We start from the raw sequence: 56,419 nt of genomic DNA, 5'->3' as shown, positions 1-56,419 counted from the left end.
ATCCAGGAAGCAGCTCTGGCCCTGTTCGTTGAACAGGGTTACGACAACACCACGGTCGAGCAGATTTCCGCGGCCGCGGGCGTCTCGCATATGACCTTCTTCCGCCACTTCGGCACGAAGGACGCCGTACTCCTTGACGATCCGTACGATCCCGTCATCGGAGCCTTCGTGGAGGCCCAGGCCGGCACCGATGCGTTGGAGCGGGCATGTTCCGGGCTGCTGGCGGCCTGGGCCGCGATCCCCGAGGACGGGTCCGGACAAATGCGCACGCAGTTGAGCATCGTGACCGGCCACCCCCACCTGCGTGCCCGGATGTGGGAGAACAACTACCGGACGCAGCGGGTGGTCGCCGAGGCGCTTCAGCGCTCGGGGGCGGGGCGGCTTGAGGCCGAGGTAGCAGCCGGCGCCTGCCTGGGGGCGCTCATCGCCGCCCTCATGGACTGGGCGGCCGCTCCTGAGGGCAGGCTCGGGGACTGGATCACAGCGGCGATGCTCCAGCTGATCCGCAGCGATGGTGGGCCCCGGGAGGACGGCGACGGTGAGCCGGGCTGAAGCCGCACTCGAAAGCATCAACGCCGGCAAGCTCTACGACGGGGCCGCCGTCCTCAATGCGGTGAGCATCGACGTCGTCCCCGGCGAGGTGCACGCGCTCGTCGGGCTCAACGGCGCGGGAAAGACAACCCTGCTGCGGCTGCTGCTCGGCATGCTGCGCCCCGACAGCGGCGACGTGCGCGTCTTCGGCCACGCGCCGTCCTCGTTGCCGGCAGCGGACCGCGCCCGTGTCGGCTACCTCGTTGACGACCCGCTCGCCTACCCCGAACTGAGCGTCCTCCATAACCTGCGGGTGGCCGGGAGGCTGGCCGGCTTGGGCGCCGACGGCGCTTCCGCTGCCGCCGAGCGCCTGATCGATGAGTTTGCGCTCGGAATATGGCGAGGCACTCCGGCCCGAAAGCTCTCCATGGGGAACCGGCAGCGGCTGGGCCTTGCCGCAGCGCTCATCGCGGACCCGGGGGTGCTGGTCCTCGACGAACCCACAAACGCACTCGACCCGGCCGGCATCATGCTGGTCCGGCGTGCCCTCCAGCAGCGCGCGCACGGCCCCCGCGGCACCGCCGCCCTTGTGTCCAGCCACCATCTCGACGAGGTGGCCCGCATCGCCGACCGCATCACCGTCCTTAACGGCGGCCGCACCATCGGCACGCTCGACCCAACGGAGATCGACCTTGAACGGAGGTTCTTCGACATGGTGTATGCCGACAGCGGGGTGCAGCGGTGACTGCCAGGGACCAGTTCAGCGCCGCCCTGTGGATGGAATGGCTGAAGTTCCGACGCGCACGGCCGGTGTTATTCACCAGCGTCTTCCTCGTAGTGGGGGTTCCCGCCATGACCCTGCTGACCCTGTTCTCCGTTCAGGGCGCGAACCCGCTGCTGGCCGCTAAGGGGCAGGCGATCATCGGCGACGGCGGCTGGGACGGGATCTTTGCCGGCGCGAACACCATCATCGCGGTAGGCGGCCTCCTCGGCTTCGGCCTGGTCGCCGGGTGGGTATTCGGCCGCGAGTTCACCGATGGCACCGCCGGAGCCCTGTTCCTCACGGCCGTTTCCCGGACGGCCGTCGCCGCTGCCAAGCTTGTCCTGCTGCTGGCGTGGGCCGCCGTTGTGGCACTGGCCCTGACCGGGCTACTCCTCGGGGCCGGGCTACTCAGCGGGGCCGGGAGCGTCGATGCCGCGGTGCTGGGCGGCGCGGGCAAGTTCCTTGTCATCGTGCTGTCGACGGCGCTGCTTGCCGCACCCGCCGCCTGGGCAGCCGTCCTGGGCCGCGGATACCTTGCGGCGATCGGCCTGGTCATCGGCATTGTGGTGCTCGCGCAGATGGCCGTCATGGCGGGGGCGGGCGGCTGGTTTCCGTTCTCCGCGCCCGGCCTGTGGGCCGCCGGCACGGGATCCGGACTCGACCCGGTCACCGCCGTCCAGCTGCTGCTCATCGTTCCCGTCGCGGCACTGTTCGCCGCGCTGACGCTGCGGGCCTGGAACCGCCTGAGCTTCGACCGGTAGCCGGCCTGAGGACCCGGCCCTTACACAGCAGAAGGCGCGTACCGGAGAACCGGTACGCGCCCCCTGCTGAACGCGTTGCCTACTTCCGGCGCGTCTTGGGATCGAGCGCTTCACGGAGCGATTCGCCAAGGAGCGTGAACCCCAAAGCGGTGATCGCGATGCAGGCACCGGGCAGGAACGCCAGCTGCGGTGCGACCGACAACTCGGCCTGCGCGTAGGTGAGCATCCTTCCCCATTCGGCGGTCTGGGGCAGCCCGCCGCCCAGCCCCAGGAAGGACAACGCGGCCGCGTCGATCACGGCCGTGGCGAGCGTGAGGGTGGCCTGGACGATGACCGGGCCCATGCTGTTGGGCAGCAGGTGGCTCATGGTGATCGTCGACCTGCTCAACCCGAGGGTCTGGGCCGCGAGGATGTAGTCGGAGCCGCGCTGGGAGAGCATCGAGGAGCGCAGCAGGCGGGCGAAGATCGGAATCTGCGAAACACCGATGGCGATCATGATCGCGTACGGGCTCTGCCCGAGGATCGCCGCGATGCTCACTGCCAGCAGCAGGTTCGGAACGGACAGCAGGATGTCGACGAACCGCATGATGAGGTTGTCCACCCAGCCGCCGAACCCTCCGGCGAGCAGGCCCAGCAACATGCCGCCGGCCAGGCCGAGGGTGGTGGAGATGACCCCGATCAGCAGGGACGCCTGCGCGCCCCAGATGAGCTTGCTGAGCAGGTCACCGCCGAACCGGTCAAGGCCCAGCGGGTAGCCGGCGATCTCGCCGGGGCCGGGGATCGACGTGGGCGTGATTTCGGTCCGCCCGGGAAGGTCGTTGCCGCCGTGGGGCGCGAGCAGCGGGGCAAGGATCGCCACGAGGACAAAAAGCCCGATGATGACTGCTCCCACGATTGCCTGTGGGTTGCGGCGCAGCCGCAGGAAGGCGTCCTTCCACAGGCCGGTGCCGCCGCCGGTGTCGAGCACCGGGTCTGTTGGAGCTGCGGATCCGCTGGCTGCGGGGGGCAAGGTTGTACTCACTGAACACGCACCCTCGGGTCGATGAGGCTGTAGGAAATGTCAACGACAAGGTTGATGATCGCGTAGAGGATGGCAATGAAGATGATGAACCCCTGAAGCACCGGATAGTCGAGTCCGAAGATGGCGTCACGGAGGAAGCGCCCGATGCCGTTGAACGCGAACACTGTCTCGGTGAGGACCGCACCCGAGATAAGCAGGCCGAGCTGCAGGCCGATGGTTGTGACCACCGGGAGCATCGCATTGCGCAGGATGAACCGTCCGCGGATGGTCCGCTCGAGGAGGCCCTTGGCGCGGGCTGTGCGGACGTAGTCGGCGTTCTGCACCTCGAGGACCGACGCCCTCGTGATCCGCACGATGATCGCCAGCGGGATGGTGCCCAGGGCGAGCCCGGGAAGGATCAGGTGCTGCAGCGCGTCCCACGCCGCGTCCCACTCACCGGTCAGGATCCCGTCGAGGACGTAGAAATCGGTGAAGTGGGTGGCGTTGATCCGGGGGTTTTGCCGGCCGTCCGGCGGCAGGAGCGGCCACTGGATGGCGAAGAGGTACTTGAGGATGAAGGCCAGGAAGAACACCGGCACCGTGATCCCGATCAGGCTCAGCACCACGGAGCCGTGGTCGACCGCCCGGCCGTAGTGCCGGGCCGCCAGGTAGCCGAGCGGAATGCCGACGCCGATGGCGAAGATGAGGGCAACGATCGTCAGTTCGATTGTTGCGGGGAACCTGGTGGCGAATTCCTCAAGGACGGGGCGCCCGGTGTTGATCGAGACACCGAAGTCGCCCTGGAGCAGCTTGCCCATGTAGGTGAAGTACTGGCTGATGAGGGGCTCGTCGAACCCGTACAGCTCATTGACCCGGGCCACGGCCTCGGGGGTCGCCTTCTCCCCCAGGAGGGCGGTTGCGGGGCCGCCGGGCAGACTGCGCACCCACAGGAACAGCAGGATCGACAGCCCGAACAGGGTGGGGATGAGCAGGGCAATTCGCTTGCCTATGACGCGTAACACTGTGTCCTCTCGGAAATGAGCTCGGTGGTGCAACCACAGTGGAGCCGGGCCACAGTGCGGCCCGGCTCCACTGTAATCCGATTACTCGCTGAGCTCGATGTCTGTGAAGACCTCGTCGTTGACCGGGCTGGCCGGGTAGGACTTCACACGCTCGGCGAACGCCAGGGACGGCGCCGGGTGCGCCAGCGGGATGGCCGGGACGAACTCGGCAATCTGCTGGTTGATCTCCTCATACTTCTTCGTCTGCTCCTCGCGGTCCGTCATTCCCCGGGCCTCGTTGAGTGCGTCGAACAGTTCGGGATTGCTGAAGCCGAACTCGGGCTTCTCCTGGCCGAAGAACACGCCGATGAAGTTGTCGGTGTCGTTGTAGTCGCCGGTCCAGCCGAGCAGGTGCAGACCGTGGTCCTCGGTGCCCTGGACCTGGTCCAGGTAGTCGGGCGACCAGGCGGCGGGCTTGGGGGTGACCTTGATTCCGACGTCGGCAAGCTGGGCCTGCAGGTTGGTGAAGACCTGCTCGGGGGTCGGCATGTACGGCCGCGAAACGTTGGTCGGGTAGTTGAACTCGACCTCGAAGCCGTCAGGGTAGCCGGCCTCCGCGAGGAGTTCCTTGGCCCGCTCGGGATCGAAGTCGTACGTTGTGACGTCCTTGTTGTAGCCCTCGACGACGTCCGGGATGAACTGCGTTGCGACCTCTGTTCCCTCGGGCAGCGTCTGGCTGATCAGGGCTTCCTTGTCGATGGCGTGGGCGATTGCCTCGCGGACCAGCGGATCGGAGAGCTCTTTGACCTTGTGGTTCATGCCGAGGTAGAGGATGGTGAACGGGTCGCGGGCAATGATGTTGTAGCCGGCTTCCTTGAGCGCCTCGGTGTCGGCGGGCGCGACCAGGTCGTAGCCGTCGATGGTTCCGGCCTCAAGTGCCTGGCGGCGGGCCTGAGGGTCTTCGATGATGCGGAAGATCGTGTCGGTGATCTGCCCCTTCTCGCCCCAGTAGTCCTCGAAGATCGACAGTTCAAGCTGCTGTCCGACGTCCCAGGACTCGAACTTGAACGGCCCGGTTCCAACGGGGTTCCCGAGCGCGTATTCGCTGAGCTTCGGAGATTCCTCGGAGCCGCCGATCTCGTCGGCCTTGAACTTCTCGAGCGCGGTGGGGCTCTGCATGGCGAAGGCCGGCAGTGACAGGGCGGGAACGAAGCCGGCGAAGGGCTTTGCCAGGTTGATCGTCACTTCGGCGTCGCCGTTGGCCTCGCAGGACTTGTAGACGGCGTCTTCGGGCTCGTCTTTGAAGCCGTGGAAGAGCGAGTTGTAGTAGTAGGACACTGTCTCTGCCTGCTGCAGGCCCGTCCAGTTGAACCAGCGCTCAAAGTTGAAGCACACGGCTTCCGCGTTGAAGTCGGTGCCGTCGTGGAACTTCACGCCTTCCTTCAGGGCGAAGGTGGTCGACAGGCCGTCCTCGGCGGTCTCCCAGGACTCGGCGAGCAGCGGCGCCGGATCGGCGGTGCCCTTCTCGACTCCAACGAGGCCCTCGAAGATCTGGCGGCTGACCCGGAAGGACTCGCCGTCGCTGGCGAAGGCCGGGTCGAGGGACTTCGGATCGGACGAGGCGGCAAACACGAAGGTCGAGTTGACCGCTCCCCCGCTCTCGGTCCCGGCGCCCTCTTCGCGCTGACTCTGGACGCATCCGGTCATGAGAAGCGCGCCAATTGAAATTCCTGCAGTGACCGCCACGCGTTTCCGCACGGGACGGTGGCTGCGCACAGAAGTGCCACGTGTGAACATTTTAAGCTCCTGTTGAACTAATTATTCTGACCGGATACCCCTGCATCCGCCCGGATCTGCACGCTAGGCGCCCTGTCCGTGTGACGAGCCTAACTTCTAAGCGGCCCGGATTCCGTATTTGGCCAGTACATCCGGTTACGATTTGGTTTCGTGGTGAAGGAGGGTTCGATGAACCCGGCTCATGAAACGGCGGCCAGCTACCGGCACTTTGCCGACCTGGAGGCCCGCGGCGGATCGCCTCTGTACGTGCTGTGGTGCACGGGAATCAGCGAGGACAACGCGCTTCTGGAGCTCCTCGAAACACTCCCTCCGGCGCGGCGGCAGCCGGAACTGCTGCTTGGCGCCGCGCGGTACCTTGGAACCGGCAAACTACCGTATTCCGGGTTCCGGTCCTTCGTGTTGGGCAACTGGGACTCCGTGCGGGAGATCATGAAGCGCCGCGGAGGCCAGAGTGACGACCCCGGTTGGTGTGCCGCCCTGCTGCCCCTGCTCGCGGCGCTCGCCCGCCGGGAAGGTGCGGCGCTCTCGCTCATCGAAACCGGAGCCTCGGCCGGCCTGTGCGTCTACCCGGACCGCTACAGCTACAGCTACGGCGCGGCCGGAGGAGCCACCGTGCAGCTTCACCCCGGCAACGGACCCTCCCTCGTTCCACCGTTCGAGTGCGGGGTGCGCGGCGCAGTCCCGGTGCCGGAATCGCTGCCCGAGGTGGCATGGCGGGCGGTGGTCGGCCACCACCTGCTTGAGGTGGACCACAACGACGACGTCGCCTGGCTTGAGGCACTGGTCCGGCCCGAGCAGGCACACCGCAGGGAACAGGTAAGGGCCGCGGCGGGGGTGGTGCGGGAGGATCCTCCCCTGCTGGTCCGCGGCGGACTCACCGAGCAGCTTCCGGCCCTTCTCGACCATGCACCGGTGAACTCCGCCGTCGTCCTTCTGGACACCGGCGGCAGGCTCGGTGCCCAGGCCCGGCGCGAGGCCGCGGCCCGCCTGCCGGTCCTTGCCGCAGGCAGCGGCCGCACCGTTCACTGGATCTCGTTCCAACAGGAGGGAACACCCACAGGGCCGGAAGGCACCGCGGCGTGCAGAGCCGGCGACCGGAGGGGACGGCTCCTGCTTCACGACGGCGCGGCCGTCGCGCGTACAGGACCTCGGGGACAGTGGATTGAATGGCTTACGCCGCAGGGCCGGTGACCGGGGCTACCTGCGCGTGCACTGCCCTGCGGCCTCAGGCTCGACGTAACTGGTGGCTCGCTCGGCCACCGACCGGAACTCGGCGAGGGAAAGCGCGTAGCCTACCGGGGCGTCGGCGGTCGACTTGGCGAAAACCATCCCGACAACCCTGCCCTGGAGATCAAGCAGGGGCCCGCCCGAGTTTCCCTGCTGCACGTTCGCCGCGAGGCTGTACACCTGGAGTGGCTTCGGGTCGGTTCCGTAGATGTTCTGGACGAGCACCTTTGAGAGGCCCTGGATGCTCGCGGGCTGGACGCGGTAGGGGCCGCCGCCCGGGTACCCGGCGAACGCGGCCGTCGTTCCGCTTTCGAGTTCCGGGCCCAGGGGCAGCGGCGCACGGTCAAGCCCGTCGACGGCTAGCAGCGCGATGTCGCGCTGCTTATCGAAGTGCACAACCCGGCCCTGCAGGGCCCCGCCCCCGGGAACCTCGACAACCGGCTGGTCCACGCCGGCGACCACGTGCGCATTCGTTAGGACACGGCCCGGGGCGATCACGAAACCGGATCCGGTCTGGTTCTGCCCGCATTGGAACGCCGTTCCGGCGATCCTCACCACCGAGGCGGCCGCTGCCGCAAGCTCGGGGGTATCGACGGAGTCGTCGGGCACCGCGGCGGAGGGTGTGGGCCCGACGCCTTCGAGGATGGTCGGTATTCCGTCATCGAATGCGAGGGTGCGCAGCTGGGCGAGCCAGGCGCGCAGCGGCGCGGGGGTCGAGGCGTCGATGCTGCGGATCACCGAGGACCCGGCGATGTGCGAGGACAGGAAGGGAACACCGAGGGCGCCGACGCTGAAGGCGAGCATCGAGAGCACAAGGGCTGCAACAACGGTGTTCACGGCCCCGCCAAGGAGCCTGTCGACGAACCGAAGGGGCGGGAAGTCCAGCCAGCGCCGGATGGCGGCCCCGAAGCTCGAACCGAGGGCCTGCCCGCCGATCACCAGCACGATGGCCGTGGCGATGATTGCCGGCAGCCGCCAGCCGTTGTCGGGCACACAGGAACTGACGAGGGGAATGGCGAGGAACGCGGCTACCGCTCCGGCAAGGAAACCAACGATGCCGCCAAGGGTGACGAGGAAACCGTTCCGCAGTCCCGTCACAAGATAGCCGAGCAGCACGATGACAAGAAGGACATCAAGGATGCTGAGGTCCGGCACGTCGTCTCTCCATTGCTCTTCGGGAAGCCGGGCACCCCCGTCACTGGTTTCCGATTCTATAGCCCTTACCGGCCGCCCGCTGGAGGCCGGCAATGCGGGCAAATCGCGGATTGAACGGCGGAACACCCCTGTAGCTGCTGTTGCCGCGCGCCCGCGTGCGGCAAGATGGGGAGGTAGCAGACTCCGCGGGACCGCCGCAATCACGTCATCAGGAGAATTCATGGATATCGAGGTACTGCGCAGGGCGCCACTCTTCGCTTCACTGGGAGACGACGTCTTCGCCGCCCTCACCGACGAGCTGACGGAGGTGGACCTCTCGCGCGGATCGTCGGTGTTCCGTGAAGGCGATCAGGGCGACCAGCTGTACTTCATCGTTTCGGGCAAGATCAAGCTCGGCCGCACCGCACAGGACGGCAGGGAGAACCTGCTCGCGATCCTCGGCCCGGGCGAGCTGTTCGGCGAAATGGCGCTTTTTGACCCGAGCCCGCGCACGGCGACGGCCACGGCGGTTTCGGAGACGCGGCTCGCCGGGCTGAAGAACGAAAACCTGCGCGTGCTGCTTGAAACCCGCCCGGAGGTATCGGCTCAGCTGCTCCAGGCGCTGGCGCGGCGGCTGCGCCGCACCAACGAGTCCCTCGCCGACCTCGTGTTCTCCGACGTGCCCGGCCGCGTCGCGAAGGCACTCCTTGATCTCGCCGACCGCTTCGGCAGGCCGGCAACCGACGGCATCCTCGTTGCCCACGAGCTCACGCAGGAAGAACTGGCCCAGCTGGTCGGCGCCTCCCGTGAAACCGTGAACAAGGCACTTGCCGAATTCGTGCAGCGCGGCTGGCTGCGCCTTGAGGCGCGCGCCGTCGTCATCCTGGACATCCAGCGGCTCCGCCAGCGCAGCCGCTGACCGGTTCAGGCAAAGACAACGGCGGGCACCCCGAGGGGTGCCCGCCGTTTTTGTTGTCCCGACATGGACATCGTCGATCTTGATGGCGTAGCCGACGAGGTTAGATCCAACTTCACTCGCCATGTCGAGATGGATGAGATAGTCGCGCGGCTCGAGGCAAACGGCACCAACTCTGTTATTCATTTGCCATGAGGTCTTACGCAAAGATGACGAAGCAGGAGGCTGCCGCGGCGCTGGCCGAGTTCCTCGACGAGCGGCCGCAGGCACTGGAGCACCTGATCCAGTGCCTGGTCGAGCGCTCAGAGGATTCCGTCCACCTCGACGGGACAGTCGAAGCCTTATTCCCCTCTGGCGCTGGGGGAAATCGGTGTTGGCGGAGCGGACGGCGGAAACCGGGCAGTCTAATACCGCGGCCGTTCCCTCGTGGCTGCGCTATGAGCTTGGTACCGAGCCGACCCTGTCGCCGGAGTCGATTGCGATCATCGATGGGGTTACCTCCTACCTGTGCCAGGTCGTGGAACAAGGAGCCCCCGGTGCGCAGTGGAGGGTTGGATTTCACCGGATCAAGTCCTACAGATGGCAGAACTACCCGGTGCTTGCCCGCGAGAGCGAGGAGGCTCCCCTGGCTCACCTCCTTCCAGGCCTTGCTCGAGGGCTCGCCAGCGGCAGTTCTCCTCGGATGACGACGAGCTGGCTCGCATGGCTACGGTGGCCATCGAGCGGCTGAACGGTACCAGCGAGGATCCCGCGGGCGGGGATGAACCGCTCGTTGAGGTGGAGGACCTGGGTGAGGACGCGCTGCGCGGGCGTGAGCTTGAGGTGTCGTTGCGGGAGGACATCGCCCACGAGCACTCCCGGGTGGTGGACCGGCTGGTCAAGACCCTCTCCAAGGAAAGCGGGATCACCGGCGTTGTCCGCGAGGACCGCGAAGTCCTCCTCGTCGTCACCCCGGGTTGGAGTACCGAGCAGCTTCAGGAATGGGTCACCGGCTACCTCCAAGAGAACATCCACGGCTACGGCGGAAGTGTCACAACCCGCGCTGGATCGAGCCGCCTTCGGTGAGCTTCGGGCATTCCACCTCAAGCATGAGCCCGCCGTCCTGGCGGGTGAGGCGCGGGTAGTAGAGCTTCACCGGGCGCTTGTGCGACAGGTAGGCGACACAGCCCCGGGCGGAGCCGATCTTTTCAAGGATCACCTCGACCGCTGGGACGGCCAGCTCACTGAGGGTGCGACCCACGGTGTTCGGCTGGCCGATCTCATCACCGAGCACCGTGGTGTTCCGGCGCTCGATTTCGTCCGCGGCACACCGCCACCCGCCCCACACGCCCTTGCTCTCGAGGATCGACGGTTCCTGGTTCACGGGCTGGGCCGCAGCGAAGTAATGGGTGTCGAACCGCCGGTGGGCGAAGTCCGGGCTGAGCCAGTGTGAGAGCGGCTTGATGAGGTCGCTGCGGATCCCGAGCCCGCGCCGGTTCAGGATTTCGGCGAAGGAGCGTTCCTGCTCATTGATGGCTTCGCGTGCCTTCATCCATTCCCTGCCGCGGGTGCCCTCCACGAGGCTGACCGGGCTTGGACCGGCCAGGAGCACCCCGGTTTCCTCGAAAAGTTCCCGGACCGCGGCGACAACATGGCGGCGGGCCGTGGCGTGGTCGTCGATGCCCAGTGCCTTCGCCCACGCCGCCGGGGTGGGCCCGCACCAATCGACATACTCGTCATCCGCTTCGTCGATGCTGCCGCCCGGAAACCCGACGATGCCCAGGGGCGACTCGCCCCTCCGGTAGGAGAGGTACGTCTCGGTGCCCACGGCGCTGTCACGGAGGAGCACGACCGACGACGCAAGCCGCGGCTTGAGCGGTGTACGCCCGCCATGCTCCACCCAGCTCTCCGCTGCGCTGCGCTGCGCCTCGGGAATGGGAAACAGGCGGTTACTTAAGCGGTCCACTTGGTTAGACAAACTCCACAATAATCTCGACTTCGACCGGCGCATCGAGGGGTAGCACTGCGACGCCGACCGCGGATCGGGCATGGGTTCCGGCTTCGCCAAGAACCCTGCCCAGCAGCTCCGAGGCTCCGTTGATGACCGACGGCTGTCCGGTGAAGGCCGGATCCGAGGCGACGAAGCCCACCACCTTCACCACGCGGGTGATGCGGTCAAGATCTCCGATCTGTTCCTTGACGGCTGCCAGCGCATTGACGACGCACGTCTCCGCGAAGCCCTTTGCCGCTTCCGGTTCCACACCGGCGCCCACCTTCCCGGTCGCCGCGAGCTTGCCCTCCACGAACGGCAGCTGGCCCGAGGTGTAGACGTAGTTCCCTGAAACGACGGCGGGCACATAGGCCGCCACCGGCGCGGCGACCGCGGGAAGGGTGATTCCCAGCTCATTCAGCCGTGCCTCCACTGCCGACTGGGCTGCCTCAGTGGTGCTCACGACTGGCCCTTTTCACGCTTGAGGTAGGCCACCAGCCCGTTGCCGTCGGGCCCCGGAACCACCTGGACCAGCTCCCATCCGTCGTCGCCCCACTGGTCGAGGATCTGCTTTGTGGCGTGGATGATAAGCGGAATTGTGGCGTACTCCCATTTGGTCATGATTCAAAGCCTAGCGCGTGCTTGTAAACTGCAGTACATGGCTGCTCGTACCTCTCCTCTCTTTGACACGGCAACCACCCTAGGGAAAATCATTGCGTTCCTCGGAATCAGTGCCCTCAGTGGTGTGCTCGCCGCCGGTTTGCTTGTGCCCGTCGCGGCGGCCGCAGGCACCGGTGCTTCGGCGTCCCTGCAGTTCTTCGAGGAGCTTCCGGCCGAGCTCAAGCGCGGCGCGCTGGCCCAGCCGTCGAAGATCCTCGCCTCCGATGGATCCCTCATCGCGACGCTGTACGAGGAGAACCGGCAGCCGGTGACTTTGGACCAGGTCTCGCCGACCATGAAGGACGCCCTCCTGTCCATCGAGGACAACCGCTTCTACGAGCACGGCGGTGTCGACCTCCAGGGCATCGTGAGCGCCCTGGCAAACAACCTCACGAGCGAGACGACCCGCGGCGCCTCGACCCTGACCCAGCAGTACGTGACGAACGTCCTGATCGACGACGCCCTCCAGAACGGCGGGGAAGCGATCTTCAGCGGCAACAAGACCATCGGCGACAAGCTGCGCGAAGCGAAGCTTGCAATCGCGGTCGAGAAGGAGCTGTCAAAGGACGAGATCCTTGAGGGGTACCTGAACATCGTCCCGTTCAGCGGCACCACCTACGGGGTCCAGGCCGCCTCGAAGTACTTCTTCAACGTCAAGGCCAAGGACCTGAACATCCAGCAGGCCGCACTGCTGGCCGGCATCGTCAACGGAACCACCTACTACAGCCCCGAGCTGAACCCGGAGCGGTCGCTGGAACGGCGCAACATCGTGATCGGAGCGATGCTTGCCAACGGCAAGATCACCCAGGAAGAACACGACGCCGCAGTTGCAACGGACCTCGGGCTGAAGATCACCCCGACGCTCAGCGGCTGCGTCGGCGCCGCCCAGGCACCCTACTTCTGTGACTACGTCACCCACCTGATCCTCAACGATCCCGCGTACGGTGAAACCATCGACGACCGCAAGAAGGTCCTCTACCGGTCGGGTCTGACGATCAAGACCACCCTCGATTCCAGGGTCCAGAAGGCGGCCCAGACCGCCGTCAACGAGACTGCCGACCCCGACACGACCGACGGCGCCGTCGGCCACTCGATGGTCAGCCTGCAGCCGGGCACCGGAAACATCCTCTCGATGGCCCAGAACACCCGTTACACTCCGGGAACCTCCGCGGGCGACTCGGTGATCAACTTCAACGTCGACAAGTTCGACGGCGGCGACCCCAACAAGAGCCTCGGCGGCTCTGACGGATTCCAGCCCGGCTCAACCTACAAGCCCTTCACCGTTGCCGCCTGGGTCCAGGACGGCAGGTCCCTGAACGCCTACATTGACGGCAGGAAGCGCACCTACCCGCAGGGAGAGCGTTGGAAGGCAAGCTGCCTCCAGTACGGGCACTACGAAGAGCTCGAGGAGAAGGGCTGGACGCCGCAGAACTACGGCGACATCAACTACCGTCCCGAGACCGTGCTCAACGGGCTTGCGCAGTCGCTGAACACGATCACCTTCGGGTCGGCCAAGCAGCTCGACCTGTGCGAGATCCAGGACATCGCCTACCGCATGGGCGTCCACAAGGCCGGAAGCGCCGACGGCAAGGAAGAGCCGATGGAAATCGTCCCCTCGATGCTGATCGGCGGCGCCGGCGAGGTTGCGCCGATCTCCATGGCAACCGCCTTCGGAGGCTTCGCCGCCGAGGGCAACGTGTGCGAGCCCCGCGCCCTCACCGAAGTGACGGCTGTGGACGGAACCAGCTACCCCGTCCCCGCCGCTTCCTGCGAGCAGGTCATCTCAAAGGAGGTGGCCCGCGGCGTGAACTACGCCACCCAGGAGGTCATGAAGGTCGGTTCGGGCTCACAGCTTGAGTACGGCGACATTCCCATGGCCGGCAAGACCGGAACCAATGACTACCGCTCACAGACCTGGTTCATGGGCTACAACTCCGGGATGGTGACCGCAAGCTGGGTCGGCAACTGGAAGAGCGGCAACGAGCAGGGCGGCCTGAGCGGCCTGCGCATCGGGGGGAAGATCTACCCCGAGATCGACGGTTCGCTCATCGCCGGCCCCTCCTGGGCCAAGTTCATGCAGCGCATCCCCGGCCTCTACGACGGAAAGCCTTTCGCCGCTCCTCCGAGTGAAATGCTCTCCGGCTCGCGCCAGAACAACCGGCCCGGTCTCAACTCCGGCAACCCCGTGCTTCCCGGAGGCGCGGGTGGCATACTCGGTGGAGCAGGCGGCCCCGCGGCAGGCAACGGGAATTCCGGTAACGGCAACTCGGGCAACGGCGGCGGCAACGGCAATGACGGCGGCAGGGAAGGGGACGGCTGAACGTGAAATCGACGACGACGCAGGACGTGGGAAGGGCAGTTGCCTGGGGCGCAGGCCTGACGGCGCTGGCCGGAGCCGGAACCTTCGGGTATGCCTCGGCTATTGAACGGACCCTTTTCCAGCTCCGCGAGGAAACCGTCGCGATCCTGCCCCCGCAGACCCGTCCCCTGCGGGTGCTTCACCTCTCCGACATCCACATGACGCCGCGGGACAAGGCAAAGGCCGCCTGGCTTCGGGGGCTGGCGCGGCTTGAACCCGACGTCGTCGTCAACACCGGCGACAACCTCAGCCACCGCAAGGCGGTGGGCCCCCTGCTTGAGGCCCTTGACCCGCTGATGCGCTTCCCCGGCGTCTTCGTTCCCGGCTCCAACGACTACTACGAACCCGTCCTGAAGAACCCCCTGAGCTACTTTGCCGACCCTTCAGCCGACTCCCCCGCCAAACCGCAGCGGGACCTCCCCTGGACCGATCTCTTCACCGCCTTCGGCGGCGCGGGATGGATCGACCTGTCCAACCGCACGCAGTCGCTGGGCTTCCGTGGACTCCGCATTGATTTCACCGGCGTCGACGATGCCCACCTGAACCGCGACCGGTACGCGGGCTACCCCGCCGGCAGCAGCACCTCCGCGGAGGCGCCGCACATCCGGGTGGCCGTGACCCACGCGCCCTACCAGCGGGTTCTCGATTCGTTCACCGACGACGGCGCCGACATCATATTCGCCGGCCACACCCACGGCGGGCAGGTATGCGTGCCGGGGTACGGCGCGCTGGTGACCAACTGCGACCTTCCGACCTGGCGCGCCCGCGGGCTCACAATGTGGGAGTCCAATGGACGCCGGGTCCCCTTGAACGTTTCTGCGGGGATCGGAACCTCACGGTTCGCCCCGGTGCGGTTCGCATGCCGGCCCGAAGCCGTGCTGCTGACGCTGGTTCCGCGCACCGCGTCCTGACCGGGGCGTCCCGGGGCCGTCTTTCGCCGAGGCGACCCATCCGTCCTCGCTCCCGATATAGTTGCTGCGGGCACCGAACATCTAGCACGAAGAGCTGGCATGAATAAACAGAGCACGCTGCGCGAATCAATCGGCCGACTGTATCCCCACGTCCAGCCCATCCTGCCGCGGCTGCTGCTGGGGCTGCTGTGCGCCCTCGGTGCGAGCCTCATGGCGCTGGCCATCCCCCAGGTGTTCCGGGTTCTCGTCAATGACGTCCAGGCACAGGGCGGAACCGCCGCGACCGTCTGGGCCGCGGCCGGGCTGGTGCTGCTCCTTGGCGTCCTCGAGGCGGCCTTCGTGGCCCTGCGCCGCCAGTTCGTCATCAACCCGGCGACAACCGTCGAGACGAACATGCGCACCTCCTTCTACCGCCACCTCCAGGAACTACCCGTCGAATTCCACGACCGCTGGGGAAGCGGCCAGCTGCTCTCCCGGTCGATGACCGACCTCAACCTGATGCGCCGCTGGATGGCCTTCGGGCTCATCATGCTCGTCGTGACCTCGCTGACCGTGGCCGTCGGCGTGGTCGTCATGTTCCTGACCAGCTGGGTGCTTGCACTGATCTTCCTTGCCGCGGCGGTCCCGCTGATGATCTACGGGTTCCGCTTCCGCACCTCCTACAGCCGGGTCTCCCGCAAGAGCCAGGACCAGGCCGGCGACCTCGCCACGGCCGTCGAGGAATCGGTGCACGGCATCCGCGTCCTGAAGGCCTTCGGCCGCAGCCGTGAAGCCCTCGACGCCTTCAACCAGCAGGCCGAGGAGCTGCGCCGCACCGAAATCTCCAAGGCCAAGTCGCTGGCGAACTTCTCGATGATCGTGACCCTGCTCCCGGAAGTCGCGCTCGGAGCCTCGCTGGTCGTCGGCGTCCTGCTCGCCTCGACCGGGGAGCTCGACATCGGAGCGCTCGTTGCCTTCTTCGCCACGGCCGCCGTCGTGGCCGGCCCAGTCGAGTTCATTGGCCCCCTGTTGGCCATGACCTTCACGGCCAAGACGGCGATCGACCGCCACTACGAGGTGATGGACGCCGAAAACACGATCACCGACCCCGAGTCGCCAGCCAGTCCGGCCAACGGCCGCGGGGCCCTGGTCTTCGAGAACGTGCATTTCCGCTACCCCGACGCCGAGGACGGCAAGCCGGACATCCTCAACGGCGTTGACCTCCGCCTCGAGGGCGGCGAGACAGTGGCGCTCGTCGGCATCACCGGCAGCGGCAAGACGACCCTGGTCCAGCTCGTGCCCCGGCTGTACGACGCCACGGGCGGCAGGATCCTCATCGACGGCACGGATGTGCGCCACCTCGCCCTCGATGACCTGCGCAGCCGGGTGGCAGTCGCCTTCGAGGACACGACGCTGTTCTCGAGCTCGGTGCGCGAGAACGTGCTGATGGGGGCCGACGCCCTCAACGACGCCGAGGCGGAGACCCTCCTCGGGCAGGCCCTCGACGTGGCGCAGGCGTCCTTCGCCTACTCCCTGCCCTCCGGGCTCGACACCCTGATCGGTGAGGAAGGCCTCAGCCTGTCCGGCGGCCAGCGCCAGCGGCTGGCCCTGGCCCGCGCCATTGCCGCCAAGCCGCGGATCCTGGTGCTCGACGATCCGCTCTCGGCGCTCGATGTGCGCACCGAGGAACTCGTCGAGGAACGGCTGCGCTCGGTACTGCGCGGCACCACCACCCTCGTCGTGGCCCACCGGCCCTCGACGGTGGCCTTGGCGGACCGGGTCGCGCTGCTCCAGGACGGTCGGATCACCGACATCGGACCCCACCTCGAACTGCTCGCCCGCAACGACCACTACCGCTACGTGATCGCCAGCCTCACCGAGGAACCGGTTGATCTGGACAGCGCGGCGGAGGAGGAACCCCTCTCCGCTGCACTCCCGGCGGCGGCACTCGATCCGGCTCCGGCGGGCCGCAATGACGAGGAGGCCCTCGCATGAAAAACCGGTCGACGGCGCGCCCCGGCGGCGCAACCTCAGCGGGTGTCCTCAACGAGGACGACGTCCTGCTGAGCAGGGCACAGAACAAGTCGGTCCGGTCCCGGTCCTTCCGCCTCCTTGGATCGCTCATCCGGCCCAACCGGCGGCAGTTCGTGCTCACCCTGGTCCTCGTTGTGATTTCCCAGGCCGCGCGGGTGGCGGGACCGGCAATCATCGCCTTCGGGATCGACAGCGCCCTCCCTGCCCTCATCGCGGGCAATCCGCTCCAGTTGGTTGCCGCCGGTGGAGCTTACCTCGTTGCCGCGGTCCTGGCTGCCGTCCTCACCGCGGGCTATGTGCGGGCGACGGCGCGGCTGAGCCAGGCGATGCTGCTGGACCTGCGCCTGTGGGTCTTCCGGCACACGCAGCGGCTGAGCCTTGAGTTCCACGAAAAATACACGTCCGGGCGGATCATTTCGCGGCAGACCTCCGACCTCGAGGCCCTGCGCGAGCTGCTCGATTCGGGAATCAGCTCCCTCGCCTCGGGCGCGATCTTCATGCTGTTCACCGCGGTGACGATCTTCGGGCTCGACTGGCGCACCGGGCTGCTGATCCTCGCCGCCGCCGTGCCAATGTTCTTCCTCGCCCGCTGGTACCAGAAGCACTCGCAGACCGCCTTCCGTGCCTCCCGCGTCGTGTCGGCGAAACTGATCGTCCACTTCATCGAGACAATGACGGGAATCCGCGCCGTCAAGGCCTTCCGCCGCGAGAAGGAGAACGCCTCCCGGTACGACGAACTGGCCGAGGACTACCGCAGGGCCACCGTCCGGTCGATCAACCTGAACGGCGTCTTCCAGCCTGGACTGGCCCTGATCGGGAACGTCACGGTCGCCGTCGTCCTTGCCGCCGGGGGCTTCCGGGTGCTTGAGGGCTCCCTCGAGGTGGGCGCCCTGCTCGCCCTGCTCCTGTACAGCAAGCGCTTCTTCCAGCCGGTGGAGCAAATGGCGCTGTTCTACAACTCGTTCCAGTCGGCCTCGGCCGCCCTCGAGAAGGTTTCGGGGCTGCTGGAGGAGGTTCCCACGGTTCGACCGCCGAAGAACCCTGTCGCGCTGAGGGACGCCCGGGGGGCCGTGGAGTTCAGCGGCGTCGAATTCCGCTACGGCGACGGGCCGCTGGTCATCCCCCGCCTCGACCTGTCCATCCCCGCGGGGCAGACGGTGGCGCTCGTGGGCCAGACCGGCGCTGGGAAGTCCACGATCGCCAAGCTCATCGCCCGCTTCTACGACGTGACCGACGGAAGCATCACCCTCGACGGCGTCGACCTGCGCGGGCTCAGCACGGAGGACCTGCGGCGCTCTGTGGTGATGGTCACCCAGGAAGCGTTCCTGTTCAGCGGCTCTGTCGCCGACAACATCGCCCTCGGCCGGCCGACGGCAAGCCGCGCGGAGATCGAGGCGGCGGCCCGGGCCGTGGGAGCCGACGGCTTCATCCGCGAACTGCCCGAAGGCTACGACACCGACGTGAACAAGCGCGGAGGCAGGGTGTCCGCGGGCCAGCGCCAGCTCATCAGCTTCGCCCGCGCGTTCCTGGCCGACCCTGCGGTCCTCATCCTCGACGAGGCGACCTCCTCCCTCGACATCCCCAGTGAACGGCTTGTTCAGCAGGGCCTGCAGCAGCTGCTCGGCTCGCGGACCGCACTGATTATCGCCCACCGCCTTTCCACCGTGGCGATCGCGGACCGCGTGCTTGTGGTCCACGACGGCGAGGTGGTGGAGGACGGAAAACCCTCCGACCTCATCGGCGGCACCGGACGTTACGCGGCCCTGCACGCCGCCTGGCGGGACTCGCTCGTCTGAGGAAGGTGAAGGCGGGCCCGGGGTTTCGCCTCGCGGGCCTTCAGGGGGTATTCTTGGAAAGTTGCTTTTGCCGCAGGTTGTGCGGACGGCAGCGATCGGGGTGTGGCGCAGCTTGGTAGCGCGCGTCGTTCGGGACGACGAGGCCGCAGGTTCAAATCCTGTCACCCCGACAGTAGGGACTGCTGATCGTGAAAGAGCCTCCGCACCGCGGGGGCTCTTCCCTTTTGTCCCAAGCCGATGCCTTCAGGACCACGCAGGCCGTCCGCAGAGGCCGCCTGTCCGGTGTGTTGCCGCAGGCCCCGCGGAGGTTGTGCGGTTGTATTGAGTGGCAGAGAAACCGCTGACGCGGAGAGGTGGACGAGGATGCACAACGCCGCGCAGGTCGTGGAGAGGTTCGGCCCCACGCTCGACCGCGTCGCGGGCCTCATCAACGCGGCGGCGGAAAAGGCCGTTGCCCACTACCTCAGCGAATACGAACCGGTTGAATTCGTACGCCGGGAGATCTACCGGCATGCCACCCGGGACCGGGTGTGGAACATGCTGCTGGGAAATCCGGTCCTCAACAACACCGGAATCGTCGCGGTGCCGAACAGCAAGGGCGGGTATCTCTCGGCCGAGGGCGTGGGGAGGATCCACATCCTGACCCGCCCGCCGGGCATCACCCTGCTGCCCGACACCGACCCCGACCAGTATTCGCTGTTCAACCTTCCCGAACCCGACGAGACGTTCCTGCCCGCACCCGAGCCGTGGAGCATCAACGCCCTGCAGACGGCGATCTACTGGGATCCCGCCCCCGACGGGTCGCTGCGCCGGGCCACGGTGAACGTCGGGTACGACCTCGCGAAGATCGGCGCGGTTGTCCTCTCGGAGGCACTGCTGACGCCGCGCGGGTCAGGCTCCCCCGCACCGCGCACCCTTCAGGCCTTTGAAGCCCACATTGAAGGCCTCGACGCCCTCCTCGACATCGCGCATCACCAGGGGAACTGAACACCAGTGCTTCAACGGGCAGCCGTCCTTCAGGCGTGCTCCTCCACCATCCGCTGGCGCAGCGCGAGCTCCCGGTACAGCGCGTTGCCGGCGATCAGCTCGGCGTGGCTGCCTACCGCGGCGACACGGCCGCCGTCCAGGACAATGATCTGGTCGAAGTCGGCGATGGTCGACAGCCGGTGCGCCACCACCAGGACGGTCTTGTCCTTGGCCGACTCGGCGAGGGTGCGCTGCAGCAGCTGTTCGGTCAGGGAGTCCACCGCCGACGTCGGCTCGTCCATGAGCAGGACCGGCCGGTCGGCCAGCAGTGCCCGTGCCCAGGCGAGCCGCTGGCGCTGGCCGCCGGAGAGCCGGACGCCGTCCTCGCCGAGGTTCAGGTCGAGGCCCTCCGCCGACCGCTGAGCCAGTTCCGGCAATCCCACCTCCGTGAGTGCCCGGCGCATCTGGCCGTCCGTGGCCTCCGGTGCGCCGAGCCGGAGGTTGTCGGCAAGGGTTCCGCTGAGCACGGGAGCCTCCTGCTCCACGAGCCCGATCCGGGAGCGGAGGGCGTGCCGCGGGAGTCCGCCGATTTCCGCGCCGCTGTAGCGGATCGTTCCGGCCGCCGGCTCGTAGAACCGCTCGAGCAGGGCGAGCACCGTCGACTTTCCTGCACCCGTCGGGCCGACGATCGCCGTCCGGCTGCCCTCGGGAATGGTGAAGGTGACGTCGTCGAGGATCCAGGCCCCGTCATCATCCGCGGCGTCGTAGCGGAAGCTGACCCCGGCAAATTCGATCGACCCGCCGGCGGGAGCGGCGCCGGAACGGGCTTCCACCTCGTCGGCGCGTTCCGGGCGGAGCCGAGCGATCTCCTGGATGCGGTCGAGGGCGGCAAGACCGGCCTGGATCTGCACGAACGCGCCCATCGCCGACGCGATCGGCAGCACGAGAAGGAACAGGTAGAGGATGAACGCCATCAGGTCACCGAGCAGCAGGTCGCCGCTTGCCACGCGCACGCCGCCCACCACCAACACCACGATGAACGCACCCTGGATGCAGATGGACATCAGCGGCTGGACAATCGCCTGCAGTTTGGCCAGCGAGATTCCGGCGTCGAAGGCGCGCACGGCTTCCCGATCAATCACCGCGGCCTCGCGGTCCTCGGCGACCGACGCCTTGATCGTGCGGATTCCGGCAAGGCCCCGCTCAACGGCCGCCGACATCGACCCGACGGCTTCCTGGACCTCCCTGCTGGTCTTGCGGATCAGGGACCCAAGGAGCAGCACGCCCCCGGCACCGGCGAGAACGGCGCCGAGGGTGATGGTGAACAGTACCGGGTCCAGCAGGACCATGAGCACCACCGCCGCACAGAACATCAGCACCGATGAAACGATCTCGAACAGGCCCGACGTGATCACCGAGCGCATGAGCGTCGTGTCGGCGCCGACCCGGGACATCAGGTCTCCCACCCGCCGCTTGTCGAATTCGCGGACCGGCAGGCTCAGCAGCTGCCCGACAAGGGACCGCCGCAGCCCGAGCACTACGGCCTCTGCCGTGCGCTGCAGCAGATACGACTGGGCGGCGCTGAATGCCGCCTGGCCGAGGGTGATCCCGATGAGCAGCCAGACGAAGAGGACGGCGGGATTCCCGGCAGCGACCGCGTTGATCAGCTGCTGGACCATGAGGGGCTGAAGGACCGCCAGCACTGTGGCGATCAGGGAGACAACCCCTGCCGCGGTCAGCCAACCTACATGACCGCGCAGGTACGGCAGGAACTCCCGAAGGGTGGCGCGCCGCTGCGGCGTCTCCGGAGGCACGTCAACGCCTCAGCAATCCGCCGCCGTACTTCTTGTGGACCGCCTGGCGGCTGACGCCGAGCGAACCGGCTATCTGCTCCCAGGTCATGCCGCGGGCCCGGGCGCGCCGCACCTGAACCGCCTCCACCCGCTCCAGCTCCCGCCGCAGCCGCGCGGCCGCTGCGAGGCCGGCCTTTGGGTCGTCGTCCGCCGTTGCCGACCTCACAAGATCCACCATCCCTTCAAGCTCCATGGCGTCAACCTATATTGACAAACCGAGGCCTGTCAACAGACATTGACAGGCCTCGGGTTGAACGAGAGGGCGGGGTGCTCTGCCGGACGCGGGTGCTGGAGCCGGCGGGGCGATTTCGTGCTCGGTGCGTTGGTCCTGCTACGTGCCCTCCACCTCGGAGAACAACCCGGTGAAGGTCACGCCAAGGCCGGTGAGCTGCTGGAAGAAGGCCCCGGCCTCCGGGGTGCCCACAGCGCTCGAGGCGGCGTCGTAGTCCTCGTAGTAGAAGTCGAGGGTGCGGTGGGCCGGGGCGGGCGTGCCGTCCTCCTTGGGCCACACCTTCGCCGATTCGAGCCGGAGCTGATTGGGAAGCGCCCGGGCCTTTTCCAGGAGCGACGGGAACTCACTTTCGAAGGCCTCGGGGTTGTCCGGGTTGTTGATGATGAGGGTGATTTTCGTCTGCATCGGATTTTTCTCCTCGCTGCTGGGGCGTTGCGGGCATCCAAGCCTCCTGCCGACGTCCTGCGCGGCCGGAGCGGCACCACCGGGTTCAAGCGGATTTGTGAGGCGAGTCTATCCCCGGGCGCGCTTCCGCCTCCGCCTGCGGTGAAACTTCCGGTTTCATGACGAACAATTTCGCGCCGACCCTACGGTGCGGCTCGGGTGCGGAATCGGCCCCTCAGCCGGCCATGAGTCTCCGTCCGCCGGGAGCCGTCAGGCGAAGCGCCGCCCGGTGAGCCGTTCGTAGGCCTCGATGTAGCGTCCACGCGTGCGCTCGACGACGTCGTCCGGCAGGGCCGGCGGCACGGATTCCCTGTCCCAGCCGGAGGCATCGGAGGTGAGCCAGTCGCGCACGAACTGCTTGTCGAAGGACGGCTGGGCCCGGCCCGGCTCGTACTGGGAAGCGTCCCAGAACCGCGAGGAATCGGGGGTCAGCACTTCGTCGCCGAGGGTGATGCGGCCGCTCAGCGGGTCAAGCCCGAATTCCACCTTCGTATCGGCGAGGATGATCCCGCGCTCCCGGGCGATCGCTTCGGCCCGGGCGTAGATGTCGAGGGTGAGCGCGCGCAGCTGGGCCGCGGCGTCGTCACCGACGGCCATGACGACGGCGTCGTAGGTGATGTTCTCATCGTGCTCACCCACCTCGGCCTTGGCCGAGGGCGTAAAGAGGGGAGGCTGAAGCCGCGACCCGTCGACGAGGCCCTCGGGCAGCGGCAGGGAGCAGACCGTCCGCGACTTCTTGTACTCGGCAAGCCCGCTGCCGGTGAGGTAGCCGCGGGCGATGCACTCAATCGGGTACATCTCGAGCCGGCGGCAGATCATCGCCCGCCCGGCCACGGCAGTGGGAACCCCGCCTGCAGCATCGGCGGCGACGACGTGGTTGGGCACCCCGGTGAGACGCTCGAACCACCACAGGCTCAGCTGGGTGAGCACCCGGCCCTTGTCCGGAATCTCGGTGGCGAGCACATGGTCGAAGGCGCTGATCCGGTCACTGGCCACGACGAGCACCGTGTCGGGGTCCCCCGTGCCCGGTTCGGGCTCGTACAGGTCGCGGACCTTTCCCGAATACACATGGGTCCATCCCGGCAGTTCGGGGTGGGCCGGGGCGAATCCTGTCACGAACCCGCCGCCGGGACCGGCGAGGCAGCGAGGCCGAGCTCCCCGCGCGCGGCCTTCAAAGCGATGTCGGTGCGGTACTGGCCGCCGTCGAGCTCAAGCTGGGCCATGCCGTCGTACGCTTTCTCGCGCGCGTCAACCAGATTGTCGCCGAGCCCGACGACGGCGAGCACGCGCCCTCCGGAGGCGACCGTCTTGCCCTCGGCCCCGGTTGTGCCGGCGTGGAGCACCTGCACGCCCTCGATGCGCGCGGCCTTCTTGAGCCCGCGGATCCGGCCTCCGGTACGCGGCTGGTTCGGGTAGTTCTCGGCGGCGAGCACCACTGCGACGGCGCTGCGCGGCGACCAGTTGAGGGAGTCGATGCGGTCAAGGCCTCCCTTGGCAGCGGCGAGCAGTACACCGCCCAGCGGCGTCTTCAGGCGGGCGAGGACGGCCTGGGTTTCCGGGTCGCCGAAGCGGGCGTTGAATTCGATGACGCGCATTCCGCGCGAGGTCAGGGCCAGTCCGCAGTAGAGCACGCCGACGAACGGCGTTCCCCGGTGGGCCATCTCGTCGATGACCGGCTGCGCGACGCGTTCCACCACTTCCTCGACCAGGCCCGGCGGTGCCCAGGCCAGCGGCGAATAGGCGCCCATGCCCCCGGTGTTGGGGCCCTCGTCGCCGTCGTGGATCCGCTTGAAGTCCTGGGCCGGGGCGAGCGGCAGCACGGAGCGACCGTCGGAGAGCACGAAAAGTGAGACCTCGGGACCGTCGAGGTACTCCTCGATGACCACTGTGCCGCCGGCGTCGAAGCAGCTTTGCGCGTGGGCGAGCGCCTCGGCACGGTCCCGGGTGACAACAACGCCCTTGCCTGCGGCGAGACCGTCATCCTTCACGACATACGGTGCGCCGAAAGTATCGAGGGCCTCTTCAGCTTCGGCAGCCGTTGAGGCGACCCGCGCCATGGCGGTCGGCACGCCGGCCGCTGCCATGATCTGCTTTGCGAATGCTTTGGACGCCTCGAGCTGCGCGGCCTCGCGGCTGGGCCCGAAGACCGGGATGCCGGCGTCGGCGAGCGCGTTCGCCACTCCCGCGGCGAGGGGCGCTTCGGGGCCGATGATCACGAGGTCCGAGTTCAGCTGCTGCGCCAGCGCGGTCACCGCTGCGGGGTCGTTTGCGTCAATGGCGTGCGTTGGAACGACGGCGGCGATCCCGGCGTTCCCCGGGGCCGCATGGACCTCCCGGACGAACGGATCGGCAAGCAATGTTCGGACAATGGCGTGTTCGCGGCCACCGGGGCCAATCACAAGAACCTTCACAGTAGATCAGCGTACTGGGTGCGCAGGGCCCGGCGAAGTCCCACCCCCTTGTTACGAGAGTGATTCATGACGCAACGCGGCCGATTGGTTGTTCGGCGGGAACCCGGGAATTAGATGACTGGTCTAGTTGGTTGCAATTGCAATGCCACAAACACAAACGACTGCCACCGCCGGAACAGCTGCCCGCGGTGCGTCACTCACTCTCGCCCCGGGAATCGCCTTTCTTGGCAGCACAGTCGCTTTCATCGGCCTCTACCTTGCCGCAGGCGCACCAACACCGCTGCTTCCGCTCTACCGACAGCAATGGGACTTTCCGCCGCAGCTCATCACCCTGGGTTTCGCGGTCTACTCGGCAGGCCTGCTCATAGCCCTCCTGACCGTCGGATCGCTCTCGGACTACATCGGACGCAAGCCCGTCCTCCTCGGCGCCCTGGCCGTCCAGTTCGCGTCAACCCTCCTTTTTCTCAATGCGCCCGACATCGGCTGGGTCATCGCTGCACGTGTCGTTCAGGGTGTTGCGACCGGTGCTGCCACCAGCGCCTTCGCGGCCGCGCTTGTCGAACTCGCCCCGGCCCACCGGAAGAAACTGGGAACGATCATCGGCACCGTGGGCCTGTCCGCCGGCCTGGCATTTGGCGCGCTCCTCGCCGGGCTCGCCATCGAATACGCGCCGAACCCGAACGAGCTCATCTTCACCATCCTTGCGGCCATCAGCATCATCGGCATTGTGATCACCGCCTTCGGTCCCGAAACGGCAAAGCGGTCCCCCGGGGCCCTGCGCTCCCTCCTTCCGCGGGCAGCCGTCCCCAACGCCGCACGGAAGGAGTTCGCGGCCGCCGCTCCCGCAGTAGCCGCTGCATGGATGCTCGCCGCCCTCTCACTCGGCCTGGCCCCGTCGATCGTGCGCAATGTCTTCCAACTCGACAGCGCCCTCCTCAACGGGCTGACGGGTTTCGTGGGACCGGCGACATCAGCTGTCGCAGCGCTTGCCTTCATCCGGTTCAACCCGCGCACGGGCATGATCGTTGGAATCCTAATATCCGCCATAGGCACCGGAGGCATCCTCACCGGTGTCCTTGTCGGCAGTCTCGGCATCATGATAGCGGGCCAGTTGATTGGCGGCGTCGGGTTCGGCGCCGCGTTCACCGCCGCGCTTCGCCTGATCATGCCCCTGGCGGCGCCACAGCAGAAGGGCGCCACAGTGGCCACGGTCTACGTCGTCGGCTACATCGCCTTCAGCGTCCCGGTGATCCTCGTCGGCCAGCTGGCCGCCCCGTTGGGCTTCGTGGCGGCAATCGTCGGCTACCTGGCACTGACCGGCATCCTCTTCCTCGTCGGCCTCATCACCCAGCTCAGGATGCGCAGCCGGGACCGGCGCGCAGCCGCTCAAAGCTCCGAATGACACACGTGTAGAGCCAGACAATCTCTCGCAAGGGGCGCGGATCGATGATCCGGGTATGCCCGGATCGATCCCATGGAACGTTCGATGATCCTTGTTGGTACATCCACCGGGAGGAAGTCGAGCCGGCCGTGGTTGACCGTGTGTTCTATGCGTGGCTGTCGATCAGTTGGGCGGCGCGGGGCAGACCGTTCGCTCCCGACCGGGCGTAGCGGTCCACAACGGTCACGTTCTGGCCGAGGCTTGTCATGGCCGCGGTAAAGATGTCCATGTCGATGATCTGCAGGACCTTGAGGTGTTCGGCGTTGTGGGTGGTGACGGCCCCGGTGAGCGCCTCGAGGGCGAAGCTGCGGCCTGTTCCGGAGAGCAGCAGGTCGGTCAGGGCAGCGAGATCGAGGTTCAGGTTGTCGGCCAGGGCCAGGATGTCCTGGACATTCCTCTGGTTCATCATGAGCAGGGCGTTGTTGATGAGTTTGCCTGTCTGCCCGGCTCCCACGGCGCCCATATGGGCGACCTTCAGCGAGAAGGTGTTCAGGACGGGGCGGACCTTCTCCAACGCCTGTTCGGGGCCGCCGACGATGGTCGTCAGCCGTCGTGCTTCGGCTCCGGGGCGGCCGCCGCTGACCGGCGCGTCAAGGACGGCGACGCCCGTCTCGGCGGCCCGTTCTGCCATGGCCGAGGCGTAGCCGGGAAGTCCGGTGCCGTGGTTGATGAGAACGGTGCCCGGGCGCAGGCTTCCAAGCAGCCCGCCCGTTGTGAGGACCTCCTCGATGTCCGAGTCTTCGCGCAGGCACAAGCCGACGACGTCGCTGGCCGCGCCGAGCCCGGTCAGCCTCTCGTGCCGGGTGTAGGGCAGGCCCTCGAGGGCGGCAAGGGATGCCTCGTGGCGGACCCAGATGTGCAAATCGAAGCCCGCCTCGGCAATCGCCCGGGCCATTGGGGCGCCCTGGTCGCCCAGGCCGACCCAGCCGACCTTCAGGTGCTGGGCGGCGTCCCGGGCCGCAGCCTGGCCGCCCGGTAATTCCTCTGGCTCATTGGTGTTGGTGGTGCTGGTCATGTTCTTGTCCTTCTGCGGTGCGGAGTCGGTGGAGTTTTATGCGGCGTTCTGGGCCAGGAGTTCGGTGGCGAGGTTCCAGAGGCGTTCGGCGTTGGCCTCATCCAGGGCGTAGGGGGCTACACCGGTGTAGTCGGGACCGCGCCGGTCCACGGTAGGGGCTTCGTTGACGTCTTCGAAGTAGCGGCCGCCGATGCCTTCGAGGTCCGGCGAGGTGGCTACGTAGAGCGTGGTGGCAGCGCCCTGGGCGGGGGTTTTCTGGCGTTCGACCGGGGTGCGCAGGCCTCCGGTGTGGCGCTGGAGGTTGGTGGCGATGGCCCCGGGCATGACGGCGTTGGAGGTGATGCCGTCCTTGGCCCAGCGGTCGGTGGCGCCTACGGCAAACAGGGCCGAGGCGGTCTTGGATTGTCCGTAGGCTAGGAACGCGTCGTAGGTCACGAAGTTGAAGTGGGGGTCATCGAAGATGACCGGGGAGAACAGGTGTCCGCTGGAGCTCAGGGATACGATGCGGGCGTTGCCTGCCTCGGCCAGGGCCGGATGGAGTGCCTGGGCCAGGGCGAAGTGGCCCAGATAGTTGGTGGCGAACTGCATTTCCCAGCCCTCGGCGGTGCGTTCGAGTTCGGGCAGGGCCATGATGCCGGCGTTGTTGACCAGCACATGCAGAGGTCCACTCCATGCGGCGGCGAAGGCGGTGATTGTGGAGCGGTCGGCCAGGTCGAGCCGGCCCAGGAAGATGTTCGGGTTGCCGGTGGAGGCACGCAGTTCCGCAGCGACGGGTTCGGCGGCTTCCAGGTTGCGCACGGCCAGGGTGACCTCGGCGCCGATGGCCGCGAACGCGCGGGCCGTTTCGATGCCGATGCCCGACGCGCCTCCGGTGATGACAACGCGCTTGCCAGTAAAGTCGAGGCCGGCGGTGACATCGGTGGTGGTGGAGCTGAATCCGAAACCGGTGGTGATTCTTGACATGGTGATGAGCTTCTTTCGCTAACGCTTTGCTGTGAATACTTGGTGCGAGCGCGCGGCATTCCACAATTCCAAGGTGGGAGAGAGCGGTGCGCAGCGGCCCTGAACCAGTGTGCGCTTACCCAAAAGGGGTAGCCAGAGCCCCGGACTTCATATGAACGCCAGGGCTACCCTTGGCTCCTTCGGGCAGGATTCCGTTCAGGCGCGCGGGGCGCCCGGAGCGGTCCGCGCCAGCCGGGACAGGGCGGCCTCTGACGCACTTCCGGGTTCCGCATGATGGATCACCAGCAGGTGGCCGTCAGTGCCGGTGACGGCGAGTTTCTCGTGGAAGAGCTCCAGGTCTCCGACGAGCGGGTGGTGCAGCAGCCGTTTGCCGGCGACCTTGGGCCGGACCTCGTGGAGGCTCCATAGTTTGAGGAAGTGCGCGCTGCGCTGAGAGAGGTCAGCGACGAGGGCGGTGAGGCGTGGGTCGGCCACCCGCTCCCCCACAGCGGCCCGCAACCCGGCGGCCGCCTCCTGAACGACCTGCTCCCAGTCGTCGTACAACTCGCGTTCCGCCGGATCCAGGAATGCCTCGCGCAGCACGTTGGTGCCGGGGGCATTGCGGGGCGACAATGCAACCGCCAGGGGATTGGCCGCGAGAACGGTCATGAACCGGTCCTGCACGAACGCCGGCATGCCCAGTGTCACCAGCAGGTGCGCCAACCCCGGAGCCACGGTGTCATTCCCAACGGTGGGGGCCGGAACGGCTACGGGCTGAGCCAACCGGTGGAGGTGGATGGTTGAGGGCGGATCCAGACGCAGGGCCCGGGCGAGGGCATCGAGGACCTGCGGCGAAGGATGATGGTCCTTTCCCTGTTCAAGCCGCACGTAGTAGTCGACGCTGATTCCGGCCAGGCTTGCCACCTCCTCGCGCCTCAACCCCGCAACCCTGCGGCGCCCAAAGGTGCGCAGGTCGACGTCCTCGGGCCTGACCAGTCTGCGCCGGGCCTTGAGGTACTCACCGAACGCCGGGCTTCTTTCCACCGCTCGTTACCTACACGCAGGCGGCCGCATGAGGCGGCGCACCAAAAGGTTCGACAAACTCCTTCGCCGCTGCATGCAGGATCCGTTCCCTGGTGGCTGTCGAATCGGGCGGCATGCTCCCAGCGTAATGAATCAACTAGTCTTTACAATCCGCGCCGAGATGCTGATGAACCGAACACGTTGGCGGGGCGCCTTGAGGAAACCCAACTGGATTTCCTCAAGGTATAGGGTGGGATCGATCCTGCCGCAGCGTCATGCGCGGCCCTCCAGCACAGCGGCGTGCAGTCTCCATCCTTTCCGCCCTCCCTGGGCGATGACAGACCTCGTACGACTGCCCCAAGGAACCATCGAATCATGCCCTCATCCCCACCCGCCCCTGCTCCCCCTCACCCGAGACCTCTGGAACGTCAATCCGTCAGGCGGACCCTCCGCAGTCCCCGCCTCCTGAAAACCGAGCTCCTCGCCGGCCTCGTCGTGGCCCTCGCCCTGATCCCCGAAGCGATCGCCTTCTCGATCATCGCCGGTGTCGATCCCCGCCTCGGCCTTTTCGCCTCGTTCACCATGGCAGTCTCAATCGCGTTCCTGGGCGGCCGGCCCGCCATGATCTCCGCGGCCACCGGCGCGGTTGCCCTCGTGATCGCACCCCTCGTCGGCAGCCACGGCGTCGACTATCTCATCGCCGCCGTGATCCTGGCCGGCGCCATCCAGGTCGTCCTCGGCTTGGTCGGCGTCGCCAAGCTCATGCGGTTCATCCCCCGCTCGGTCATGGTGGGGTTCGTCAACGCCCTGGCCATCCTGATCTTCCTTTCGCAGGTTCCGGAACTCATCGGCGTGCCGTTCCTCGTCTACCCCCTCGTCGCCGTCGGGCTGCTGATCGTGTTCGGGCTCCCCCGCCTCACCACCGCCGTCCCCGCCCCTCTGGTCGCCATCGTCGTCCTGACCGTGTTCGCCGTCCTCACGAACGCGCTCGTCCCCACGGTCGGGGACAAGGGGAAACTGCCAGAGAGCCTGCCGTCCCTGTTCTTCCCGAACGTTCCCCTGAACCTTGAAACCCTCCAGGTCATCCTGCCGTTCTCGCTGGCCATGGCGGCCGTGGGTCTGCTCGAGTCCCTCATGACAGCGAAGCTCGTCGACGACATCACTGACACCCACTCGGACAAGACCCGCGAATCCTGGGGGCAGGGAGCCGCGAACATCATCACCGGGTTCTTCGGCGGCATGGGCGGCTGTGCCATGATCGGCCAGACGATGATCAATGTGAAGGCCTCCGGGGCGCGCACCCGGATCTCCACCTTCACGGCCGGGATTTTCCTGCTCATCCTCGTCGTCGCCCTCGGCGGGATCGTCGCGCTCATCCCCATGGCCGCGCTCGTGGCAGTGATGATCTTCGTGTCGATCGCCACCTTCGACTGGCACAGCATCCGGCCCTCCACCCTGAAGCGGATGCCCAAGAGCGAGACCACCGTTATGCTCGCCACCGTCATCGCCACCGTCTCGACGCACAACCTCGCGATCGGCGTCGGCGTTGGGGTCCTGGTCGCGATGGTCGCCTTCGCCCGCCGCGTCGCCCACTTCGTCACGGTGGAGCGCGCCGAACAGGGCGCCGGTTGCAGCCGGTCGGCTACCTACTCCGTCAACGGCGAGCTGTTCTTTGCTTCATCCAACGACCTCTATACCCGGTTTGAGTACGCAACGGACCCGCAGGACGTCACAATCGATTTCCACGGATCCCACCTATGGGACGCCTCAACCATCGCATCGCTCGATGCCATCGAGGAAAAATACCGCCGCCACGGCACCAAGGTGAAAATTCTGGGGTTGAACGAAGCTTCAACCCGGATGCGTGAACGCCTCGGCGGCAGGCTCGGCGCCGGCCACTAGTACGCGCAACCGCCCCGCGCGGGCTCCGTTGGATCCTGCGCTCGCAGGTGCTGCAACCGCGCCGACAGCCTCGACAGGTAGCCCGAGACGGGCCCAAGGTTGCAGAACCCACTGCCGGCCCCCGCATATTCGGTGGCCGCTTGGCGCAGTTCGGTGAAGGCCCGGCACATGACCTCGACGTCGCCGAGCGCCATGGCGGACTCTGCCATCAGGCACCAGAGCGTCTCGCGGTGATGAGTCGACGCCGGTTCAGGGGCCCCGCGAAGAGCCGCGCGCGCTTCCGGGATTTTCCCCCCGGCCAGCAGGACGAGCGGCTCCGACCAGGGCCGGTACGGCCCCCACCCGATTCCCTCTTCGGTCTGCGCCGGCCGTCCATGTCGGAGCCGCAGACACAACAGGGACAGGGCCAGGGCGCCCTGCTCCAGCCCCGGCATGCCGGCGCCGCGCAGTTGGCCTGCTGCCGCGCGAAAGGCTGCTGCCACTTCAGTGGGAGGCGCGCCGGTGAGGTCCATCCGCAGGGCGCTGTACCAGGTAGTGAAGACGCCCACCAGCGGTGATTCGTGCTTCTCCGCAAGCTCATCCGCTGCCGCCGCGTGGACATCGGCAGACTGCAAATCTCCCAGCCCCGCGCACGCCTGCATCCGGATGAGGTGCCCCAGGAGTTCATAGGCAGGGAGGTCGTACCGTTCGGACAGCTCCAAGATCTCCTGCCCGATGCGGGCGCGCTCCGGGGCCAGACCGGCCCGGTGGAACGACTGCATGAACGTTCCGTTGAGAGCAAATGCCAGCAGCGCCGGATCATTCAGGCGACGGGCAAGGCCCTCGGCTTCCTCCGCGGCATGCCGCCCCCGGCTCCCCGGATGTCCCCGGGATTCGACGGCAATCGTCGTCAGCAGCCGGGCGCGCAGCGCGTCGTGTGTTCCCTCCGGCAGCGCGGCGAGGGTCTTCTCAGTGAGGGCGAGGATGTGTGCGGTCTGGACGGGATCGTCCGACCGGGTCCAGAGAGCCGGAACATCGTAGGCCCCGATGACCCGCGCCGTGAGGTCGACGTCGCTGAGCTCCTCAGCTGCGACGACCGCCGCCAGGCGCTGCCTGCGCGCGGCCTCCAGCCCTCCGCCGCCGGTGAGTGCAAGATGCCGCAACAGTTCGACAGTCGAACGGAGCCGCCCCCTGGCACTTACCCCGGAGCTCTGGCTGTAGCTGGACAGCGTCTGGTTCCAGACAAGGTTCATCGCATCGGCCGGCCCCCTGTCCGGGTCGAGACTGGGAGACTGGTGGAGAATGTCGTGCTCGAGGGCGCGGAGCACCGAATTCGGGGACAGCCCGAGCTGGTCATTCAGCAGGGAACGGGCCCGTCGCAGCACCTCCAGGGCTTCGTGCTGGCGGCCCGATTGGTAGTGGGCCAGCGCAAGGAGGCGCCAACCCTCCTCCCGCCAGGGATGTTCCCCCACGAGAGCCTCAAGGTCGGGAACGGTGTGCACGGCCGGCCCTGCTCTGAGCTGCTCGGCCGCGCGCGCCTCCACCGCCCACAGACGGAGTCCGGTCAGCCGCCTGCGTTCGGCGTGGGACCACGGCTCGTCGGCGTAATCGGCGTAGGCGGGGCCCCGCCATAGGGAAAGGGCTTCCTCGACTGCTGCAAGTGATGGTGACGGGGCCGGACCGACAGCTGCTTTGACGGCGTCCTCGAACAGTAGGGAGTCAACGCTGCAGTGATCCAACTGCAGGGCATAGCCCGCACCGGTTGAAACGACCACCCGGGCAGGACCCCGGGCAGGGCGTTCCGGTTCAAGGGCCCGGCGCAGCGAGCCGATGTAGGTATGGATCACCCCGGTGACGTTCACCGGAGGGTCCTCCCATAAATCGTCGATCAGTGTCCCCAGCGCGACGGCACGCCCCCGCGCCGCGGCAAGCCGGGCCAGCAACGCGCGTTGTCGGGGGCCGCCAAGTGCGATGGGGCGTCGGGCGGCGTCCCAGGCAGCCGTCGTACCCAGCACGCCGATCGTCACGCCCATGTTAGGACCACCTTTCATGCCACCTGTATCAAGTGTGCCGGACGTAATGGCGGGCGCAGGACGCCGTTGAGAAGCCGTTGAGTCGGCGGTGCGAGCCTTGGGCTGCACGTTGCTCCCCAACCAAGGAACCCCCGATGACCTCGATGATTGAAAATTTCACCTACCAAAAAGTGACAGTGGCCGCTGATGTGCAACTGAACGTTGCCGCGGCCGGCTCCGGCAGCCCCGTGGTGCTGCTTCACGGATTTCCCCAGACCCACCTGATGTGGCGGCACGTAGCCGCCGACCTGGCCAAGGACCACACGGTCATCTGCCCGGATCTCCGGGGATACGGTGACAGTGATAAGCCGGCCGAGACCAGCCCCGCCGTGTACTCCAAGCGGACAATGGGCGAGGACATTGTCGCCCTGGCCGCCGCACTGGGCCATGGACAGTTCGCCCTCGCGGGGCACGACCGCGGAGCCCTGGTCGGCTTCCGCGCGGCAATGGACCACCCCGACTCCGTGACGCACTTCGCCAGCCTCGACGTCCTGCCCACGCTCGACATGTGGAACGTCCTGCACGGACAGTCCGCCGCGGTCGGGTTCCACCTCTACCTCATGGCCCAGCCCGCGGGCCTTGCCGAGGAGATGATTTCGAACAGCGCCGATACCTTTTTCTCCTACTTCCTTGACGTGTGGACGAAGGACCCCGAAGCGATCCCGGCGGACATCCGGGCGGCATACCTTAGTGCCAGCGCAAATGCAGTGCCGTCCATCGTGGCTGACTATCGGGCCTCCGCCGGCATCGACGTGGTGCACGATCAATCGGATCTCGATTTCGGCAACACGCTTGGAATGCCGGTCACCGTGATTCAACAGGACTGGGGTTCCGCGCTGGGATTTGATGCCTCGGCGTTGTGGAAGGCATGGGCACCGGACCTCGAACATTTCAGCACCCAGGCCGGTCACTTCATGGCCGAGGAAACCCCGGGCGACATTGCGCAGTCCATCCGCGACCTGCTCCTGCGATAGGTCGCATCCCGCACCCCCTCAGGGCTGCGGATCGGTGGTCGGCGCAGGAGCTGCGGCGAGTTCGGCCCCGTGCCGCAGCAGGGTTTCGAGCGCGTCGGCAAGGTTGTCGACCTGCTGGTCGGTGAGAGCGTCGGCGAACCACTTCTGTGCCGACCGCAGGTGCGGACCAAGGGCACGCCGGTAGGCCGTGCGCCCCTCGTCGGTGAGTGCGATGAGGGAGGCACGGCCATCGGTGCCGTCGCTTGCCGTTTTTGCCACCAACCCGCGCTTTTCCAGTCGACGGAGCTGGTGCGCGAGCCGGCTCGAATCCCATCCGATGGCGCGGGCGCACTCGGACGGGCGAGCAGTGCCCTGCGGGGCCATCGACAGATGGGCCAGGACGGTGAACTCAGCCTCTGAAAGCTTCGCGTCGCTCCAGAGATCGCGGCCTACCTCACGCCGGAGAAGTTCGGTGACGTCCTGAAGCTTTTCCCACGTACGGAGCTGGCGATCCGTCATATTCGCTGACATATCAGTAATTTTACATGCGAAGCGGCCGCCGACCGGGAGCGGGTGCGGGGGGCCTGCCGGGAGCGGGTGCGGGGGGCCTGCCGAGGATTTGGGTATTGCTGACGCATCAGCTAAAGTCGTATCTGATTGCTGACGCATCAGCAATGTCAGGCCCGGCAACCCTCCCTCCGCCCCCGGCGGCCGGAGCGTGCGGCACCCCCGAAAGGCTTCTCATGGCTTCCACCCAACAACCGATCCCGGGCACCAGCGCTGGTGCGCCGCCGGCCGCACAAAAGGGCCAAGGTCCGAAGCCAGGAGCGGTCCTCACCCTGCTTGCGGCGGCCCAGTTCGTTGTGGTGCTCAATGCGAGCAGCATCAACCTGGCACTGCCGGACCTGGCAGGCGACCTCAAGGCGTCGGCGTCCCTGTCCGTCTGGGTGGTTTCCGCCTACCTGCTGACCTTCGGCGGGCTGCTGTTGTTCGGGAGCCGCCTGGGCGATGTCATCGGCCGGCGCCGGATGTTCCTCATCTCGGTCGGACTGTTCGGCGCGGCGGCCGTGGCCGGCGGGCTTGCGCCGACGGTCGAAACCCTCATTGCCGCACGTGCAGTCCAGGGTGCTGCCGCTGCAGGGCTGGCCCCGACGGCGCTCTCGCTCCTGACGACCCTGTTCACGGATCCCGCCGCCCGGCGCCGTGCCATCGGCGTGTGGGGAGCGGTGGCCAGCTCCGGCGGCGCTGCCGGCGTTCTTGTGGGCGGCGCCTTCACCGCGGCCTGGGGCTGGCGTGCGGTGCTGCTGGTCAACGTCCCCATCGTTGCGCTGATGCTTGCAGCCATTCCCCTGCTGGTACCCGCGGTGCCACGAGGAACTGCGCAGCGTCTGGATGCCTCGGGCGCCGTGCTGTCCTTCCTGGGTATTTCCGCACTGATCGGCGGCCTGACCGTGGGAAGTGAGCAGGGATGGCTGTCGCCGACCGCTCTTGGTCTGCTGGGCAGCGGAGCCGTCCTCGTCGTTGCGTTCATCGTCACCGAGCGGGGCAAGCCGGCGCCGCTGATCCCTCTGCATCTGCTCAAGCGATGGCCGTCGGTGAGCGGGAACATCGGCATGGTCCTCATCGCCGTGGCCTTGTACCCAACGATGCTGCTGCTCTCGCTCATCCTCCAGGGAACCCTCGGTTTCTCACCGATCGGCGCAGGCCTGATGATGCTGCCCATGTCCCTGGCCACCATTGTGGCCGCGTTGTTCTCGCCGCGGCTTGTCGGGGCCAAGGGCCCCCTTACCGCACTGTTCACCGGACTTGCCCTGCTCGGGCTGGCCACGGGGGCGCTGGCCCTAGCTGCGGCGGTTGGAGCACCGTCCGGCATCTTCGTCCCCGCGATGGTGGCCTTCGGCGCAGGAGTCGGCATTGCAGTGACCTCCGCGACAACGCAGGCCCTTGCCGGTGCCACCCCCCGTGAGGCCGGATCCGTCAGCGGTCTGATCCAGACAGCGCAGCAGCTCGGCGGGGCGGTGGGGCTCACTGTCATCGGCGCGATCGCGTCCGCAGTGACGGCCTCCCTTCCAATGACAGGGCAGGGCGCGGTCGACACCGGCTACGGAGTAGCACTCGGCGTGGCCGCCCTCATCGTCCTCGGTGGGCTGCTGGCACTTGCGGCGCGGCAACGACGCTCGAGGCCGGCCGCACCGGACCCGACCCACCAGCCGGTCGCATCCCGCTCACAGGGCTAGGACGATTCCCCGTTCTCCCAATGACAGGAACAATCATGAACTCAATTCCCGCACGTGAAGAGACCCAGGGCATCAGCCGTTCGTCTTTTCCCTCTTCCCTTCAAGAAAACCTGGTCCTCCCTCCGGACCGGCAGTACGGGCGGCTTCGGCACACCTACTCCTACCGCGGATCCCCCGCCGCGGTGGTGAGCCTGCGGACACCCGACGACGTCGCTGCCGCCCTAGCGTATGCGACGTCGACAGGGCTCCCGCTCAGTGTCCGCAGCGGAGGCCATGGCATCAGCAGCGCCTCCACCAATGACGGAGGGATCGTTCTGGACCTCTCAGCAATGAACAAGGTCGAAGTCCTCGATCCCGGGTCCGGGCGGGTGCGTATCGGAGCCGGAGCTCGGTGGGGTGATGTTGCCCGGGCCCTGTCACCCTTCGGTCTGGCGATCAGTTCGGGTGACTCGGGCGACGTCGGCGTGGGCGGGCTTGCTACGACCGGCGGGGTCGGCCTGATGGGACGCAAGCACGAGCTGACGATCGACTCAATGACGGCAGCCACACTGGTGACCGCTGATGGAACCATCCGGAATGCGAGCTCGACCGAGAACCCGGACCTCTTCTGGGCGATCCGCGGAGCCGGCGCCAATTTCGGCGTTGTCTCCGAATTTGAGTTCACCGCCTCCCATGTTCCCGGAGTCATTTCCACCACCGTCAAGTACGACACGTCTGACACAGTCGGTTTCCTGCAGAAGTGGGGAGGCGCAGTCGAAGGCGCACCCCGGGATATCACGGCGTTCCTCTACCTGTTCGCCGGACAGGACGCCGGCCTCGCCACCATCGTCTATGCGGGGCTGGACACCGACGCGGCACAGCGGTCCCTCGCACCGTTCCTCGCCCTGGCCCCGATCCTCGGCGGGCGCTCCCAGGCCGAGCCCTACGCGGCGCTGGTCGCGCCCTCGAACGCGCCGCATACCGGTGCGGTGTCGCTGCAGACCCGAAGCGGCCTGGCGGCTCATCTGGACGCCCCCATCGCCGTGCGGCTCGCCGGGATGCTCGCCAACGGAACCGCGGCCATGCTGCAAGTCCGCGCGGTTGGCGGGAGGATCAACGACGTCGCCACCGGCGCCACGGCCTATGGGCACCGGCACCAGAATTTCTCGATCTTCGCGGGAGCCGAACCGGCGCGCCGGGGCGAACTTTGGCGCGAGTGGGCAGGACTCCACCCCCACCTCGACGGGCTTTATCTCAGCTTCGAAATGGACAAGGACCCACGCCGGCTCCATGACGCCTTCCCGCCCGCAACCCTGGCCCGGCTCCGCCAGCTCAAGGCGACCTACGATCCCACCGGGCTCTTCGACAAGAACTTTTCACTCACCGATTGATTCCATCGCACTCTCACGAAAATCCAGAAGGACGATCATGAACACCCTCAACCAGCCAGCATGGGCCCGCCCTGAGACCGACCTCACGGGCAGGACGGTGCTCGTTGTGGGAGGCGCCGGCGGCGTCGGCGAAGGCGTCGTCCGGATCCTCCTCGAATCGGGCGCGACGGTCGTGGCAGCCGGCAGGAGCCGCACCCGTCTCAACGAACTCGCTTCGCGGCTCCCCTCGCCGCGCCTGCACCTCACGGTGCTTGACGGGCTGGCGGACAACCTGGACGAGGCAGCGGCGGTCGCCGTGGCCGAGCACGGACAGTTCGACGGCGTCGTCGTAAGCATCGCGGCGTGGGGGGACCAGGGCCGCAAACCCCTGCTCGCCTTGACCGATTCCGAGTGGGACGCCCTCGTCGCGGCGAACCAGACGAGCGTGTTCCGCCTGTACCGTGCGCTCGTCCCCGCCATCGCCACGGGCGGTGTGCTCGTGCAGCTCAACGGGCTCAGCGCCGATCTGCCCTTCCCCGGTGCCGGCGGCGTCGCGCTGACTGCGGCGGCGACCAAGTCGCTCACGCGCACCATTGCTGCCGAACTTGCCGGGCGCGGTCCGCGGATCCATGAGGTGATTCTCGGCGTCGTACGCACCCGGGCACGGCAGCGTGCCGGGGTTGACGACCCGCGGTGGATCGACGGCACCGAGGTCGGAACGCACATCGCCGAGCTCGTCGCGGGCACCAGTCCGCTGACCGGAACGACGCTTCAGTACTTCGCCGACAAGGCCGCGGGCCCTTCGGGCACCGCGCCGGAGCTGCCCTGAGCCGGCGCCCTGCCCGGGCCGACCACAGCCCACCCCGCTGATGCTATTTCTTCAGGGAAGGGGGACGGAAGATCTTCCATTCGCGGCGGAACTTGACCTCGATTTCACTGGCGAGGGATTGTTCAAGGGCGTGGAGACGGCCAAAGCTGAAGCCGTTTTCGCCCTGCAGAAAGGCATCAACACCGAGGCGGCGCAGCAGGTCGCGGGTGACGACGCTGTCTTGATGGTCACCGAGGATTTTCTGCACGCCATGGGCGGCGTCGGCCAGCTGCGCGGTCCGCCCCGGGTTGACCGGAGCGGCCGCTTCGGCGGCGTAGCGCAGGCGTTTAGCTTTCTTGCGTGCCTGGTGCAGAGCCGTATCGCCGCCGGTTCCGGCCGGATGCTCATGTGCCTTCCGGACTGCCTTGCGCAGCCGTTTGACGTCGCGCCTGACCAGCCTTGGAATCACCTTGTGTGCGCGTCCCGACGCCAGCGGCGTCAGGGCGGGGGCGGCCAACAGGGCTTCGAGGGCGTCAAGCAGGCGGAAATACCGTTGTCCGTTCAGTGCCTCGACCACCCCGGTGTGTGCCTTTTGGTAGTCGGCTCCGAGCTGCAGATCGATTCTGCGGGTGACAGGACCCATGACCAGTTCGACGGGTTCGGCAGCGACCAGGTCCTTGAGCCGTTCATGCATGACTTCGGCGTCCCGGGCTTCACCGAGCAGGCCGGCCAGCCACTTCAGCTCCTGGCGCAGGCGATTCACCGCATCGGTGTCCTCGAGCAGTCCACGGTAGGTCGCCAGCACCGAGCGCATGCGCCGGGTGGCGACCCTCATTTGGTGGATCGCGTCGTGGGCGTCCAGCCGCACACGGGGATCCTGATCCTTCAGCGCCTGCACCTGCTCGCGAAGGTATGCGAGCAGGACGTCGGCCGCGGAAGCCCCGGGTTCGGGGGCCGGCGGAGCCTTGGTGCCGGGGTTGAGGCGTGGGCCAAGGGCACGTGCCAGCTTGGAACCGTGACCGGCCGGCCGGACGCCGGCGGCGGCAAGGAGCTCCTGCCCGGCCTCGAGCAGTTCCCGGGATCCGTCGACGAGTTCGAACTCCCACTCCCGCCAGTGCTGTGCTGAACCTTTCGGGGCGAGCGTCTGCGCCTCAACCCGGTCATCACTGAACTCGGCCAGGACGCCGTCGTCTTCGCCTCGGAGGCGGTACACGGTGCGCCGGGTCAGCAGCCGCACCACCGGAACCAGTGCTGTGTCCCTGATATGGACGCGGATCAATCGCAGCAGCGGTTCTGGGACGCCATCGGTCTCCTCTCCCAACGGCTCGCGGTACTCACGCCGTTCATCCGCGGCCAGGGGAAGCTTCAAATGCCAGCCTGCGTCGCCGCCGCCGGTCCGGCGCCGCAACGTGATGCGCCCCAAGGCCAGGACCAGATCCTCGGTGTCGAAGTACGTGGCCTCAAGCCGGTATTCCACCAGCGGGTCGACCCGGGCAACACCGGGCAGGTTCAGCAGAGGCGGGACCGCGGTCCCGTCCCCGACGTCGTACTTCCGCTCTATTTCCACCATCGACGTGGAATCCATAGCCGGAGTTTACCTACACGGCCCCGGAATATGTCAGAAACAGGATGGTTGCCGTTGAATGCCTGTTTTCCCTGTCCGCGGCCATGCGCAGGGCACGGCGAAGCCTCGGCTAAACACCGACAATTCGTCGATGCCTTATGGCCGTGCCTCCAGCACGCACAGCTCGTTGCCCGAGGGATCGGCATAGATCCGCCACGGCAGTTCACCCCAGCCCGGGTGGAGCTCGCGGCCCCCGCGCTCGGCAATGCCTGCCGCGACCGCGTCCGGATCGTCGCCGGCCTCAAGTCGAATGTCGAGGTGAAGCCGGTTCTTCTCCCGGCCCTTTGGCGACGGTTCGGGGCATAGCTCAAGCAGGGGACCCCGCAGCGATGGGTGGCGCAGGGAAGCGTCGGGCCCTTGAACCCAGCCTGTCAGCCAGGACCAGAACTCCGCGTCGCGGTCTGGATCAGCGGAGTCGAGAGGCATCGCCGCGATCGGTCCGGTGTCAGAGTATGCCGCCCGGTCCTCCATCACGCAGCAGGGATTACCCTCGGGGTCGGCAAGTACCACCCAGGGCACATCTCCCTGGCCGATGTCCAGGTGCCGTGCGCCCAGGCTGAGCAACCGATCGACCTCGTCGGCCTGTCGCGCGCCGCCGAGGAGGTCGAGGTGGAACCGGGGAGCTCGACCGGGAAGCGTGTCGGTGACGCGCTGGAAGCACAGGTCGAGCACGGGTCCGCCTTCAATGGTCAGCCGGGTCTCGAAGGCATCAGACTCGTCTGTGAGCCGTTCACCGCCGACCGCCGCCTCCCAGAACCGGCCCAGTCGCTGCGGCTCGGCTGCGTCAAAGACAAGGTTCTCAAGATACATGAACCACACCGTAAGCCCGCGGACGACGTCATTCCAAGCCATCGTGGAGCGCGCCCCGCAAAACTGCTGGGAAAACACCAGTGCCAGCGGCATGCCGCTGGCACTGGTGTTTCCGGGCTCTTCCTAGGTGTTGTTCGACTTCGGCGCACCCATACCGCGGTTCACCTGGTGCGGCCCTGCGGCGGAGGGGCGCACGTCAAAGTCAAAAATCGCCGTCGGGATGTAGACCGTCGAGCACGAGTTGGGAATGTCCACCACTCCGGACAGCCGGCCCTCGATCGGCGCCGACCCCAGCAGCAGGTATGCCTGCTCTGGGCTGTAGCCGAACTTCGTCAGGTAATCGATGGCGTGCAGGCACGCGCGCTGGTAGGACAAGTGCGAGTCGAGGTAATGCTGCTTGCCATCCAAGGTCACTGACGTGCCGGAGAAGGCAATCCACTCGCTGTAGCGGGGATCAACATTGCCTGGCATGAAAATGGCGTTTTCGCTCACGCCATAGGTATCCATGCCGCCCTTGATGACATCGACCCTGAGGTCAATAAAGCCGCCCATCTCGATCGCGCCGCAGAAGGTGATTTCGCCGTCGCCCTGGGAGAAGTGAAGGTCACCCAGTGACAGGTTCGCGCCGTCAACAAAAACCGGATAGAAGATGCGCGTGCCCTTCGACAGGTTCTTGATGTCCTGATTGCCGCCATTCTCCCGGGGAGGTGCCGTGCGGGCGGCCTCCCCCGCCACCCTGTCGAACTCCGACGCCGCCAGGCTGCCGAGCACCGCCTCCCGCGGTTCTGGCGGCAACGCGAGGGGCGGTACGCGGTTGGGATCCGTGGCGATCAGGTCGCCTTCGCGCTGGTTCCACTTCGCCAGCAGTTCGGCGGAGGGAGCCGTGCCCATGAGACCGGGGTGGATGAGACCCACATAGGACACCTCGGGCACGTGCCGCGACGTTGCGACCTGGCCGGTGAAGTCCCAAATGGCCTTATAGGCGTCGGGGAACTGGTCGGTCAGGAATCCGCCACCATTGTTCCGCGCAAAAATACCGGTGTAGCCCCAGCCCTGTCCGGCCAGAGGACCGGAGTCCTCCTGCGGAATCGGCCCGACGTCGAGGATGTCGACGACGAGAAGGTCGCCTGGTCTCGCTCCTTCGATTGCGAACGGCCCGCTGAGCTTGTGGACGGTGAGCAGCGGGGCGTTGAGGATGTCGTCCGCGGAGTCGTCGTTGACGATAGCGCCGTCGAACCATTCACGGCAATGGACCCTGAAAGAATCCCCTGGCCTCACCGTAGCGACCGGCGGAATTTCCGGGTGCCACCGGTTGTGTCCGATTTTCTCCTGATCTTCGAACTTCTTTGTGGAATCGAGTGGAAATATGACCTCAGGCATTTCAAATCCTCCAATTATCTAGATCTGGCCGCACGCCGTGAGCTAGGGCCGTGGCAGTTTCCTATGAAGCGGATTAGACGAGTGGGGCTGGGTCCTGCGTGCACCCGTCGATGGCAGCGCCCCGTTGACCACCTGCGGCTCCGATGCACTGCGGTGTGTTGAGTCGATGAGCTGAAAGGCCGCCGTGCCCGTCCGGGAGAGGTGGGGTGCGCTGATTTTCCGCCGGGCGGGCTGCCCGCACTCGGGGCAACTCTGGAGCTCAGATGCTGCACCCATTGGGCGAATGACTTCAAATGCTGCGCACTGGGGACAGAAATACTCATAGATTGGCATAGGGCAGGCCTTTCTTTTCGGAAATCCGGTTTTCAGGCAGGCGAGACCGCCGCACCCTCCTGCGACGTCCTTCCGCGCGGGATGCCTTTCCGCCCCAGGAAGAATCCCGCCGCCAGGGCAGCAACCGCAGCAACGGTCACCAGGAGGGCAAGCCCAGTGTTCGTTTCGTATCTGCCCACCAGAAGGAAGAACGCTGGAATCGTCCCGGTGATGTGCGCCACGAAGATCGTGAACCAGCCGGTGGGGTAGGTCAGGGATTCCCTGCCCAATCCCAACAGGAGGAAGAAGAGGAACCAGAGAACGGCCCACGTCAGCCAGATGACGCCGAAGACGGGGTCCCCCACGAGGGTGAATTGGAGGGCACCGATCACTACGGCACAGATGGCAACAAATAGCGAGAACCAGCCCAGGCCTTCCCCGCTGATTCCAGTTATCTGAAGTATCCCAACGTAGAGATATGTGAACCCAAAGAGATACAGGCCAGCAGCCCCGAAAATGGTGGGCAGGTCGTTATTTGCCTGAATGAGGATGATCGTTGGAAAGACAACCTGCATCACCCCAACGAAGAAATTGAGGATGGCCGCGGATTTGCCCGGGACTAACCCGATAAGCATGAGACCGTTAATAAAAAGAACTGCGCCGACGTATAACAAACCAACACTGCTCATGGCGCGCTCCGTCGCGATAAGAAGAGTGGATACTTGATATAAGAACGCTATTCCCTCCGCCTCGGCGTTGATCGGGAAATAGCAAGCGAGATCAGAAGAATGAACTTGTGACGGCGACGTTAGTCTTGCGTGTTGTTAGTGTCAACACTTCCTGAGCGCTTCCGATCCAGGGCCCGGACCGAGCCCCAGAGTGCGGGCCGACGTATATAATTCGCCATCGACATTTTTCACCGAGTGTTGGCCCTTGGCCGGCGGCGGTTGTCCGGTGCGGGCTCGCCGTCCGGCGCGGGCTCGCCGCGCTGGACGCGGCGCATTTCCCGCACAGCTCAGAGTAATGGACAATTGAGACAAGAACGCATCTGTCGTGCTGCGCCCGGCAGCAGACGACCTCCTGAGAGCCTGCAGTACTCAACCCCGTTTGCCATGGCCGATTGCGCCTGGTGAACGGCCCGGGACCCGCCATCAGGAGGCGTTCCCCCACCAACGCCGGTTATCTTCAAAGGAAATCCCCATGAGCAACGACATTTCCGCCATCGCCGAAACAATCTACGAGCGCCTCTGCTCCGGATTCACCAACGGTGACTGGGACGCCTTCTTCGCCTACGTCGAGGATGAGCTCCCCGTCGCCTGGCCCACCGAGCCCGGAGCCGGAAGCTATACCGGCACCGAGGGTCGCCAGTTCCTCGAGCAGCAGCTGCGCTTCTTCGGCGGCGAGCACCGGCTCACCGACATCACCCGGACGGCCACCACGATCGCCGGGGACACGGTGTTCTTCGAAGACATCAGCCGCGGCGAAATCCTCGGCGCGCCGTACCACGCCCGCCACTGCGTCATCCTGACCATCCGCGGGAACAAGGTTGCGGGTTTCCGCGAATACGTCGCCCAGCAGCCCGCCGAGTCCTAAGCGTTTACTGCATGCCCCGGGGCCACCGCTCCGGGGCATGCAGTGTCACTACCTAGCTTTCCGTCTCACACAGTCCCGGCTTGCCTTCCGCCGGGCCGGTTATCGCCGTTCGCCCGTCGAGCGCCACTCATGTCGGAGGATGGCGTAGAGGACGGTGTTGACCCATTGGCCTCCGCACTGTTTCTCCTCGATAAAATGACCCTCGAGCCGCATCCCGAGGCGTTCCATTCCTCGTCGAGAGGGGACGTTCATCTCGTCCGCGCGGCCAATCACCCGGTGAAGCCCCAGGCTTTCGAATGCGGCACCCAGGACGGCGGCTCCGGCCTCCGTGGCGTATCCCTGCCCAATAGCGTGGGCGGAAAGGATCATGCCGATCTCGCCCTGATCAACGACGTCGGGTGCGAGCCGCAGGAGGACATCGCCAATGAGTTCGCCGGAGGACGCCAGCTCGATGCCGAGGAAGCGGCGGTCTCCGGGATTTCGAAGATCGACCTCCGCCGCGCGTTCGGCATACCAGGCCCGATAGCCGCCCTGTGCCATTGGTGGATGCGCGAGGAAACGGCTCAGGTGCGGATCTCCCCGGTACGCCATCACCGCTTCTTCGTCGTCGAGCGTCAGCGGCCGCAGGACCAAACGGGAGGTGCGCAGGACTAAATCAGCATCAGGCATACAACCAAAGCTATCGGCACGGTTGGTCCCGGGCGTGGCGGCGCGGCTTCGACCGTTACAAGTGTTTGAGGTAGCGGTGCGGTGCAGCGAGGAACCGCTGCCAGTTGGTCACGAGATCAAGGTCGCCCCATTCGCGGGGCCGGTAGCCCCAGTCCCCAAGTTCCAGGATCTGCGCACCAGGCAGTGCGGCGAGCAGCGGTGAGTGGGTGGACATGATCACCTGGGACTTGCCTGTGGCAATTACCTCCTTAAGGAGTCCCAGCAGAGCCAGGCATCCGGAGAAGGACAGCGCTGATTCCGGTTCGTCAAGGACCCATAATCCAGGCCCCCTGAAGCGGTCGCCCACAAGCTCCAGGAACGATTCGCCGTGGGACATCTCGTGGAAGGCGATGTCCCGTCGGCTCAAACTTGGGTTCGCCTCGAGATAGCTGTAGAAACCGTGCATCGTTTCTGCGCGCAGGAAGTACCCACGTCTCGCAGCACCGGCGTTACGTATCAGCTGCAGGTGCTCAGCGAGGATGGATTCAGTGATGCGAGTGCTGTGCCGGGCCCCGGTCGATCCCCCTTCCGGCGAGAGCCCGTATGCCAAGGCGACCGCTTCGATGATCGTGGACTTGCCCGATCCGTTCTCTCCCACCAGCACGGTCGCAGGTCCAAGGAGGATCCCCTCATCGATGAGCTGGCGGACCGGCGCCAAAGTCGCCGGCCATTTGCTCCGATCCAATCGGTTCGCCGCCTGCTCACCCACTCCGCGTAGGGGATATTGCCGAAGTCTCATGGGCCAGTCTGACATGGACACACTGAGCCCGCTGCAGGGATCGGCACGCCTGCAACAGGAGTTACGCGCTGTCCCCAACCAGGCTTTGGGTTGTCTCCCGCATGTGTTCTTCGACCGCGTGTATGGCGTTAGTCGGGTCTCCGGTCTTGATGGCTTGCACGATTCCGGCATGTCGGTCGGCGCTCATGTTGCTGAGCGCTTGATCGACACCGGCGTACATGATGCTCATCCGAATGGATCCTTCGAGCGACTTCCACGAATGCATCAGGGTCTTATTGCCGGTGAGTGCGCAGAGCGTCTGGTGGAAATTCAGGTCTGCCTCGATGCGCTCATCGAGCGTCCCATCGCCTGCTTCCTCCATCCGTCGAATTCCCTCCTCAAGCTCGGCGACTGCCTCTTCCCGGTCGCCCCGGTCGGCCAGCGTGCGGGCAGCCAATGATTCCAGGGCGGAACGCACCTCGAAGATGTCCTGTACATCAGCAGTGTCGAGATGCCGGACGGCGAGCCGGCCCCGGGCCCCTGCTGAGATGAGTCCCTCCTGCTGCAACTGCCGCATGGCTTCCCGAAGTGTTCCACGGCTGATCTGCAGTTTCTCCGACAGGTCGGTTTCCACGAGGTGGGTTCCGGGCGCCAACTCCCCTGTGGTGATCGCGCGCCGGAGGGCCGCCAGGGCCTGCTGACGCAGATTGCTTCTTTCAAGTCCGCCGAGAATCAGAGGTGGTGCTGCCGTCATGACCAATCGCGCCCTTCAGAGAGGATCATTGTCGACAACTACCTGTCGACAATGATGATCTTACGCACAGGATTGCCGTCGCGCAGGCTCTACTGCGCAGAAGAATGACCTCCCGATGCCTCAGGAGAGTTCTTTAAGGACCCTCTGGACGATTCGGCTGGTAGACAGGCCGTACCTTTCATGCAGCGTGGGCAGGGCACCGGCGTCCAAGAAACGGTCCGGAAGTGCGATTGGAACGATGCGTCGTCCGCTTCCGTTGCGAACGGCGACGCCGGCCACGGACTCGAAGAGGCCCCCGACCTCGCTGTGGTTCTCGAGCGTGACCACGAGGCGGTCCTGCCGCAGTTCATTGAGGATGGCTGGACTGTCGAATGGTTTGATGGTGGGCGAGTGGACCACAGCCACATCGACGTGATGGTTGGCGAGTTCCTCGGCCGCCTGCAGTGCCCTCATTGTCATCAGGCCGCTGGAGATGAACAGCACGTCCCTGCCCGGGCGCAACTCCTTGGCCTTGCCGAGTTCGAACGTGTAGTCATACTCGTCAAGGACGGTCGGTACGTTGCCCCTCAGCAGCCGCAGATAGGTTGGCCCCTTCGATGCAGCCAACTGAGGGACGGCCTGCTCGATGTCAAGAGAGTCGCACGGATCAACAATAGTGAGGTTGGGCATTCCGCGGAAGATTGCCATATCTTCCGTTGCCTGGTGGCTGGGGCCGTAACCGGTGGTCAGGCCCGGCAGCCCTCCGACGATGTTGACGTTGAGATTCGGCTCCGCGATGTCCAGGCACAGGAAGTCGTAGGCGCGGCGTGCGGCGAAGACCGCATAGGTGGAGGCGAAGGGAATCATCCCCGTTTCGGCCATGCCTGCGGCGGCTCCCAAAAGGAGCTGCTCGGCCATTCCCATCTGGAAGAAGCGTTCCGGAAATGCCTTCGCGAAAATGTGCATGTCCGTGTATTTGCCGAGGTCTGCAGTGAGGCCAACGATCCGCGTGTCAGCTTCAGCCGCTTTGACCAACGCATGACCGAACGGCGCCGGGGTGGTCTTCTGGCCCGGATCGGCGAAGGACGCGATCATGGCGGAGGTCTTGAGTTTCGGTGTGGAGGTGTTCGTGCTCATTTTGAAGTGCCTTTCGCGTGTCCTTCGGAGAGCTGGTCCCTGCAGAGCTGCCATTCGTGCTCCTCAATGCGCATGAAGTGCGCTTTCTCCCTTTGCTCGAGGAGAGGAACGCCCTTGCCGACCTTCGTATCGCAGAGGATGACCGAAGGCTTGCCGACTGCGTCCGCCTGGGCGGCTATATCGTCCAGCGCCGCTAGGAGGGCGGCTGCGTCGTTGCCGTCGACGCGCTGGGTGAACCAGCCGAAGGACGCCCATTTTTCCTCGGCCGGCTCAATACCGAGGACTGTTTTGGTTGCACCATCGGCCTGAAGCGCGTTCATGTCCACAAGTGCGGTCAGGTTCCCCAACTGGTGGTGATGGGCACCCATTGCCGCCTCCCAGGTTGACCCTTCATCGAGTTCCCCGTCGGAGAGGAAGTTGAAGATCCGGGCAGAGGCGCCCTGCAGTCGAGTCCCCAGGGCCATCCCGACCGCGACGGTCAGTCCGTGCCCAAGGGATCCGCCGGAGATTTCCATGCCGGGGGTGTAGGAGGCCATGCCCGACATGGGCAGCCGTGACTCGTCCGATCCGTAGGTTTCAAGTTCACTGACGGGCACGATTCCCGCTTCGGCAAGGGCAGCGTAGTGGCCGATGGCGTAGTGCCCGGTTGAGAGGAGGAACCGGTCTCTTCCACTCCAGTGGGGGTCGTCCGGGCGGTAGCGCAGTTGATCGGCGTAGACGGACGCAAACATGTCCGCGGATCCGAGTGCCTGGCCGACGTAGCCCTGACCTTGTACTTCACCCATGTTCAATGCATGGTGGCGGGCCCGGTAGGCGGATTCTTCAACCTTCCTCACTCGTGCCGTGAATTCTTCAGGGGAGGCGGGGGTGGTCGTAGTGGCAGTTGAAAGGGTCATGGCTCGCTCTTTCTGAGGAGTTTGAGTTACACGTGCTGGGGAAGCGGTGCGGTTTTTTCTGCTTCGGCCGCAAGCTGGCGTTCTCTCGTGCCCCATGTCTCGCGGGTGACGAGTGCCGCCACCAGGCCGATGACGGCAAAGGTGGAAAACAGCAGGGCAGGGCCAAGCCAGCCCAGGCGGATGAAAAGGAGGGTTGTGATGAACGGGGTGAACCCCGAGACCATCGCGGAGATCTGGTAGGCCAAGGAGGCTCCGGAAGCCCTCATCTTCGCCTGGAAGAGTTCGGGGAACCATGCTCCCTGCGCTCCGGCGAGGGAGTTCTGGCACACCGCGTAGGAAATGACGATGGTGATGATGACGCAGATGAAGAGGCCGGTATTGGCCAGAAGGAACATCGGGATGCCAAACAGCGCGGCAAAGGCGCAGGACCAGATGTAGAGGGGGCGTCGTCCGATGCGGTCGGTCAGCCGGGCCCAGCCCATTGTGGCAAAGATTCCAATCGCCGAAGCGATGCAGAGCGCGGTGAGCGTTTCCGTTTTCGTCGCCAGTTCCGCGGTGTGGAGATAGGAAATCATGTAGGTCACCGCCACGGCGTATCCAGCTGTTTCCGCGACTCGCAGCGCAATGCCTCGGACGATGCTGCGCCAATCCTGCCGGATCACCTGCACGATGGGGAAACGGACAATATCACCGTGCTCCTTCACGTCCTCGAAGACGGGTGATTCAGGAACCTTCGACCGGATGATGAGGCCGACAACGACGAGTACGATGCTGGCCAGGAACGGAATCCGCCATGCCCAGTCGCCTATCAGATTGGCGCTTGAGAGGAAGACGAGGTTCGCCAGCAGCAGGCCAACGGGGAAGCCCGCCTGGACAATGCCCGTGTACTTTCCCTTGGATTTCCAGGGGGCGTGTTCGTAGCTCATCAGGATCGCGCCTCCCCACTCGGCTCCGAAAGCCAGACCCTGAATGATCCGGACGATTACCAGCAGAATTGGCGCGAGGACTCCAATCGTGGCGTACGTCGGCAGGAGGCCGATCGCGAAGGTCGCCAGGCCCATGATGATCAGCGACGCGACGAGGACCGGTTTGCGTCCGACCTTGTCGCCGAGATGACCGCCGATGATGCCGCCAAGCGGTCGGGCGGCGAATCCCACGCCCAACGTGGCAAAGGAGGCCAGGGTCGCGGTCACCGGGTCGGCACCCGGGAAGAAGGCCGGACCGAAATACAGCGCAGCGGCAGTACCGAACCCGATGAAGTCATAGGTTTCGATGACTGCCCCGACGCCTGATCCGATGGCGACCTTGCGGGCGTCTTTGGTCCCGTTGACGGGACCTCGCATCTGCAGAGCTTCCTTGCTCATGGGAATCCTTATCAGCATTGGGGGGTCCTGGACTGTTAACAGTCAACAGGTTGATTCAGCAATTGTGGTCCACGACACACCCCAATGTCAACAGTCAACAACGCCTTCTATTCTGATGTTGAATGTTGACAGTTAACTACGTACCGTGGTGTTCATCACTCTGCGCCGCACCTTTCGGGGATATCGGCGCCCTTTCACGCTCACGGGATCCTCATGGCCCCTGTCGAGACCTCTTCAAAGCATTCATCCATACGATCGATCGCCGCACCATAGGAGCATCATGACCACCATTCAGCGCACAGCAGTCCTAACCGGCGCGACTTCCGACCGAGGCATCGGCATCACTACCGCCCGCCGCTATGCCAGCCAGGGCTGGGCGGTGGTCATCCTGGATCTCGACGGCGAGAAGTCATCCAAGGTTGCCGCTGATATCAGCAATGAGTTCAACGTCCCGGCCTTCGGCCACGAAGTCGACGTCGCTAACGAAGACTCCGTAAATGCTGCCCAAAAGGCAGTTGCGGCCGAAGTTGACCAGGGCAGGCTGCCGGCCGTGGGCGCCTTGGCCAACATCGCCGGCATCACTTCACCTGTCCCTTTCCTCGATACCACGCTTGACCTGTGGAACAAGGTGATGGCCGTCAACGCAACCGGCACCTACCTCGTGACCAAGGCGTTCCTGCCGGCCATGTTGGAGAACAAGTGGGGACGTATCGTCAACATGTCCTCGGTCTCAGCTCAGCGCGGGGGCGGCGTCTTCGGGAAGGTGCCGTATTCTGCAGCCAAGGCGGCCATTCTGGGATTCACCAAGGCATTGGCCCGCGAGCTGGGTGATAGCGGAGTGACTGTGAATGCTGTGACCCCTGGAGCGGTCGATACCAACATCAGAGTCGGCAGCACATCCGTGCAGGAAGCCGCTCTTGTGAAGGACATCCCGCTTGGAAGGACAGCAACAGCGGAAGAGGTAGCCGCGGCCATTACGTTCCTGTCTTCGAACGACACCGGTTACCTCACTGGCACCACTGTCGATATCAACGGCGGGAGCCACATGCACTAGACGGCTCGAGGTCAGCCGGCGTCGCGCGAGTCCTTTGATGGAAGCCTGCCGCCTACGCACGTAGGCTGGCCCTCAGCGCGACTATGAGGAGGACGGGTGCGCACAATCGGGATGCTGGGTGGCATGAGCTGGGAGTCGACAGCTGAGTACTATCGGCTGACGAACGAGCTCGTGCGCGACCGGCTTGGCGGCGTCCACTCCGCGCGCATATTGCTCGACTCGGTGGATTTCGCTGACATTGAGAAGCTGCAGGCAGCCGGGCTGTGGGAGCAGGCCGGCGAGATGCTCGCGGCCAGGGCACTCTCGCTCGAACGGGCTGGCGCGGAGTTGCTCGTACTGTGCACGAACACCATGCATATTGTCATCGAGTCCATTGAGCAAGCCATATCGATCCCGGTGCTGCATATCGTCGACGCCACAGCGGCCAAGATCCGTGAGGCCGGCCTGACCCGCGTCGGGCTGCTGGGCACGGCGTTCACGATGGATCAAAGTTTCTACAGTGACCGCCTCGCTGCCCGAGGGGTGGAGGCCTTCGTGCCCGGGCCCCGGGATCGCGCGGCCGTCCACCGGATCATCTACGACGAACTCGTCCGTGGCATCGTCTCGGACGAATCCCGCCGCGAATACCGCGAGATCATTGGACGGTTGGTTATTGACGGGGCCCAAGGCATCATCCTTGGCTGCACCGAGATCGAGTTGCTCGTCACCGCGGACGACAGCCCCGTCCCGGTGTTTCCGACTACGCAGATCCATGTGGAGGCCGCAGTAGACCGGGCCCTCGGTTGAGAGGTTGACGCTCAGCATCAAGGATCCAACCTGACATGAGGTAAGTTGTCCGCAAACCAAGGCGCCCAGTCAGAACCTAAGCTGACCTGACAAGGTCGACTAGACGGACGCCGCGAGCGCTCCCTACCTCCCAGAGGATCGAAGAACACACGATGCCCACTGCCACCCGGAACCCGCCGGACCGCACTGCCAGGTTCGGTCTCGCCTTCATCGGCCTGCTGCTGATCGCAGTGAATCTTCGGGTGTCCTTCGTCAGCGTGGGACCCGTGCTCGGGAACATCAGCAGCGACCTTGAGCTGTCCAGTGCCGCAGCCGGTTTCCTCACAGGTCTTCCGCTCATTGCTTTCGCAGTCTTTTCCCCTGTTGCGCCAGGATTCGCTTCCCGTCTGGGTCTTGATCGGGCACTGTGGATGTCGCTGCTGATCCTCGCCTCGGGTATCGTGCTCCGCTCCTTACCTGTGCCCGGCTTCATCTGGGTGGGGACCGCACTGATCGGCTTGGCAATCGCGTTTCTCAATGTTCTGGTGCCATCCCTCGTAAAGCGGGATTTTCCGGCGAGGGTCAGCCAGGTCACCGGCAGCTACACCGCCACACAGGCCGCCTTCGCGGCGGTCGGTGCCGCCGTCGTCGTTCCCGTGGCACAAACGTCCCCGGCGGGATGGCGGCTTGCCCTCGGAATCTGGGTAGGACTGGCTTTCATCGCCATGGCGGTGCTCCTGCCGTGGCTGCGCCGGCACAAGTCAGGCACCGTGCGTGCCGCCGCGCCGGAGGTTCCCTACCGGTCTCCCTGGGCCTCAGCCTTGGGCTGGCAGGTGACGATCTTCATGGGACTGCAATCGATCGCCTTCTACGTCCTGATGGCCTGGCTGCCCACCATCGAACAGAGCCGCGGGGTCCCCGCCACTACAGCGGGCATCCACCTGTCCGTGTTCCTGCTCGTCAGCGTGTTCGCCAGCCTTGTCGCAGGGGGAATACTCCACCGGGGTTCGGACCAACGGCTCGTGGCTTTCGCGAGCAGCGCGCTCATGTTGGTGACGTTTCTGGGGCTGGCGCTTGCGCCGGACCTCGTCTTGCTGTGGGTTCTTCTTGGTGCGATCGGGTGCGGGAGCCTGATCGTCATCGCCCTGTCGCTGTTCAGCCTCCGGACCGTGAATTACCCGCAGGCAGCCTCACTTTCCGGTATGGCGCAATCTGTCGGCTACGGTCTAGGCGCGGCGGGCCCGGTGATGTTCGGTGGTCTTCGCGACGTGAGCGGGGGCTGGACACTTCCGCTCCTCGTCACCGCGGGCATCATGGCGGTGCTCGCCGTGACGGGTGTCCTTGCCGGGCGTGACCGGGTGATCAGCGGCACCTGACGCCGAAGATGATTCGCAGCCCTGCTGAATCATCTCCTCAGACCGGCTTAGACTTTCCGCATGGCGGTACGCAGTGGATTCCCAATCCTTTCCACCAGGGACCTTGAGCGCCTCGTGAGCTTCTACGAGTCGGCTTTCGACGCCGAGCGCACGTACGGGTTCCCTGGCCCTGATGGAAACGACGTCTTCGTTTCCCTTCGGGTCGGAGGTGCAAAAGTAGGAATCGCAGCAGACGAGGTTCCTCCCGCCGCCGTCGACCGGATAGCGCTGTGGTTTTACGTCGACGATGTCGATTATTCATTCCAGCAAGCCCTCAGGGCCGGCGGCCTGGCTGTGAATGGGCCTGCTGATATGCCCTGGGGTGAGCGGGTTGCCAGCATCAAAGACCCTGACGGGTTCCTCATCAGCTTGGGCGCAGAGAAGTTCGGCTCCTAGCCTTAGTGAAGACGTCGGTTTCTGTCCCCCTGCCAGGAGCGAGATGATCCTTCCCTCAGTCCGCGATCCGCGGTTCATCACCGAGCGCCGCGGTGGGCTTCTCACCGTTGCTGAGCATCACTCCCTTGCTCTATGGGCGGCAGCCTGCGCCGAGCATGTCCTACCCCTCTTCGATCAGGCGCAGCCCTTTGATCCGCGCCCCCGGCAAGCACTTGAAGCTGCACGCGCTTGGACCCGGGGCGAGATGCAGATGATGGAAACCCGAGCGATCGGTGGCCACGCCATGGGCGCGGCCCGGCCACTCCAAGGAGCGGCTCGGTTTGCTGCGTACGCTGCCGGACAAGCGGCGTGCGTGGCTCACGTGCCCGAACATGATCTCGGTGCGGCCGCATACGCGATCAAAGCAGTCCAAGCCGCTTCACCATCCGGCAAGAGCCACGAAGCAGGGCGGGCCGAACGGGATTGGCAGCGCGACCAGCTTCCAGGGAACATCCGTGCCCTGGTCATCGACGACCAGAAGCGTAGGAACAGCATTTGCTGGTTCGCCTTCGACGACTAGGGACTGGCCGCACCATCATTCTTGGCGGTAGCGCAATTCGTGCGCGGGACCCCGCGAGCAGACGGCGCGTTTGCGTTCGATTTGGGCCTCGGACGCGCGGCGGCGGGAGCCCCGACGTGTTTGTTTGCTGGACTGCATCGAAGGTATGGCGCAGTCTGCAACACTTACCGCATGATGCTGGAGCCCTCAGGTTGGCAGGAAGTCTGGGTTGCAGGTTCGCGGATCCGGGTGAGTGTCACCGAGCCGATCGCGGTGGTCCGGCGCGCCGGGATGCCCGACCTTGCCGTCGCTTGGTCTGACCTCCCTGTCGGCCTGCGCCATCCAGAGATGCGCGTCGCCGCCGCCCCGGGCGGAGTATGGGTCTTCTACTCGCCGGCGGAGGCCGAGGACGACGCGGCCGCGGAGGAGCATGCCGCCGCAGTCCATGTGTCCCCTGGCGGAGCGGTGACCCGGTTCCCGAACCTCACAGGGTTCAAGACCATTGGGGCAACCCGGCACGGTCTGTGGCTGACCGCTGATGCCTGGCCCGCCGACCCCGACGACCACGCCGCGTGGCTCGATGAGCGGGGGGTCCTCGTCCTCGGGTCGGATGGGACACGACACTCGCTGGTACTTGATCGTCTTGCCGTTTACGCGTGGGACAGCGGCGAGACGGCCCGCCTGGTGGTCTACGCATCCGCGCCCGCACAGCACCGCGCCAGTCTTGGCGGCATCGGGTACTCCTACCGTCACCTGCAGCTCGACCTGCCTCCCGATGAGCTTCCCGCCGCTCTTCGCATTGGCGAGTGCGCGACAACTTTCATCGGTGAACATGAGGTTCTTCGCGTGATGAACAGGTGTGCTCCGCAGGCGCATCCCCTCAAGCCTGGCGATCCGCGCGCGCGGTGGGATCTGGTCGATCTGTCTCCCGCCGAGAGGCAGGCGGCCGTTGACGCGGTCTGCGCCGAGTTCGCGAATCTCGACTCGTACTGGCACGGCGATGACGGTTCCGTGATTCCCCTCGCTACCGGCCTCCGAAACCCTCGCGTGGAGGTCGCCGGTGACTGGCCTTTCACGCGCGTCGAGGTGAGCTTCAAGCACCCCCACTACCCATCCGGTCGGCTGCGGCGCACCCTTCGGGTTTTCGATGATGGGGGCAGGGTGGCCTCGACGCAGTACGCGTCAATCCACCTCATGGAGGACCTCGACACGGGGGCGCTCCCGCCCGCCGCAGACGCCCGCGACGGCATCCTGGAGATCTGACACGGCCAGCACCAAGGCCATTGGTGATGCCGGCTCTTGCCCATGATCACGCCATCGACGCTCGGTGAACCGACCTCGACACCACGAGGCCGTCCTCGTGCGCATGACTGGACCATCTGGTGCGTAAACACCATTGACTCGCGGGTGCTTCACCTCTCACAATGTGATCCCTTGGTGCGCCGGGCATCCCGGCCTTGGAGGAACCATGAACCGGACGGGACACAGGCAAAGCCGGGCACCTGCTGGTGCCGGCCTCGCCGTCGCGCTGGCCGTGGTGATAGCGGCAGCCGGTGGCTTCGTCACATTCCAGCCTCAGGCAACAGCAGTCGTCGCAGTGGTCACCGGTATTGCCAGTTCATTTTTTCCGGCGCGTTCAGCGGCACCGTCTCCAGTTGCACGGGCAGTGGTCGGCGGACCCCATGAGAACGGGTGCAGGTACCCTGTCACGGCCACGCCTGGCCACCGTGCTCCAGACGCCCGGAGGACAGCCCTGCTGATCGGTGACTCGCAGTCGGCCGGCGCCGCAGGAGTGAGCGGTGACCGCACGTGGCCCCAGACCGGTTTACGGAATGCCGGGTATGACGTGTGGTTCGTCGGAGCGGGAGGAACCGGGTTTGTGGCCGCGAACGGCGTCGGAGCGCTGAATTACTCGGCCGCGTTGACGCGGGGCCAGTGGGTCCTGCCCTGTTCGGATCCGGACCTCATCGTCGTGCAGGGGGGCGGAAACGACGCCACGCAGGGGGCGACCGACGAGCAGATTTTCAACGGGGCCAGCGCACTAATGTCGCCGCTGGCCGAGCACTACCCTTCCTCGAGGATTGTGCTGGTCGGCACTCTGGCCAAGGGCGCGGCCGCGGGCGGCGGGCGGCGCAGCGCAGTGGATGGACTGCTTGGATCCTTCGCACGCAGCAGCAGCATCCCCTTTATCAGTGCCGGTGATTGGCTGACCCGCTACCAGGCCGGTCAGCTCATGACCGACGGGGTCCACCTGACCCAGGCGGGCCACGACCGGATGGCGGCGGCGTTCACCAATCAGTTGCATGCGCTGCACCTCACCTCCGCAGATCTGAATTCCTCAACCAGTGCCGTGAACACGGCCGGGCGGAACTCATCCTGAATTGGTGCCGGTCGGGCGCAATCGGCCACAGGCCGACCCAGCCGTAGTTTTCGCAATGCCCGGCTGGCGAGTAGCCGGAAGCCGTCCTGAATCCACGTCATGTCTTCTCCGCCTTGGCGATCCTCGGAGGA

The 56,419-nt window shown here is 65.9% G+C and carries 53 protein-coding genes and 1 tRNA gene (1 of these 54 cut by a window edge); 26 read left to right on the top strand and 28 right to left on the bottom strand.

Features of this window, described 5'->3' with window-relative positions; translation table 11 throughout:
* The 3 genes in view from AC4D14_RS06370 to AC4D14_RS06360 are tightly spaced (each overlapping or abutting the next) and all read left to right on the top strand, a layout consistent with a single transcriptional unit that may run on beyond the window.
* Positions 1-552, top strand: the 3' portion of a protein-coding gene (locus AC4D14_RS06370; protein WP_490900851.1) for a TetR/AcrR family transcriptional regulator. It extends 27 nt beyond the left edge of the window; only the last 552 of its 579 coding nucleotides appear in the window; the start codon falls outside the window, past its left edge; the stop codon is at positions 550-552.
* Complete coding sequence (locus AC4D14_RS06365; protein WP_490900850.1) at positions 539-1,276, top strand: ABC transporter ATP-binding protein; 738 nt, start codon at positions 539-541, stop codon at positions 1,274-1,276. The genes AC4D14_RS06370 and AC4D14_RS06365 overlap by 14 nt, the downstream gene beginning before the upstream one ends.
* Positions 1,273-2,055, top strand: coding sequence for an ABC transporter permease (locus AC4D14_RS06360; protein WP_490900849.1), 783 nt, complete (start codon positions 1,273-1,275; stop codon positions 2,053-2,055). Before AC4D14_RS06365 ends, AC4D14_RS06360 begins: the two co-directional genes overlap by 4 nt.
* A gap of 79 nt (positions 2,056-2,134) precedes the next feature.
* Here AC4D14_RS06360 and AC4D14_RS06355 read toward each other — a convergent pair whose 3' ends face one another.
* The 3 genes from AC4D14_RS06355 to AC4D14_RS06345 form a co-directional block, all read right to left on the bottom strand.
* Positions 2,135-3,076: an ABC transporter permease gene (locus AC4D14_RS06355; RefSeq protein WP_490900848.1), complete on the bottom strand. Its 942-nt coding sequence runs from the start codon at positions 3,074-3,076 to the stop codon at positions 2,135-2,137.
* Positions 3,073-4,077, bottom strand: coding sequence for an ABC transporter permease (locus AC4D14_RS06350; protein WP_490900847.1), 1,005 nt, complete (start codon positions 4,075-4,077; stop codon positions 3,073-3,075). Before AC4D14_RS06350 ends, AC4D14_RS06355 begins: the two co-directional genes overlap by 4 nt.
* 81 nt (positions 4,078-4,158) lie before the next feature.
* Complete coding sequence (locus tag AC4D14_RS06345; protein WP_490900846.1) at positions 4,159-5,853, bottom strand: ABC transporter substrate-binding protein; 1,695 nt, start codon at positions 5,851-5,853, stop codon at positions 4,159-4,161.
* A gap of 168 nt (positions 5,854-6,021) precedes the next feature.
* Between AC4D14_RS06345 and AC4D14_RS06340 the strand changes: the two genes are divergently transcribed.
* Positions 6,022-7,044, top strand: a complete 1,023-nt coding sequence (locus AC4D14_RS06340) for a DUF2332 family protein (protein WP_490900845.1) — start codon at positions 6,022-6,024, stop codon at positions 7,042-7,044.
* A 6-nt stretch (positions 7,045-7,050) separates the two neighbouring features.
* Here AC4D14_RS06340 and AC4D14_RS06335 read toward each other — a convergent pair whose 3' ends face one another.
* Positions 7,051-8,235 carry a MarP family serine protease gene (locus tag AC4D14_RS06335; RefSeq protein WP_490900844.1) on the bottom strand — a complete coding sequence of 395 codons (1,185 nt, stop codon included), beginning with the start codon at positions 8,233-8,235 and terminating at the stop codon, positions 7,051-7,053.
* Between the two features lie 220 nt (positions 8,236-8,455).
* Between AC4D14_RS06335 and AC4D14_RS06330 the strand changes: the two genes are divergently transcribed.
* Both AC4D14_RS06330 and AC4D14_RS06325 read left to right on the top strand, forming a co-directional pair.
* Entirely contained in the window at positions 8,456-9,133 is a 678-nt protein-coding gene (locus tag AC4D14_RS06330) for a Crp/Fnr family transcriptional regulator (RefSeq protein ID WP_490900842.1), read from the top strand.
* A gap of 699 nt (positions 9,134-9,832) precedes the next feature.
* On the top strand, positions 9,833-10,195 hold the full coding sequence (locus AC4D14_RS06325; protein WP_490900841.1) for a hypothetical protein: 363 nt from the start codon (positions 9,833-9,835) through the stop codon (positions 10,193-10,195).
* Here AC4D14_RS06325 and AC4D14_RS06320 read toward each other — a convergent pair.
* From AC4D14_RS06320 to sp36, 3 genes are read right to left on the bottom strand one after another with little or no spacing between them, the layout of a single operon-like run.
* Positions 10,161-11,075 (bottom strand): NUDIX hydrolase, encoded by a 915-nt coding sequence (locus tag AC4D14_RS06320; RefSeq protein WP_490900839.1) that lies wholly within the window; start codon positions 11,073-11,075, stop codon positions 10,161-10,163. The two genes, AC4D14_RS06325 and AC4D14_RS06320, sit on opposite strands and share 35 nt — an antisense overlap.
* Positions 11,076-11,079: 4 nt before the next feature.
* Entirely contained in the window at positions 11,080-11,562 is a 483-nt protein-coding gene (locus AC4D14_RS06315) for a RidA family protein (RefSeq protein ID WP_490900838.1), read from the bottom strand.
* A complete protein-coding gene (sp36, locus tag AC4D14_RS06310; RefSeq protein WP_490900837.1) occupies positions 11,559-11,720 on the bottom strand; it encodes a Sp36 family protein in 162 nt (53 codons plus the stop codon). Before sp36 ends, AC4D14_RS06315 begins: the two co-directional genes overlap by 4 nt.
* 37 nt (positions 11,721-11,757) lie before the next feature.
* On the opposite strand from sp36, the gene AC4D14_RS06305 reads away from it, so the two are divergent.
* The 6 genes from AC4D14_RS06305 to AC4D14_RS06280 all read left to right on the top strand — a co-directional run bounded on the left by AC4D14_RS06305 (position 11,758) and on the right by AC4D14_RS06280 (position 19,825).
* Positions 11,758-14,079, top strand: a complete 2,322-nt coding sequence (locus tag AC4D14_RS06305; protein ID WP_490900836.1) for a transglycosylase domain-containing protein — start codon at positions 11,758-11,760, stop codon at positions 14,077-14,079.
* Positions 14,080-14,081: 2 nt separating this feature from the next.
* Positions 14,082-15,029, top strand: coding sequence for a metallophosphoesterase (locus AC4D14_RS06300; RefSeq protein WP_490900834.1), 948 nt, complete (start codon positions 14,082-14,084; stop codon positions 15,027-15,029).
* A 99-nt stretch (positions 15,030-15,128) separates the two neighbouring features.
* On the top strand, positions 15,129-17,003 hold the full coding sequence (locus AC4D14_RS06295; RefSeq protein ID WP_490900832.1) for an ABC transporter ATP-binding protein: 1,875 nt from the start codon (positions 15,129-15,131) through the stop codon (positions 17,001-17,003).
* The gene (locus tag AC4D14_RS06290) at positions 17,000-18,838 is read left to right on the top strand and encodes an ABC transporter ATP-binding protein (RefSeq protein ID WP_490900830.1); all 1,839 of its coding nucleotides are present in this window, start codon (positions 17,000-17,002) and stop codon (positions 18,836-18,838) included. Before AC4D14_RS06295 ends, AC4D14_RS06290 begins: the two co-directional genes overlap by 4 nt.
* A gap of 96 nt (positions 18,839-18,934) precedes the next feature.
* A tRNA-Pro gene (locus tag AC4D14_RS06285) sits at positions 18,935-19,008 on the top strand.
* Between the two features lie 193 nt (positions 19,009-19,201).
* A complete protein-coding gene (locus AC4D14_RS06280; protein ID WP_490900829.1) occupies positions 19,202-19,825 on the top strand; it encodes a hypothetical protein in 624 nt (207 codons plus the stop codon).
* Positions 19,826-19,854: 29 nt separating this feature from the next.
* Here the strand turns inward: AC4D14_RS06280 and AC4D14_RS06275 are convergent, their stop codons facing one another.
* The 5 genes from AC4D14_RS06275 to purD form a co-directional block, all read right to left on the bottom strand.
* Positions 19,855-21,618: an ABC transporter ATP-binding protein gene (locus AC4D14_RS06275; protein ID WP_490900827.1), complete on the bottom strand. Its 1,764-nt coding sequence runs from the start codon at positions 21,616-21,618 to the stop codon at positions 19,855-19,857.
* Position 21,619: 1 nt separating this feature from the next.
* On the bottom strand, positions 21,620-21,850 hold the full coding sequence (locus AC4D14_RS06270; RefSeq protein WP_490900826.1) for a hypothetical protein: 231 nt from the start codon (positions 21,848-21,850) through the stop codon (positions 21,620-21,622).
* A gap of 138 nt (positions 21,851-21,988) precedes the next feature.
* On the bottom strand, positions 21,989-22,294 hold the full coding sequence (locus AC4D14_RS06265) for an EthD family reductase (protein WP_490900824.1): 306 nt from the start codon (positions 22,292-22,294) through the stop codon (positions 21,989-21,991).
* A 249-nt stretch (positions 22,295-22,543) separates the two neighbouring features.
* Positions 22,544-23,449: a phosphoribosylaminoimidazolesuccinocarboxamide synthase gene (locus AC4D14_RS06260; RefSeq protein WP_490900822.1), complete on the bottom strand. Its 906-nt coding sequence runs from the start codon at positions 23,447-23,449 to the stop codon at positions 22,544-22,546.
* Positions 23,446-24,744, bottom strand: coding sequence for a phosphoribosylamine--glycine ligase (gene purD / locus AC4D14_RS06255; RefSeq protein WP_490900820.1), 1,299 nt, complete (start codon positions 24,742-24,744; stop codon positions 23,446-23,448). Before purD ends, AC4D14_RS06260 begins: the two co-directional genes overlap by 4 nt.
* A gap of 142 nt (positions 24,745-24,886) precedes the next feature.
* On the opposite strand from purD, the gene AC4D14_RS06250 reads away from it, so the two are divergent.
* On the top strand, positions 24,887-26,146 hold the full coding sequence (locus tag AC4D14_RS06250; protein ID WP_490900818.1) for an MFS transporter: 1,260 nt from the start codon (positions 24,887-24,889) through the stop codon (positions 26,144-26,146).
* A 145-nt stretch (positions 26,147-26,291) separates the two neighbouring features.
* On the opposite strand, the gene AC4D14_RS06245 is transcribed toward AC4D14_RS06250, so the two are convergent.
* The 3 genes from AC4D14_RS06245 to AC4D14_RS06235 all read right to left on the bottom strand — a co-directional run bounded on the left by AC4D14_RS06245 (position 26,292) and on the right by AC4D14_RS06235 (position 29,186).
* A complete protein-coding gene (locus AC4D14_RS06245) occupies positions 26,292-27,200 on the bottom strand; it encodes an NAD(P)-dependent oxidoreductase (RefSeq protein ID WP_490900816.1) in 909 nt (302 codons plus the stop codon).
* A gap of 36 nt (positions 27,201-27,236) precedes the next feature.
* Positions 27,237-28,163 (bottom strand): SDR family NAD(P)-dependent oxidoreductase, encoded by a 927-nt coding sequence (locus tag AC4D14_RS06240; protein ID WP_490900814.1) that lies wholly within the window; start codon positions 28,161-28,163, stop codon positions 27,237-27,239.
* 195 nt (positions 28,164-28,358) lie between these two features.
* Positions 28,359-29,186, bottom strand: a complete 828-nt coding sequence (locus AC4D14_RS06235; RefSeq protein WP_490900812.1) for a helix-turn-helix domain-containing protein — start codon at positions 29,184-29,186, stop codon at positions 28,359-28,361.
* 354 nt (positions 29,187-29,540) lie between these two features.
* Between AC4D14_RS06235 and AC4D14_RS06230 the strand changes: the two genes are divergently transcribed.
* Positions 29,541-31,067, top strand: a complete 1,527-nt coding sequence (locus AC4D14_RS06230) for a SulP family inorganic anion transporter (RefSeq protein ID WP_490900810.1) — start codon at positions 29,541-29,543, stop codon at positions 31,065-31,067.
* Here the strand turns inward: AC4D14_RS06230 and AC4D14_RS06225 are convergent.
* Positions 31,064-33,097 carry an AfsR/SARP family transcriptional regulator gene (locus AC4D14_RS06225; RefSeq protein ID WP_490900808.1) on the bottom strand — a complete coding sequence of 678 codons (2,034 nt, stop codon included), beginning with the start codon at positions 33,095-33,097 and terminating at the stop codon, positions 31,064-31,066. The two genes, AC4D14_RS06230 and AC4D14_RS06225, sit on opposite strands and share 4 nt — an antisense overlap.
* Positions 33,098-33,213: 116 nt before the next feature.
* On the opposite strand from AC4D14_RS06225, the gene AC4D14_RS06220 reads away from it, so the two are divergent.
* Positions 33,214-34,092: an alpha/beta fold hydrolase gene (locus AC4D14_RS06220; protein WP_490900806.1), complete on the top strand. Its 879-nt coding sequence runs from the start codon at positions 33,214-33,216 to the stop codon at positions 34,090-34,092.
* 18 nt (positions 34,093-34,110) lie between these two features.
* Here the strand turns inward: AC4D14_RS06220 and AC4D14_RS06215 are convergent, their stop codons facing one another.
* Positions 34,111-34,602 (bottom strand): MarR family winged helix-turn-helix transcriptional regulator, encoded by a 492-nt coding sequence (locus AC4D14_RS06215; RefSeq protein WP_490900804.1) that lies wholly within the window; start codon positions 34,600-34,602, stop codon positions 34,111-34,113.
* Between the two features lie 212 nt (positions 34,603-34,814).
* On the opposite strand from AC4D14_RS06215, the gene AC4D14_RS06210 reads away from it, so the two are divergent.
* Genes AC4D14_RS06210 through AC4D14_RS06200 form a run of 3 tightly spaced genes read left to right on the top strand, consistent with a single transcriptional unit; the run spans position 34,815 to position 38,486 of the window.
* The gene (locus tag AC4D14_RS06210; protein WP_490900802.1) at positions 34,815-36,308 is read left to right on the top strand and encodes an MFS transporter; all 1,494 of its coding nucleotides are present in this window, start codon (positions 34,815-34,817) and stop codon (positions 36,306-36,308) included.
* 35 nt (positions 36,309-36,343) lie between these two features.
* Positions 36,344-37,678: an FAD-binding oxidoreductase gene (locus AC4D14_RS06205; protein WP_490900800.1), complete on the top strand. Its 1,335-nt coding sequence runs from the start codon at positions 36,344-36,346 to the stop codon at positions 37,676-37,678.
* A gap of 37 nt (positions 37,679-37,715) precedes the next feature.
* Positions 37,716-38,486 carry an SDR family oxidoreductase gene (locus AC4D14_RS06200; protein ID WP_490900799.1) on the top strand — a complete coding sequence of 257 codons (771 nt, stop codon included), beginning with the start codon at positions 37,716-37,718 and terminating at the stop codon, positions 38,484-38,486.
* 43 nt (positions 38,487-38,529) lie between these two features.
* On the opposite strand, the gene AC4D14_RS06195 is transcribed toward AC4D14_RS06200, so the two are convergent.
* The 5 genes from AC4D14_RS06195 to AC4D14_RS06175 all read right to left on the bottom strand — a co-directional run bounded on the left by AC4D14_RS06195 (position 38,530) and on the right by AC4D14_RS06175 (position 43,280).
* A complete protein-coding gene (locus AC4D14_RS06195) occupies positions 38,530-40,050 on the bottom strand; it encodes a CYTH and CHAD domain-containing protein (protein WP_490900797.1) in 1,521 nt (506 codons plus the stop codon).
* Between the two features lie 135 nt (positions 40,051-40,185).
* A complete protein-coding gene (locus AC4D14_RS06190; protein WP_490900795.1) occupies positions 40,186-40,899 on the bottom strand; it encodes a VOC family protein in 714 nt (237 codons plus the stop codon).
* A gap of 123 nt (positions 40,900-41,022) precedes the next feature.
* Entirely contained in the window at positions 41,023-42,279 is a 1,257-nt protein-coding gene (fmdA, locus tag AC4D14_RS06185; RefSeq protein WP_490900793.1) for a formamidase, read from the bottom strand.
* Between the two features lie 42 nt (positions 42,280-42,321).
* Entirely contained in the window at positions 42,322-42,612 is a 291-nt protein-coding gene (locus AC4D14_RS06180; RefSeq protein ID WP_490900791.1) for an FmdB family zinc ribbon protein, read from the bottom strand.
* Positions 42,613-42,644: 32 nt separating this feature from the next.
* A complete protein-coding gene (locus AC4D14_RS06175; RefSeq protein ID WP_490900790.1) occupies positions 42,645-43,280 on the bottom strand; it encodes an AmiS/UreI family transporter in 636 nt (211 codons plus the stop codon).
* Between the two features lie 511 nt (positions 43,281-43,791).
* Here AC4D14_RS06175 and AC4D14_RS06170 point away from each other — a divergent pair.
* The gene (locus AC4D14_RS06170) at positions 43,792-44,184 is read left to right on the top strand and encodes a nuclear transport factor 2 family protein (protein WP_490900788.1); all 393 of its coding nucleotides are present in this window, start codon (positions 43,792-43,794) and stop codon (positions 44,182-44,184) included.
* A gap of 99 nt (positions 44,185-44,283) precedes the next feature.
* On the opposite strand, the gene AC4D14_RS06165 is transcribed toward AC4D14_RS06170, so the two are convergent.
* The 6 genes from AC4D14_RS06165 to AC4D14_RS06140 all read right to left on the bottom strand — a co-directional run bounded on the left by AC4D14_RS06165 (position 44,284) and on the right by AC4D14_RS06140 (position 49,740).
* A complete protein-coding gene (locus AC4D14_RS06165) occupies positions 44,284-44,853 on the bottom strand; it encodes a GNAT family N-acetyltransferase (protein WP_490900787.1) in 570 nt (189 codons plus the stop codon).
* A 55-nt stretch (positions 44,854-44,908) separates the two neighbouring features.
* A complete protein-coding gene (locus AC4D14_RS06160; protein ID WP_490900785.1) occupies positions 44,909-45,631 on the bottom strand; it encodes an AAA family ATPase in 723 nt (240 codons plus the stop codon).
* A gap of 61 nt (positions 45,632-45,692) precedes the next feature.
* Positions 45,693-46,364: a GntR family transcriptional regulator gene (locus AC4D14_RS06155; RefSeq protein ID WP_490901512.1), complete on the bottom strand. Its 672-nt coding sequence runs from the start codon at positions 46,362-46,364 to the stop codon at positions 45,693-45,695.
* A 120-nt stretch (positions 46,365-46,484) separates the two neighbouring features.
* Positions 46,485-47,480, bottom strand: a complete 996-nt coding sequence (locus AC4D14_RS06150) for a transketolase family protein (RefSeq protein ID WP_490900784.1) — start codon at positions 47,478-47,480, stop codon at positions 46,485-46,487.
* Entirely contained in the window at positions 47,477-48,376 is a 900-nt protein-coding gene (locus tag AC4D14_RS06145; protein ID WP_490900783.1) for a transketolase, read from the bottom strand. Before AC4D14_RS06145 ends, AC4D14_RS06150 begins: the two co-directional genes overlap by 4 nt.
* A gap of 26 nt (positions 48,377-48,402) precedes the next feature.
* A complete protein-coding gene (locus AC4D14_RS06140; protein ID WP_490900781.1) occupies positions 48,403-49,740 on the bottom strand; it encodes an MFS transporter in 1,338 nt (445 codons plus the stop codon).
* 280 nt (positions 49,741-50,020) lie between these two features.
* On the opposite strand from AC4D14_RS06140, the gene AC4D14_RS06135 reads away from it, so the two are divergent.
* The 7 genes from AC4D14_RS06135 (at position 50,021) to AC4D14_RS06105 (ending at position 56,288) form a co-directional block, all read left to right on the top strand.
* Entirely contained in the window at positions 50,021-50,794 is a 774-nt protein-coding gene (locus tag AC4D14_RS06135) for an SDR family NAD(P)-dependent oxidoreductase (protein WP_490900779.1), read from the top strand.
* 96 nt (positions 50,795-50,890) lie between these two features.
* Positions 50,891-51,580, top strand: coding sequence for an aspartate/glutamate racemase family protein (locus AC4D14_RS06130; protein ID WP_490900778.1), 690 nt, complete (start codon positions 50,891-50,893; stop codon positions 51,578-51,580).
* A gap of 152 nt (positions 51,581-51,732) precedes the next feature.
* Positions 51,733-52,935: an MFS transporter gene (locus tag AC4D14_RS06125; RefSeq protein ID WP_490900776.1), complete on the top strand. Its 1,203-nt coding sequence runs from the start codon at positions 51,733-51,735 to the stop codon at positions 52,933-52,935.
* Between the two features lie 60 nt (positions 52,936-52,995).
* Positions 52,996-53,370, top strand: a complete 375-nt coding sequence (locus AC4D14_RS06120; protein WP_490900774.1) for a VOC family protein — start codon at positions 52,996-52,998, stop codon at positions 53,368-53,370.
* 43 nt (positions 53,371-53,413) lie between these two features.
* Positions 53,414-53,929: a putative immunity protein gene (locus AC4D14_RS06115; RefSeq protein WP_490900773.1), complete on the top strand. Its 516-nt coding sequence runs from the start codon at positions 53,414-53,416 to the stop codon at positions 53,927-53,929.
* Positions 53,930-54,100: 171 nt separating this feature from the next.
* Entirely contained in the window at positions 54,101-55,171 is a 1,071-nt protein-coding gene (locus tag AC4D14_RS06110; RefSeq protein WP_490900771.1) for a hypothetical protein, read from the top strand.
* Positions 55,172-55,376: 205 nt separating this feature from the next.
* Entirely contained in the window at positions 55,377-56,288 is a 912-nt protein-coding gene (locus tag AC4D14_RS06105) for an SGNH/GDSL hydrolase family protein (RefSeq protein WP_490900769.1), read from the top strand.
* The last annotated feature ends 131 nt before the right edge of the window (positions 56,289-56,419 follow it).

This window comes from Arthrobacter sp. TJ-254, assembly GCF_058269175.1.
This window is presented reverse-complemented; position numbering and strand designations above follow the sequence as displayed.

Bases quoted from the DNA above. Each gene is read 5' to 3' on its own strand.
- AC4D14_RS06345 (WP_490900846.1), bottom strand. From the start codon at position 5,853: ATGTTCACACGTGGCACTTCTGTGCGCAGCCACCGTCCCGTGCGGAAA.
- AC4D14_RS06340 (WP_490900845.1), top strand. From the start codon at position 6,022: ATGAACCCGGCTCATGAAACGGCGGCCAGCTACCGGCACTTTGCCGAC.
- AC4D14_RS06330 (WP_490900842.1), top strand. From the start codon at position 8,456: ATGGATATCGAGGTACTGCGCAGGGCGCCACTCTTCGCTTCACTGGGA.
- AC4D14_RS06325 (WP_490900841.1), top strand. From the start codon at position 9,833: ATGGCTACGGTGGCCATCGAGCGGCTGAACGGTACCAGCGAGGATCCC.
- sp36 (WP_490900837.1), bottom strand. From the start codon at position 11,720: ATGACCAAATGGGAGTACGCCACAATTCCGCTTATCATCCACGCCACA.
- AC4D14_RS06305 (WP_490900836.1), top strand. From the start codon at position 11,758: ATGGCTGCTCGTACCTCTCCTCTCTTTGACACGGCAACCACCCTAGGG.
- AC4D14_RS06295 (WP_490900832.1), top strand. From the start codon at position 15,129: ATGAATAAACAGAGCACGCTGCGCGAATCAATCGGCCGACTGTATCCC.
- AC4D14_RS06290 (WP_490900830.1), top strand. From the start codon at position 17,000: ATGAAAAACCGGTCGACGGCGCGCCCCGGCGGCGCAACCTCAGCGGGT.
- AC4D14_RS06280 (WP_490900829.1), top strand. From the start codon at position 19,202: ATGCACAACGCCGCGCAGGTCGTGGAGAGGTTCGGCCCCACGCTCGAC.
- AC4D14_RS06270 (WP_490900826.1), bottom strand. From the start codon at position 21,850: ATGGAGCTTGAAGGGATGGTGGATCTTGTGAGGTCGGCAACGGCGGAC.
- AC4D14_RS06265 (WP_490900824.1), bottom strand. From the start codon at position 22,294: ATGCAGACGAAAATCACCCTCATCATCAACAACCCGGACAACCCCGAG.
- AC4D14_RS06250 (WP_490900818.1), top strand. From the start codon at position 24,887: ATGCCACAAACACAAACGACTGCCACCGCCGGAACAGCTGCCCGCGGT.
- AC4D14_RS06245 (WP_490900816.1), bottom strand. From the start codon at position 27,200: ATGACCAGCACCACCAACACCAATGAGCCAGAGGAATTACCGGGCGGC.
- AC4D14_RS06240 (WP_490900814.1), bottom strand. From the start codon at position 28,163: ATGTCAAGAATCACCACCGGTTTCGGATTCAGCTCCACCACCACCGAT.
- AC4D14_RS06230 (WP_490900810.1), top strand. From the start codon at position 29,541: ATGCCCTCATCCCCACCCGCCCCTGCTCCCCCTCACCCGAGACCTCTG.
- AC4D14_RS06225 (WP_490900808.1), bottom strand. From the start codon at position 33,097: ATGAAAGGTGGTCCTAACATGGGCGTGACGATCGGCGTGCTGGGTACG.
- AC4D14_RS06220 (WP_490900806.1), top strand. From the start codon at position 33,214: ATGACCTCGATGATTGAAAATTTCACCTACCAAAAAGTGACAGTGGCC.
- AC4D14_RS06215 (WP_490900804.1), bottom strand. From the start codon at position 34,602: ATGTCAGCGAATATGACGGATCGCCAGCTCCGTACGTGGGAAAAGCTT.
- AC4D14_RS06210 (WP_490900802.1), top strand. From the start codon at position 34,815: ATGGCTTCCACCCAACAACCGATCCCGGGCACCAGCGCTGGTGCGCCG.
- AC4D14_RS06205 (WP_490900800.1), top strand. From the start codon at position 36,344: ATGAACTCAATTCCCGCACGTGAAGAGACCCAGGGCATCAGCCGTTCG.
- AC4D14_RS06200 (WP_490900799.1), top strand. From the start codon at position 37,716: ATGAACACCCTCAACCAGCCAGCATGGGCCCGCCCTGAGACCGACCTC.
- AC4D14_RS06195 (WP_490900797.1), bottom strand. From the start codon at position 40,050: ATGGATTCCACGTCGATGGTGGAAATAGAGCGGAAGTACGACGTCGGG.
- AC4D14_RS06190 (WP_490900795.1), bottom strand. From the start codon at position 40,899: ATGTATCTTGAGAACCTTGTCTTTGACGCAGCCGAGCCGCAGCGACTG.
- fmdA (WP_490900793.1), bottom strand. From the start codon at position 42,279: ATGCCTGAGGTCATATTTCCACTCGATTCCACAAAGAAGTTCGAAGAT.
- AC4D14_RS06180 (WP_490900791.1), bottom strand. From the start codon at position 42,612: ATGCCAATCTATGAGTATTTCTGTCCCCAGTGCGCAGCATTTGAAGTC.
- AC4D14_RS06175 (WP_490900790.1), bottom strand. From the start codon at position 43,280: ATGAGCAGTGTTGGTTTGTTATACGTCGGCGCAGTTCTTTTTATTAAC.
- AC4D14_RS06170 (WP_490900788.1), top strand. From the start codon at position 43,792: ATGAGCAACGACATTTCCGCCATCGCCGAAACAATCTACGAGCGCCTC.
- AC4D14_RS06165 (WP_490900787.1), bottom strand. From the start codon at position 44,853: ATGCCTGATGCTGATTTAGTCCTGCGCACCTCCCGTTTGGTCCTGCGG.
- AC4D14_RS06160 (WP_490900785.1), bottom strand. From the start codon at position 45,631: ATGAGACTTCGGCAATATCCCCTACGCGGAGTGGGTGAGCAGGCGGCG.
- AC4D14_RS06155 (WP_490901512.1), bottom strand. From the start codon at position 46,364: ATGACGGCAGCACCACCTCTGATTCTCGGCGGACTTGAAAGAAGCAAT.
- AC4D14_RS06150 (WP_490900784.1), bottom strand. From the start codon at position 47,480: ATGAGCACGAACACCTCCACACCGAAACTCAAGACCTCCGCCATGATC.
- AC4D14_RS06145 (WP_490900783.1), bottom strand. From the start codon at position 48,376: ATGACCCTTTCAACTGCCACTACGACCACCCCCGCCTCCCCTGAAGAA.
- AC4D14_RS06140 (WP_490900781.1), bottom strand. From the start codon at position 49,740: ATGAGCAAGGAAGCTCTGCAGATGCGAGGTCCCGTCAACGGGACCAAA.
- AC4D14_RS06135 (WP_490900779.1), top strand. From the start codon at position 50,021: ATGACCACCATTCAGCGCACAGCAGTCCTAACCGGCGCGACTTCCGAC.
- AC4D14_RS06125 (WP_490900776.1), top strand. From the start codon at position 51,733: ATGCCCACTGCCACCCGGAACCCGCCGGACCGCACTGCCAGGTTCGGT.
- AC4D14_RS06120 (WP_490900774.1), top strand. From the start codon at position 52,996: ATGGCGGTACGCAGTGGATTCCCAATCCTTTCCACCAGGGACCTTGAG.
- AC4D14_RS06115 (WP_490900773.1), top strand. From the start codon at position 53,414: ATGATCCTTCCCTCAGTCCGCGATCCGCGGTTCATCACCGAGCGCCGC.
- AC4D14_RS06110 (WP_490900771.1), top strand. From the start codon at position 54,101: ATGATGCTGGAGCCCTCAGGTTGGCAGGAAGTCTGGGTTGCAGGTTCG.
- AC4D14_RS06105 (WP_490900769.1), top strand. From the start codon at position 55,377: ATGAACCGGACGGGACACAGGCAAAGCCGGGCACCTGCTGGTGCCGGC.